Origin of the sequence: Nitrosospira sp. Nsp18 (assembly GCF_900103145.1) — a bacterium.
Lineage (GTDB): Bacteria > Pseudomonadota > Gammaproteobacteria > Burkholderiales > Nitrosomonadaceae > Nitrosospira.
The window spans coordinates 1-53,521 of record NZ_FMWY01000022.1; the positions used below are offsets into that span (position 1 = coordinate 1).

Here is a 53,521-nt window from a genome sequence, read left to right on the forward strand (position 1 = left end):
TTACCATATCAAGGTCTCCTTTTCGGTAACCTTCAATATGGCGCAACGTTATTTCTCAGAATACCTTTCGGTTACATTTAATTCGGCGCAATTCGGTGTATTTTAACCTCCCTCATCTTCCTGCAAGTGCTGGGAGAGTCGATGAACGTCATGACACTGGGCGGATTGGCGCTGGCGGTAGGGATTCTTGTCGACGATGCGACAGTGATGATCGAGAACATCGATACCCACCTGGAAATGGGCAAGGAACTCGATGAGGCAATCATCGACGCGGCAAACCAGATCGTTATTCCGACGCTGCTCGCCACATTATGCATATGCATTGTGTGGCTGCCATTGTTCACGCTTTCCGGCGTATCGGGCTATCTGTTCAAGCCGATGGCGCTGGCGGTGATATTCGCCATGCTGGCGTCCTTCATCCTGTCGCGTACGCTCGTGCCGACCATGGCGAAATATCTTATCAAGCATCCTCACGCAGAAGGACACGGAAAGGAAGGCGACCACCTTGGCGAGGAAAAGCCAGGGGGGGAGGCTGCCGGTTTCAAGGAGAAGTTAAAATATCATATGGGGATCTTCTCCCGTTTTCAGCAGGCATTCGAGACTCGCTTTGTTCAATTCACCACCTGGTATGGCGGGTTGCTGGAACAGACCATTGCAAATCGCCGCCGGTTCGTAACGATCATGCTGGCTTTCGCGCTGGTCTCCCTTATTCTGTTCTACTTCAACGGCCGCGATTTTTTTCCGGAGGTCAGGTCGGGGACCATCCAGATGCACATGAGGGCGCCTCTCGGCACACGGATAGAATCCGTAAACCGCATTACCACGCGCGTTTCGGAGGATATCTCGCGGATGCTTCCCGGGCAGGTTGAAGGCGTCATCAGCAATTGCGGCTTACCCGTCGGGCCGCATAATCTGGCGTTTATCCCGACGCCCACGATCGGAACGCAGGACTGCGATCTGACTATCACCCTGTTCGACGAGAAATCAGCCGTGTGGGATATTCGGAAAATTATCCATAAAGGTCTGAATGAGCGCTATCCGGGGACCGAATTCACCTTTCAGCCAGCCGATCTGATAGCGAAAATCTTGAATTTTGGTGCCCCTTCTCCGATTACTGTTCAGGTTAACGGGATGGATATCTACGCAAACTACGAATACGCGCGCAAATTGCAAGGCAAGCTGCGTAAACTCCCCGGCTCAAGTGATGTGGTGATCCAGCAGACCATGCGCACCCCCACCCTGTTTGTTGAAGGCCAAAGGACATATGGACTCGGTGTTGACAGGAGCGAATCGGATATTGCCCTGAATATGCTGATAACGACTAACGGAACGCAGCAGATCGACCAGAAATACTGGCTGGATCTGACGACCGGCATGTCATACCAGATCAACATCTATCAGCCTCAACCCTGGGTCTCAAGCACCAATGAGTTGAACAAGATTCCTGTCAAACCGGAGGGGGAAGGCGGCATGGACGAGAAGTATCAACTCTTGGGCAATCTGACGCAGAAAACGCCAGTAGGCACGCCCGGCCTGGTCACCCACAGGGGCATCATGCCGTTGGTTGAAGTATATGTGTCTGCCGAAGGGCGAGGGCTCGGCGACCTGCTGGATGACGTCAAGAAAGTCGTCGAGGAGATGGACGAAGAAGTACCTCGCGGCTCCGATGTCAAAATCGCCGGCCAGGCCGCGAATATGGTTACCACCTATGGCGAACTGCTTATCGGTCTCGCAGCGGCTGTCGTGCTGATCTATCTCTTGCTTGTCGTCAATTTTCAATCATGGCTGGTTCCCTTCATCATCATTACAGCCCTGCCCGGCGCTTTGGCAGGCATTGCCTGGGCTCTGTTCCTGACCCAGACGAATATTTCCGTTCCGGCGCTGACAGGCGCCATCATGGCCATGGGGACGGCCACGGCAAATTCCATACTTGTCGTGGCCTATGCGCTGGAGCGCATCGAAGCGCATGGCGACCCGCTGCTGGCCGCCATCGAGTCTGGCAAAGCCCGCATTCGACCGGTTCTCATGACCGCGGCGGCCATGATCATGGGCATGCTTCCGATGGCGATGGGAGGATCCACCAATGCACCGCTGGGCCGTGCGGTTATTGGCGGCTTGATGTTCGCGACGATATACACCCTGTTCTTTGTCCCGGCTGTGTATGCCATCATGTATTACGCACGAAGCGTTCCTAAAGACAAGGAAAGCGTTCCTGGCGGCAAAGAAATTGTTCCTCAACTCGGGAATTCCTGATATGAAAAAATCAAGTCAAAAAATTATAGTGAGTTTGGCAATCGTGCTTGGTGTTGTTTATTTGGGTTACCGAGTCATCGAATCCCGTAATCATATGGATTCTTTAACAGAAAAGGCGATGGAGAATGATGTTCGGACTGTAGCTATCATCCAGGCCGAGCAACTGCCTGCTCAGGAAACCATCAAGCTTCCAGGTACTATCCAGGCATGGTTTCAGGCGCCGATCTATGCCCAGGTATCCGGTTACGTCAAGATGTGGCATAAGGATTGGGGAGCGATAGTCAAAAAAGGAGATGTCCTTGCCGAAATCTACGCGCCCGCGCTTGATGCCCAATACCAGCAAAGCAAGGCGGATCTGGCATCGGAAGAGGCCCTTAATGCGCTCGCCAAACTTACTGCGGACCGGTGGATAGCCTTGCGCAAAAATCAGGCGGTATCCGAGCAATCGATTTCGGTAAAGGTGGCCGAAGCAAATGCCCAACAGGCAAAAGTTAATGCCGCCAGGCAAAATGTCCGTAACTTTGAAGCATTGATTGGGTTTAAAACAATTGTTGCACCGTATGACGGCGTGGTCATTAACCGTGCCATTAATGTGGGAGACTTCATCAATAAGGAAGGCACGATCAGTACGCCGGAGGGTGAAGTCCGTAACCTTTTTACTGTGGCAGACATGAGCCGGATGCGTTTGTTTGTCAGTGTGCCTGAGGCCTACGGCGCCACTATGCATGATGGCCTGAAAGCCGATCTGACGGTGCCGCAATTTCCCGGTCGGCATTTCACTGCCGAGTTTCTGACCACTGCTCGCGGCTTCAATGTTGGTACACGTACGGTGGTCACCCAATTCGTGATTGAAAATGAAGCGCGGGATCTGTGGCCGGGTTCCTATGCATCAGTCAATATCACCGTGGATGTCGCGAATAGACACCTCTCCATTCCATCCAGCGCACTGGTATTTGATGAGAAGGGGACGCGAGTGGCCGTGGTGGATGACGACAACATTGTTCACTTCAAGCCGATCAAAATAAGCAAAATCCTCGACGCTACTGTCGAATTAACCGACGGCGTCTCAACAGACGACCGGATTATAAACAATCCCAGCGCTGCCATACTTGAAGGTGACAAGGTAAGCATTGTAACGCCTGCACCGGGGTATGACCTGATCAATGTTCCAAAAGAACCGGTTCCGGAGTCAGCGAAACCAGTCGCACATTCAGAAATGCCAGATCCGACGTTAACACAAGCGCTAAACGGAACCGACGACCGGATTGTAAACAATCCCGACGCTGCCCTGCCGGAAGGTGCCAAGGTGAGCACTGTAACGCCCGCACCGGGATATGATCTGATCGATAACCCAAAAGAGCCGGTTGGGGGGGCATCGAAACCAGCCTCACATTCAGAAATACCGGATCCGAGGTTAGAGCAAGCGTTAAACGAATCACATGCATCATGAACACTCATTTGATCATGATTGACTTGCGGCGTAAAAAAGGAACCCATTTTTCAAATCTCTGTCGTCTCGGCGCAAGATTTGGTGGTTTTTCATTACTGGCAGCCAGCCTGGCGTCTTGCAGCGCGCTTCCCTTTCCGGCATTCGATTTGTCACCCACTTATCAAGCGCCTGCATTTGTTGTTCCGGATTCTTGGGAAGGAACGAGTGATTTCGTTAAGGCTAATCCGTCGGATGATGCACTCCGGCCCGACTGGTGGAAACTATATGACGATCCAATTCTAAACGGTCTTGTAGAGCAGGGGATGGCAGCCAATCCAGACTTGCATGCAGCAGCTGAACGGTTCATCCAGGCGCGCGATGCCATGATGAAGGCAAGGTCTCGATATTTCCCCCAAATCGGCTTTGAGTATGGTGGTAGTAATAACAGACAATCCGATAATGCCCTCTTTCGTGCTCCTGGAGAACCTGACAGCGATACTCAACATGCTTTCCAGGGACTTGCATCCTGGGAACCGGATTTCTGGTCGAAACTTCGGAATGCGGCACAGGCCAAAATCTATCGTGCTGAAGAACGTGCGGCCGATTATGGACTCGCACGCCTTATTCTACAGGCGGAAATTGCATCGAATTATTTCGCATTGCGTGGATTGGATGCGCAAATTGCAATTTACAAACAATCGATTGATCTTTATAAGGGTTCATTGGAAGTTGTAGTGACTCAGTTTGAAGGCAAGATCGCCTCTAATCTCGACGTAGCACGGGCTGAGTCGTTGCTGTTCGCTACCGAGTCAACATTGTCCCTGATGCAAAGCGAGCGCAAGGTGACGGAGCAGGCCATTGCAATTCTCCTTAATCTCGCTCCAGCCAGCTTTAAGCTCGAGCCGGTAGATACCCTCCTTACCACGAATTTTAGCCTTCCACAGACAATTCCATCTACTTTACTTGAACGTCGGCCCGATATTGCCGCAATGGAGCGCCGGATGGCACAGGCCAACCGCACCATTGGAATTGCGCGTGCCGCTTTTTTTCCAGATGTGTCCTTCCGGGTCGGAGGAGGAATTGAGAATTCCGGACTCAATCTGCTTAGCCTGGCTAACAGTTTCTGGGCCTATGGTTCCTCTTTTTCCATTCCGATTTTCCAGGGCGGATATCGTCGGGCTCAATTGCAACAATCGTGGTCGGTCTATCGCGAGACAGAAAATTCATATCGTTCCACAGTGTTGAATGCTTTTCGTGAAGTTGAAAATAACCTGACGAAGACCTATTGGATGGCTAAGGCTGCCGAACGGCAGGACGCTGCCGTCGGAGCCGCACGTACAACACAAAACCTTACCATGGACCTCTATAAGGGTGGTTTGGCCTCCAGCCTTGAACTCATTTATGCCCAGATCGGCACGCTGACGACAAGCGTCAATTCCGTACAGATCAAGACTAATGTGCTGGTAGCATCGGTGGAACTTATTCGTTCGCTTGGAGGGGGATGGAACCGCGACCAATTACCCGATGACAAGGAAATCCAACCCTTTGGTACACTCCAATATTGGGATCTTGATAAGCCACCACCAGCTGGAGGAATTGACGTCAATGCGGATCCTGACGATAGAAACAGCAAAAACAATGATTTGACAAAGCCCCTGGTTCCATAACTGCATCCTGCAAGAGTTCCGTTGCAAGAAATTGTGATGGCCCGGGGCTCTAAGCCACAACCAGCCGAATCTTTAACCAAATTAATGGGTAAATGGAACGTATACATGGTTCGCTGTTCAGACGGCAGCTTATATACCGGTATTGCCCTGAATGTGGCGCAGCGCGTGGATGAACACAATACGAATGATGTGCTTGCCGCCAAATACACCCGTCCGCGGCGTCCGGTGATGCTTGTGTACCAGGAACAATGCGATACGCGCTCGGCAGCAAGCAAACGCGAGTACGAAATCAAGCAAATGGACAAGAAGGAAAAACTGATGCTTATTATGGCAGACCCACCCAATACATGCTGCGTGACTATCCTGGTCTAGCCAGCATTTCTGTGCATGGAAGACTCATCTGGAGATTCTTCAACTGTTTCGCATGAAATCTGCAGCGCCTTTATCAGTTCTGTTTCGAGTTGAATCAGCCTTCTCGGTTCGTTCAATATATTTCCTGTAACCAGAAATGTGTCTTCGGCACGCTCGCCCATCGTATCTATCCTTGCGCTGTGTACATTTATGCCAAAACGTACCAGTACTTGTGCGATGCGGGACAGCAGGCCCGGTTGGTCGCCGGCAACAACCGACAGGACATGGTACGTACCCTTTTCATCCGGTTCGATATCTACTTCCGGCGTAATCGGAAAATGCTTGAGATGGCGGCTCAGGCGTCCCTTCAAAGGTGCCTCCAGAGGAACCACCGGATCTAATTGCTGTGCCAGTTCATGCTCTATGAAGCTGAGTGCATCACAGTGGTGTTGTGTTACGTTGAAGGGGTCGAGTACAAGAAAGCTATCGAGAGCATAGCCATGGCGCGTGGTATGAATTTTTGCCTGGACTATATTGAAATCGATGTGATCGAAGAAATTACAAATGCGCGCGAACAAATCCTTCTGATCCGCCGCGTAGACCAGCACCTCGATGCCCGTTCCGGCCGGGGCGACACGCGCCTTCACCACGGGTGCCGGCGGCTTCATCTGGTGGCCCAGATGAAGCGCATGCCAGGCGATTTCTTGCGGATCATGCAGCAGCAGATAGGTCGAGCCGAGCGCCGAATACAACTGCTCATACACGCGGGCGGGAATATTATCGTGCTGTAGCAATTCCAGGAGCTTGTTCTTGCGATTTCTCAGCGTGCCTTCAGCATGGGCGGGTTCGCCGTACAGATGACGCCGTGTTGCCCTGAACAGGTCTTCAAGCAGCTTGCTTTTCCAGGTATTCCATACTTTCGGGCTGGTGCCGCGAATATCCGCGACGGTAAGCAGATAGAGCGCGACGAGGCGCCGTCCGTTCCCGATTCGCCTGGCGAAGTCTGCGATCACATTCATATCGGATATATCTTTTTTTTGCGCCGTCATCGACATGACCAGATGATTTTCGACAAGCCACTCAACCATTTCCACGTCTTCCTTCAACATTTCATGTTGCTGACAAAAACGTCTGGCGTCTGTTTTGCCAAGTATCGAATGATCTCCTTGGCGCCCTTTGGCAATGTCGTGGAACAGCCCAGCGAGATAAAGCACCTCAGGCCGTTCGAATTCACCGATGAGCCGGCTGCAAAGCGGGTATTCATGGGCGAACTCCGGTGCCTTGAATCGGCGCAGGTTTCGCACCACCATGAGGATATGTTCATCCACGGTATAGACGTGAAACAGGTCGTGTTGCATTTGGCCGACAATCTGCCCGAATACCGGGATATAACGCCCCAGGATGCCGTAGCGGTTCATGAGGCGCAGCTCACGCGTGAGCCCGCGCGGTTGACGCAGGATTTCCATGAATAGAGCGCGGTTGTGCGGATCGCGCCGGAAACCGGCATTGATCAATGGCGCGGCCCGCCACATTGCGCGCAGGGTTGCTGCACTACGCGCTTTCAAGTCGGGATTCTTTTGCAGTAACAAAACGCTTTCAAGAATCGCCCCCGGGGTTTTTTGGAAAATGTTCTCGTCGCGCATTTCCAGCAATTCACCGCGCTTCTGAAACCGCTCGTTGATGACGACCGGAAGCGCCTCCTTATCGGGGAAAATCTTTGCGCGCAAGGTGAGCAACAGGATGGTGTTAATCTGCGTTACCGCTCTGGCGGCACGATAATACCGCTGCATCAGCATTTCGCCTGCACGGCGCGGCGGTTTGCCGCTTATATTGAGTTCATCGGCGAGAGGGTTCTGGTAATCAAATAACAGCCGGTCTTCACGCCTTCCGGCGAGGTAGTGCAGCCGGATACGAAGGTCTTGAAGGATGGTTTGATTATGTTGGGCGAGGCGAGCTTCCCGGTGAGTAATGAATTCCCCCTGGGCAAGGTCTTTCCACGACTTTCCCAATCCCGCAGCCCGGCTAATCCAGAGAATATTGTGCAAATCTCGAAGGCCGCCGGGACTTTCCTTGATATTGGGCTCAAGATTGTATATGGCGTCCTGGTATCGGCCATGGCGCTGCTGTTGCTCAAGCTGCTTGGCGGTGCAAAACGAGCGCGGCTCAAGCATCGCCTGCATCGCAAGTGAAAATTCAGTGAACGGTTGACGATAGCCCGCAAGCTGCCGAGCCTCCAGCAGACTGGTCTGCACCGAGATGTCTTTGACCTCTTCAATACACTCCGCGAGGGTGCGAATACTATGGCCGACGTCCAGCCCGATATCCCATAACGATCTTACCCAGCATTCCAGTCGCCCCTTGATATCGGCGTCCATTACGTTGGCATCGCTTCCTTCTGCGGGGACCAGCACCAGCAGATCAACGTCGGAATGAGGAAAAAGTTGGCGCCGGCCATAACCGCCCACGGCCAGTAAAACGATGGAACGGGGCATCGCCATTTCGTGCCAGACATGCCGCAGAATTCTATCCACCAACTGGCTGTGGCCCCGCAGCAACACCGCGCCATTGTTATCCCTGCAATAGCGCTGGTGTAACAGCTGACGCCCCTTAAGCAACGCCTTCTTGGCAGCCTCAGCGTTAAAAGGACTCGACAACGATGTGAGCCTTTCATCGAGGCGCATCATGACAAATCAGGGGCGGAATACGGGCTTCGGCGGCGCACCGGCGGATACCGTCAGCACTTCATATCCGGTTTCAGTCACCAGCACGGTGTGTTCCCACTGCGCCGACAGGCTGTGATCCTTGGTAACGATGGTCCACCCATCGGCCAGCGCGCGGATGGGCGCCTTTCCCGCATTAATCATGGGCTCGACCGTAAAAATCATCCCGGCTCTGAGTTTCAGGCCGGTACCGGCGCGGCCATAGTGGAGCACCTGCGGTTCTTCATGGAATTTCGCGCCAATGCCATGGCCGCAGAATTCCCTTACCACGCTATATCCATGATTTTCGGCAAACTGCTGGATAGCATGGCCGACGTCTCCCAGATGTTTTTCCGGCTTGATTTCCTCGATACCTCGCCACATGGCTTCAAACGTGATTTCGCATAGCCGCCGGGCCTGGATTCCGGGTTCGCCGACGTAGTACATGCGGCTGGTATCGCCGTGGTAGTCATCCTTGATGACCGTCACGTCAATATTTACGATATCCCCCGATTTCAGTATTTTCTGGCCCGGAACGCCGTGGCAAACCTGATGATTGACCGAGGTGCAGATGGATTTCGGATAGGGTGAATACCCCGGCGGAGCATAATTGAGCGGAGCAGGAATGGTATGCTGCACATCGACCATGTAATTGTGGCACAGTGTATCAAGCTCATCAGTGGTGACCCCAGGTTTAACAAACGGCGTGATGTAATCCAGCACCTCCGACGCCAGGGTGCCCGCTATCCGCATTTTCGTTATTTCCTGCTGGGATTTGAGAAGCACCGTCATAATAAATTCCTGATTGATCGAGAAATATGTTCAAAAACTGAAGGTTTGAATAAGGACGTCAAGCACAGGCAACTTTCTATAGGCAAGAAAATGTGGCTAAGGTTTTTTCCCTGGTCTTCTTTATATGATGTTTATGACGTTCGATGAAATTGCAAAGAACAACAACTCTTCGGTTCGTGGTATCCGCAAGAGGTAAGCGTTAGAGGTGAGAGAACATCGCCGTATTGCGTCAAATCGTTGTTCATCATGAGATCTTCAGGCCGTACCTCAGGTATTCGCGCACTTCCCAGTCTTGAGCTCGCTGCCGGGAAATTCCTCTTTCAACTGCATCATCTTTGCGCTCATATTTTCCTCTGGTGAGCGTGCGACGTATTTGACTTGCCTCAAGTTGCGTGCGCCGATAATTGCTGACCTTACACCTTTTTTCCTCAGCGCAGCCAGGAAAGCCTGGGCGTCTTCTATGTTTTCAAAAAACCCCATGGAGATGGCGTTATCCCATTTACCGGTTTCGTCAACGCGAGTGTAATGGGTAACCCCCCGTCTCTTGAGCTCACCCATTTTCCGTTCAGCGTGGCGTTTGCTTCTGAGCGGAGGAATATGTACCCAATAGACGGGGGCTGTACCCAGCGTCTGCCGGGCTAGCTTGTCGTCCAGTTCATGGCTGGCAATTGCCGCCTCAAGCCGCTCTTGATCTGCTTCAACGAACGTTCCCCATTCCAGGCAGGTTGCAGGTGCGGGAGGCGCCTGCAAGAGCTTGATTTTTTCCGGTTGAAGCTCCCATGCCGGCGGGGCGGCGCTTCCGGCAACCGGCTCCAGTTGAACGTAAGTCGCAAAAGCCAGATTGACAAACAACAGTAGAAAAAATAATGTTCTCATTTGTTGATGGCTTATTATTGTTATTCAGTCTCTGCCTTGTTAAAATGCGGTGTTAACCTCAATCCCAAGAGCATCATTTTTTCGGAGTTCCAGGAATGCAAGGCATGAAGCAAGGCATGAAGCTAATTTCGAAGATTGTGGCATGTGTCGCATTGTCGCTATCCAGTCAAATTTTCGCAGAAACAACTCCAGCGGAAACCGGTAAAAGCAAGGGAGATGCAGCCAAGGGTCAGCAAATAGCAACTCAAGTTTGCGCGGCTTGCCACAGCGCCGACGGCAATAGCATCATTCCCGCAAATCCAAGCTTGGCCGGTCAGCATGCCGAGTATATCACCAAGCAACTAAATAATTTCAAGTCGGAGGACGGCAAGCCTGCAGCCCGGGAAAGCCCGATCATGGGCGCAATGGTAGCGCCACTCTCCGCAGAGGATATGAAGAATCTCGGCGCTTATTATGCCCAGCAGACTCCCAAGCCCGGCGCGGCTCAGGATAAATCGCTGGCGGAAAGGGGTGAAAAAATATATCGCGGCGGCAATCTCGATTCTGGCGTTCCTGCCTGTGCAAGTTGTCATTCTCCCACTGGAATCGGCATTCCGCCGGTCTATCCGCGTCTTTCCGGACAACATTCTGAATATACCCTCGCCCAGTTGCGCGCATTTCGGACCGATCAACGCACCAAAGACGCCAACAATGAGATGCATATGATTGCGTCACGCATGAGCGAAAGGGAAATGGAGGCGGTGGCCGAGTTTATTTCCGGATTGCGCTAAATTAAATACGCAAGCCTGAACCTGAAACAGTACCAAATTTAAACCGACCTGAGAACCAGGCCGGTTTTTTTATTTCGTTGTACCGAATACCCGATCGGCCGCATCCAGGGTTTTACTGATTTCGGCGGCACCGTGCGACGCCGAAACAAATCCGGCTTCGAATGCCGATGGCGCGAAGTAAACGCCTTCATCGAGCATGGCGTGGAAAAAGCGGTTAAAAGCTTCACGGTCGCAGCTCATCACTTCAGCATAACTCGTCGGCAGATTTTCGCGGAAATAGAGACCGAACATGCCGCCCACCGCCTGTGCGCAAAAGGCAATACCATGTTTTTTCGCAGCTGCGGTAAGACCTTCGGTCAGTTGCAGGGTGCTGGCGGCCAGCTTTTCATAGAAATCCGGCGTCTGCACCAGCTTCAGCGTGGCGAGGCCGGCAGCCACCGCGACCGGATTACCGGAAAGCGTGCCTGCCTGATACACGGCTCCCACTGGCGCGAGGCATTGCATGATGTCTCGCCTGCCGCCAAATGCCGCCATTGGCATGCCGCCGCCGATCACTTTGCCGAGCGTGGTAAGGTCGGGTCTTATGCCGTAAAGACCCTGAGCGCATTTCAGCCCAACGCGAAAGCCCGTCATTACTTCATCAAATATCAGTACGCTGTCGTGCCGCGTGCATAGGTCACGCAAACCCGGCAGGAAGCCGGGTTTCGGCGCTATCAGATTCATATTGCCTGCTACGGGCTCAACGATGACCGCAGCGATTTCTTCGCCGAACTGGCTGAACGCCTGTTCCACACCGGCGAGATCGTTGTAATCCAGCACCAGGGTGCTGGAGGTGGTTGCTGCCGGAACCCCGGCGGAACTTGGGTGACCGAAGGTCAGGGCGCCTGAACCGGCTTTTACCAGTAAGGCATCATCGTGGCCATGGTAGCAACCCTCGAATTTGATGATGCGGCTTCTGCCGGTATAGCCTCGCGCCAAGCGAATGGCGCTCATGGTGGCCTCGGTGCCCGAACTCACCAGGCGAACCTGCTCAATTGACGAAACAAGCTTGCACAGCAGTTCCGCTATTACCAGTTCCGCCTCGGTGGGTGCCCCGAAGGTCAGTCCTTTCTGTGCCGCTGCCTGTACCGCTTCAACCACTTCAGGATGAGCGTGGCCGAGAATCAACGGGCCCCAGGAGCCGACATAATCTATATAGGTTTTATTGTCCGCGTCCCAAACGTAGGCGCCTTGTCCCCGCTGAAAAAATATAGGCGTCCCGCCGACCGACTTGAAGGCGCGAACAGGTGAATTAACACCACCGGGAATATATTCCTGAGAGCGTTCGAATAATTGCTGATTACGTGACATTGTTGGCTAACCCATGATTATGAGGAATGAAATGCTGGTTTGACCTGAATAACAAAGAAAATTTCTCGGCAGCGGATCGAATGTGCCGGGCGTTAAACAAGGCGTTGTTGACAGCCACCGCGTCTGCGCCCTGGCGTATCAGTTCCCCGGCATTTTCCGGAATAATACCCCCGATAGCGACAATTGGAATCCCCAGCTTCTGCTTTGCGTGATGCAACAGGTCTGCGGGCGCAGACACAGCGCCCGGTTTGGTGACGGAAGCAAAAAAAGCGCCGAAGGCGGCATAATCGGCACCTTGCCGCTCGGCCTCGACAGCATGTTCCAGTCGTTCGTAACACGAAATCCCGATGATCTTGCCGGGTCCCAGTTTGCGCCGTGCCTCGGTGATGGGCGCATCCCCTTTTCCTAAATGCACGCCGTCGGCGTCCACTTCCAAAGCAAGATCAGGATAATCGTTGATGATGAACGGTACGTCGAATTCAGCGCAAAGACGGGCAAGTGACTGTGCCTGTTCAAGGCGCAGCGCGGCATCGTCCGTTTTGCTACGGTATTGGACTAATCGGGCTCCGCCTGCCAGCGCCTGCTGCGTCATCGCAAGGAGGCTGGCGGTATCGGCGATTTCCGGTGTAATTGCATATAAGCCGAGAATCCTGGGCCGTGTCATTTACTCTTGTTTCCCTCTTCGGCTTCGGTGTCGTCCCTGGCCCAGAATAACCTGTCCGGCAAATACTGTCCCATTCCGGGGCGAAACCCGGCCTTAAGCGATTGCCAGGTATATTCTTGCGCTTCGTATACACCCTCGGCGATGGGCAAGCCATTGGCAAGAGAGGCGGCGATAGCCGAGGCAAGCGTGCAACCCGAACCGTGATATGAACCTGGCAGCCGGTCCCAGGAATCGGTGCGAATGACTCCACTGGTTCCGTATAAATTATTGATCACCTGTGATGTGTTTTCATGGGTGCCGGTGATGAGCACATATTCGCAGCCCATATGCAGAAGGCGGGTCGCGCACTGGCTCAAATGCGGCATTTCGCTGTCATCGTCGTCATCCTGGGCAAGCCGCCGCGCTTCGATGCTGTTGGGCGTAATGATAGTCGCCTGGGGTAGCAGCAATTCGCGCATTGCTGCTACCATTTCGTCGCTGGTGAGTTCGTCGCCGCGCCCGGAAGCAAGCACAGGGTCCAGCACCAGCGGAATGTTGGGATAATCGGAAACCACTTCGGCGATAGCCGTGATAATTTCAACACTGCCGAGCAACCCGATCTTGAACACGTGTACCGGCATGTCTTCCAGCACCGCGCGTGCCTGATCCGCCACCCATTCCGGATCGAGCGCCATCACATCATCCACGCCCGCTGTGTCCTGCACAGTAATGGCCGTGACCACCGAGAGCGCATGACAGCCCATGCTGGCAAGAGTGAGGATATCGGCCTGGATACCCGCGCCCCCGGTAGAGTCGCTGGCAGCGAAAGAAAGTACGATGGGGGGTGGCTGAGACATGGGCTAATACCGTAAAATGACATTTTAACTCAAATTACTCTTACTCATCATGCCTACTACCGAAACTCTGGTTTACCGCTGTTACATGTGTCTCATTTGCGGATACGTATACGACGAGGCCGAGGGCTCGCCGCAAGAAGGCATTCCTCCGGGAACTCGGTGGGAAGACGTACCGATGAATTGGACATGTCCGGAATGCGCTGCACGCAAGGAGGATTTTGAGATGGTGGAAATTTAAATGCGTATTCTTCATACAATGCTGCGCGTGGGCGATCTGGAAAAATCCATCGCTTTTTACACCGATGTGCTGGGGATGAAGATGCTGCGCCGGAAGGATTATCCCGAAGGAAAATTTACCCTGGCATTTGTCGGTTATCAGGATGAGGCGAATGGCGCCGTCCTGGAGCTGACTCATAACTGGGATGTGAAAAAATACGATCTAGGCACCGGCTATGGCCATATCGCCATAGAAGTGGATAACGCTTATGACGCTTGCGAAGAAGTGAGGAAGCGCGGCGGTAAAATTACACGTGAGGCCGGGCCGATGAAGCATGGCGCCACGGTGATTGCATTCGTGGAAGACCCGGACGGCTACAAGATCGAGTTGATACAGAAAAAGGTGGCATAAACGCGTTGCTGGCGATACATGGCAGGGGTGTCAGTGAAAAAACGGCGCCGCGAAGAATTAAGAATGAACGGTCGGCTCTTATCGGCTGATTTAGGATTAAGTATCGGTCAAGGAATGTCATTATCCTGCTTTTCCTGCCAGGTGAGATATAACACGGCAATCGCGATGATCGCGACGGGCAGGATAACGTAAAAGCCCAGTGCATATCCTGCTCCTTCACCATGATCATGAGATGGTGATGTGCTTATTATCTTGTAGCCGTGAAGCAGGCTGACCATGAGGACCAAGACAAGCCCCGCCAGGCGGCGGTTCTGAATCAGGGCCCGCCCAACCATCCGGTTAAGCAGGTTCGCGGCGTAGTAGCCAATGAAGTAGACCGCAACATAGAAGATCAAAGCACCCATGAAAGCCTCTGGATTACCTGATTTACCAAGTCACAACCTGACTGAAGTTCCCCACCCCCTTCATTAGCCTGTCTTCAGCGCTTAAAGTGTGACCAGCAATAACTATTTTCCATCGTCCACGATTCCAGACGTAGCTGAGTAATTTCGATCGCTCTTTTTATTTTCAGCATCAATTTTCTTCTCGGTCTTTTTGCTGTCGGCTTGGGATTGCTGCCCCGTCTTTTTCCCGTTGCGGCTTTTTGCCTCATCCGCTGAAATAATTTTTGCCGCCTTGGACCAAGGGAATTCCTGAGCCTCCTTCTGCGCAAAAACCTGCGTGGAAAGTAGCGCAAAGAATAAGATTAGCGTAGTTGTCTTCATGAGTTCTAATGTGTAAATAAACAGAATAATTCCTGGAACAAATCGTTTCGGTACGTCAGCAGCAGCTTGAGCGAAAGGTAACAGGGTAAGCCTTTTTAAAGCGACTCCAAGCGCTTCCTCTACTAACAAGTCATTGATATCACATTATGTTATCTAAAATCTATTTCTATATCAAGCAGGCGCGGCCCCGATGTAGAGGGCAAATAACGGTCTGGTCTTTAGCAAAACAGCAAAAGATTTGTCCGGTTTATGCTATCCCGGATGAGAGGAGCATCTCTCTGCTTGACGAAAAGCTAAACGCCTCAGCAATCTAGAAGAAATAATTGGCCGAAAAAATTCCTTCATTGTTATGATCATAGCGATTTAATTCGAACCTTAGATCAACATCCTGGGATAGAGCATAGCGAGTAATGAAATGAGCAGTGAAAAAACGTTTGCTTTCACCAAGGACAAAAATTTGATAACTGCCGGCAAGTTTGATTCTCAAATTTTCGGTTACGTCGTAATACATTCCTACTTCCGCATCGCCGCCCAAACGAAATTTTTGTTTCAAATGCTCAGAAAACTCCGTTTTCAGATCAGCAAAGGAATATAACAGCAAGGGTGAAAAAAAATCCGGTCGATAGGAAATACCCCTTCCGTATGTGCCTTTGAGGGAATTGCAGTAGTTACAGTTGCGGTCTCTTAGTGTGTCGACCTCCAAGTCCAGACGCCAGGAAGGTTTGGTAAATATGGCGTCGTAGGGATTAAGCGCCGTGATAGAGAGAATTTTTGCCTGATCCAGTCTCACCCGGTCGGACTTCAGGTAATACCGAAGCTTGAAGTCCAAAAAAATGATTTCCGAGTTTTTATCATATCCCACATCCTTGGCCATTAAATCGTGATAAACGGGACGATAAGCGAATTCCAGGAAAGGCTCCCACTTGTTGTGCCCGATCCCCAATCGAAAGCGATCCGTGCCGTGGCCGTGGTCCGGGCGGCTCGAAAAGCGTGTGATGGTATCTGATAGCCCGTTAGTAGTAGCCGGCAGGCGACTTCTCGCCAGCAAAACGGAACGTGGAATTTTTATGTTCCCGGTACTCTTTTCTTGCATGCTTTGATACTGCAAGTAGTCCATGTAAGCGTTTAATACGAGTGGTTGTGATGGAGGGGAAAGGCTCTTGAAGGCAGTGCTTTCCGGTGATATTTCTCCTTTGACCATACGTCGTAATATGCGCTTCTCATCATCGACCATCCTGAGTCTCTTATGATTCATCTGGCTGAGCACTGACGGCCGATATACCACCTGCTTTACCAGCCCGTCCTGCGCCATCAGGGTTTTTACCGTGTCTGTCGGGATCACACTGAAAGAAAACGGATCTTTTAATCGAAGATCGGGATCAGCAACCTCCAACAGGGAAAGCACGTGGTATGAGCAGTTCTCCTGGAAATAAAAATAATCAAAATATGTTCCACCTAATTCCCATAGGTGCAGAAGCATCATGTTCAGCTGATCCTCGGTAAATTTGAGTTCATACTCCCAAAGATCCCGGCTTTCCAAATTATTGTATTCCTGCACCTTCGTGTAATAAGGGAAAATCGCGAAGCGGCCTGGGAAAGACCCTATTAAACCTTTGAGCGCATATAGAAACGCGTTTTCCGTGTCCGGAACCGCGGCATAGTTTGCACCATAGTTCATCAGATTATTACCGCTACCCGTTCTCCGGCTATCAATGCGTAGCAGGGTATGTCCAAACATGGAGGCTGGGTTGTCCATGAAATAAGATGCGAACACTAATGTCGCCCCCACTGGATCCAAAGCCTTCATCCAGCGGTCAAGTCGGTCGCATACTTGTATTTCCAGGCGATTTGGGTCGAATGTCAATTGCTGATTCAACCATTTGAAGCGGGCGGGAAAGTTACATTGCGGGTGCTCTTTGCCTTTCGTAATCTCGGTTAGTGGCACAAAGAAGCTGGAGAGAGTCGCTAATAGCTCTGATTCCGGATCAGTTTTCCCTTGTGGGGAATTGAAGAACTCCATTCCATCGGCTTCACTGGTCATGCCGCGAAAAAGTCTCTTGTCGTACTTTAAAAGCAGGTGCCAGACACGTTCATCGGCAAGCTTTTTTTGTTTGGCTTGCTGTTGCAATTCAGCCAGATAATCAGCAGTGACTTTGTGTTGGGAATGAGCCGTTACAGGAAGGAAGCAAAACCAGAAAAATAACCCGACTACAAGGCAAATAGGTTGCACGAAGGAATCATTGGAGTGATAACAATATAGAAACGGGTACAAGTTTTCACCTGTACCCGTTTCTGATTTTTTAATTCAATGCGGATAGTTTGATATCACAGGATTTTGCAAGTGTAGGGTGGCGAGTTAATTGATTTTCGAGCTGACTCAGCAATTCTGTCGAGTTTGTTTGGTCACTTGCAACCAGACTATCGAATTTCGCTTGAACCATTGCGCCAAATTCTTGATGGCTCGCTGCGGGACATTGATATAAATTGGCTAAAGTAGACAGATTTTCACCTTTACCTTGCGCCATTTCTTTAACCAGACTGGTGTAGTTCTCTTGCGCAAATACTTCACGTTCCTTGTTCATGCTTATCAAGCCATGATCACCGCAATTTGAAGTTCCGGATGTAATTCCAAAAGTCTGGTTTCCGAATGTTGAATTGGTTGTTGAAGCAAAAACCTGCGACGCACCTGGTTTTGGTCCCATGAGCTCTGACCCTAGCCCACAACCTGCTGCACCATAGCCAGCCGCGAAAACAGAAACAGGAAGTAAAAATAGAGAAGCTGCTACTGCAATCCGACTATATCGTCCCATAATACTCTCTCCATTAAGAAGTTGACTATCATCCAAACCCAGATAAAAAACACTGAATTTCTAGCTAAACGACAGGAAATGTTCTAGGAAAAATAAGGTCTTTTCCGCTAAAACGTATTGAATTTACTGAAGGCCTTTCTTGTTGTCAAATACTATATTTATAACTGGGTAAGCATACATACTTGGACGGGTGTTGCCAGGTGAGTGCCCTACATTCATCCTCATCGTGCTTTCGGGAGGGGAGGCTGCGGTGGCAGGAACGGAATCTCGATGCTGTGTTTCTGAAATTCAGACCAGATTTCAATGTTGAGGCCGGAGCGTAGCCGAAGCGCGCCACCTTCTGGATTCTCCACCCACACGAACAGTTCCAGATTGATTCCGCCAGGGGCGAATTCCTTTAAAAATACAGCTGGCTCCGGATTGGTCAATATTTGTTGCCGCTTTTTAGCGGCGTCCAGCATGATGTCCATCGCGACCTCGACGGAGCTTGTGTAGCTGATCTGGAATGGCAGGATCAGTCGTAATCGGGGATCCGAAAAATTCTGACTGATAACCGTTGAAGTAATGAAGGTATCGTTGGGAATGAGGGCCTCGGTTCCATCGTCGCTCTTGAGCACCACATACCGGGTCGTGAGTGAGGTGACTTCGCCCTTGCGGTCATCTACTGTAACGATATCGCCAATATGCAGTGAATGATCCAGAAGAATGATGAAACCGCTTATGTAGTTGCTGGCGATTTTCTGTAAACCCAATCCGAGCCCGACGCCAAGCGCGCCCCCGAACACGGACAAAACGGTGATATCTACACCGACCAATGGCAGCGCGATCAGCACGCCCACAAGTATCAGTACCGTCCGGCTGATTTTCGACAGAATCACGCGTTGATTGATATCCAGCGCTTGGGCATCCATGATGCGTACCTCAAGCGAACTGGCGAGCCAGAGCGCTACCAGCATGCTGACTGTGAATGCGAGGATGCCTTGTACGAACAGCAATACAGAAAGGCGCTGTTTGCCGATGTGGAACGAAATATCATCGAGAAATATCAGGATCTCCGGCAGAAGACCCGTTACATGGAGCGCCAGTCCAATCCATACCGTCCAGCCGATAAATCGCTCCCATGGGTGCAGCCATTCCTGGCCTGAAAAAACTCTGCGCAGCATATAAACGGCTGCACGAATCAGCGCGAGCGCAAATAACAACGGGACGACAATGTTGAGTAGATGAGTCGAATACCAATGACTCAACGCCCACCTGCCGAAAACGACCAGGACAAGCGCGAAGAGAGGGAACAGGAGGCGGCCCATGCTGCGCGCGCTGATATTCAGCGTGCGGGCGCTTACCTGTGGAGCGATGCGGATCATCGCCTGCCGCCGCAACCACCAGGAAAGCCCCAGACCTCCAGTCAGCACGGCAATCTGCCATAGGACGCTGACTTCCTGCGCGCCGGAGATCAGATCGCGTAACAAATTCTGGAACTCATTATTGGATTGCATGAGACAGGGCGGTAGCGGGTCCTACCGGTAAGGCTGAGAGTGCTTGTAGTGACGATGCCAGTTTTGGAGGTAAAGATCAGTGAGTGCGGCATTGCCGCGTATCAACAGCACATTCTCCGCGTTCCTGTACTGTGCCGCGTGGGTGAAATTGAAGCTGCCGGTAATCAGGGTTGCGTCAGGACTGTCCGCGTCGATCACTATGACTTTGTTATGTGCGCTGGTGTGATCGGAGTCCGTAAAAACCGGCACGCCCTCATCCGCAATCTTGGAAATCAGGCTGGTGGGGATTCGATGGGTTTGATCCTTGTCAGCAATTACTTTGACTTCCACGCCGCGGCGCTTCGCTGCAATTAATGCGTCGGCGATCTTGCGATGGGTAAAGCTGAACGTCTGCACCAGCACTTGATGATGTGCGGTATCGATAGCGTCGGCAATAAGCTTGCCGGCGTCATCTCCTGGGGTAAACGCCGCTTGTACCGTGCCTGAGGCGGGAAGAGCAATAGGAGGTTTATGGCCATGACCGGAAGTGGGTTCGAACCCTGCTGCATGAGGCGCAGCAAAAAGAATCGCCAGATAGCCGGCGACGGAAAGAGTGGCGCAATGGCGTAGCGATGTCATGCTTCACCCTTCGCCAATTCCAGCGCAGCGGCAAAAAAACCATCCGTACGGTGCAGGCCGGGGGACAGTTGCAGGAATGCGCCGGTGTCGAGGGGAATTTTTTGTTGTATCAATAGCTCGGCGCAATTCAACTGCATGAACCGGGGGTGGGTGCTTAAAAATTTATCGACGATCTCCTGATTCTCCTCCGGCAAGAAACTGCAGGTCGCATATACCAGCCTGCCGCCGGGCTTGAGCAGATTGGCGGCGGACGCCAGAATGGCTGCCTGCTTGCGCTTGAGCTCCTCAATGCTCTGCGGTGATTGTCGCCATTTCAAATCCGGATTACGACGCAACGTCCCAAGGCCGCTGCAAGGGGCATCCACCAGTACCCGGTCGATCTTTCCCGTCAGACGTTTCACCTTGATATCATTTTCATTAGTGATAAGCTGGGGATACAGATTGGACAAACCGGAACGCTTGAGGCGTGGTTTAAGGTTATTCAGCCGCTTTTCAGAATTATCCAGCGCATAGATGCGTCCTTGCGAACGCATCAGGGCGCCCAGCATCAGCGATTTGCCTCCGGCGCCCGCACAGAAATCGACCACCATGTCGCGGCGCTTCGGCCCGAGCAGATAGCCCAGCAACTGGCTGCCTTCGTCCTGGATCTCCACTTTGCCGGTGACGAATAGTTCGTGGCGATTGATAGCGGGCTTCCCGGCAAGGCGGATACCGATGGGCGAATAAGGCGTCGCGCTACCTTCAATTCCGTCTTTGCTCAGTACTGCAAGAACCTCATCGCGACTCGCAAGCAGCGTATTGACGCGTAGATCGAGGGGCGCCGCTTGTTGCAGCGACCGCCCCAGATCAAGTATCTCGCTATCGCTCATGAAATTGCGCAGCTTTTCCATCAACCAGACCGGGAACTCAGCCTGGACGTCAAGTGGCTGCGCTTCCAGCGATACCGACTTGATTCCCGTGAGCAACTTTGCTTCCGTTTCGCTAACGAGCGATATCAGCTCGCGCATATTCAAACCTTGGAATCTGGCCAGATAAGCAAGCAGCAACGAACGGGGAGTGGCAATGTTAACCGCGCTCTCGATAAAAAACCGGTGGCGCAAAATGCCAAATACCGTTTCCGCGACAAATGCGCGGTCGTTTACGCCAAGTGTCGGATTCTCTCGGAAGAAATGCCGCAATATCGAATCTGCAGGGTGTTCCAGCGGAAGCACGGCGCGCAATGCAGCGGCGGCCATGTCCAGATGAGCAGGGGTAAGACGCATCTATTGTCGATCACAGGGGGAAGCAAGGAGAGAAGGATGCGCGGCCACATGGGCGCGCGCTCGTAAAAACAACAAGCTGACAGGACCGTATTAGCTGATATTGATTACCTGCCGTTTTGCAATCAGCGCAGGCGTCCCTGTTTAAAACTGTCGGACATTTTGTCCGCGTAGCTTATGTTGGTAACCATCTGATCCGTAACAACGCCCATTTTCTCAGCCGCAACGATGCGCACCGGCAACATGTGATGGTCAACGGCAAGCCAGATTTTCTTGTCGCGCTGGCCTTCGTTTTCCAGCCGCTTTGTCAGCACGATGGTTTCCAGTTTACCCATCGGCGTGTCCAGCGTTTCTTTTCCAACCGCATAGTGGGCCAATTCGAGGTGCTTGCCATCGGTTTCATGGAGATCGATCACCTTGCCTGGCACGGCGGAAACAGGGGAGAACATGAAGCTGTAGAGCACGCTCAGCTTGTCCTGAGCGTCGGCAGGCAAGGCCTTTTGCTCTTCTCCGCGTTTATGTTGAAGGGTCAGCAGCTTTTTATCCCAATCGAAGATTGCTATTTTGGGTATCTTCTTGCCGTGCTGGTCCGAAAAACGTCCGGGACGCAACGCCCCCTGCGCGGTGATGATCCCTGCGCTATCACGCACCACGCTTTCGGGCTGTGTCAGCGCCAGTAGCCCTTTAGCACGGGATTCACTATTGATCTCATAGCTACGTTTACCACTTTCCTGCCTGATTTTCAAAGTATCGTTCACTTCGCCTTCGAGTGCGCCAGACGTTATCGAATAGCTGATATCGACTTGGGCGGGGACCTCAGCGGCACAAGCGGAGAACACCGAAAAACTAAAGCCCCACAGCAACGCAATGGATAAATATTTCATTTGTATAATTCCGGTGAGTATAGAACTGAGTTGTCGATTCCGGCATTGCTCACTTCAACATGATTATCGGAGAGCTTCAGCCGGTCTTCCATGAACCACCGTACGGCTTCGGGGTAAATGCAATGTTCCTGTTCCAGTACCCGTGCCGCAAGAGTTTCCTCGGTATCGTCCGGTAATATCTGAACTGCGGCCTGGACGATTATTGGACCGCGATCCATCTGGGAGGTGACGAAATGTACCGTACAGCCATGTATCTTTACACCTTCCTGCAACGCCTGCCTGTGGCTATGGAGGCCCGGAAAAGCAGGCAGCAATGATGGATGAACATTCATTAGCCTTCCCCGATAGCGGTTGACGAAATTATCTCCCAGAATTCGCATAAAGCCCGCGAGTACTATCAGATCGGGCTCATAAGCGTCAATTGCGTCGGCCAGTGCGGCGTCAAACGCCGGGCGTTCGGGATAGGACCGTTGATCCAGTACTCTGGTTTCACAACCATGCATTTTTGCAATTTCCAGTCCCGGTGCATCGGGCCTGTTGCTGATGACTGCAGCGATCCTGGCCGGCAGCGCTGCTTCGATCAGCGCTTGCATGTTGCTGCCCCGACCGGAAATGAGGATCACGAGAGATTTCATAATTTCGGCAGCGGGACTCGGCTTATTCTTTACACGCACTGCCGATTACTCGATGATTGTTTGCGCTTCATCTGCCTGGCGCTGCCGAATCGTACCTATATGCCACACAGTCTCGCCCGCAGATCGCAAAAGCCGCATTGCAGTATCGGCAAATTCCGGCGCCACTACCAGCGCCATGCCAATGCCGCAGTTGAACACACGCTGCATTTCCTGTTCGTTCACATTGCCTTGCAGCCGCAGCCAGTGGAAAAGCGGAGGCATGTCCCATGCATCGTGTTTCAATATCGCCGTGAGGCCTTTCGGCAGGACCCGCGGGATGTTTTCCGTCAAACCGCCGCCTGTGATATGTGCCATGCCTTTGACCGGCAGATGCTTCATCAGTTCGAGCAACGGTTTTACATAAATACGCGTCGGCGCCATGATGACATCAATTAACGCTTTACCGTGGAAATCCGCTGACAAGTCCGTATTATTTTTTTCGATAATCTTGCGGATCAGCGAATAGCCGTTGGAATGTGCGCCGCTGGAAGCAAGTCCCAATACCGCATCACCTTCCCGAATGGTCAAGCCGGTTATAATCTGGTCTTTCTCGACGGCGCCTACCGCAAAGCCGGCAAGATCGTATTCCCCCTCCGGGTACATGCCCGGCATTTCGGCGGTCTCGCCGCCAATCAAGGCGCATCCTGCCTGTTCACAGCCCTTTGCAATGCCTTTTACAACGCGGGTGGCTGTTTCCACGTCCAGTTTGCCGCACGCGAAATAGTCCAGGAAGAACAACGGTTCCGCGCCTTGCACCAGAATGTCGTTTACACTCATTGCCACCAGGTCGATACCGATACTGTCGTGCTGGCCGGATTGGAATGCGAGCTTCAACTTGGTACCCACGCCATCGGTGCCCGATACCAGCACCGGGTTACGATATTTTTTTGAAATCTCGAACAATGCCCCGAAGCCGCCTATGCCGGCGAGCACTTCCGGACGCATGGTACACTTGGCATAGGGCTTGATATTCTCCACCAGGCGGTCGCCTGCGTTGATGTCTACGCCCGCGTCTTGGTAGGATAGATGGATAGAGTCAGGATTGGGGTTTTCGAAATTGGATGACGTCAAGTTGAGTTCTCGCCTTGTTGCAGATAGAGTGCAATTTTCAAAATGGCGATTTTACCGTAAATGGTCACGAGAGTCGCTGCTTCGTGTATGACTTCGACATATCATGGTCAACCGTCAATATATGACCATTAACTCATGGGCAACAATTTTATACCCGTAAATGAAGCAACTGCTGCTGGATATCGCCCCGTCGCCGCCGCCCACGCTGACTAATTTCGTGCCGGGACGCAATATAGAACTATTGCAGACCCTGGGCAATGTTATTGCTGGATCGGAGCGTGAGCGTTTTATTTATTTATGGGGCGGAGCCGGGTGCGGGAAAAGCCATTTGCTGCTGGCGATAGCGGGGATACATATGCGCAATAAAGTGAATACGGCATATTTCGCCTGTGACGCAAATACCAGTTTCGCCGCAGGCAGCGAAGCCAGTTGTGTAGTGGTGGATGACGTGGATCGGCTCAACGCTGAGGCGCAAATCGGCTTGTTTAATCTCTATAATCATATTCGCGACGAGGGTCACGCGTTTCTTCTGGTGAGTGGCACGGTCGCGCCGGCGCAATTGAAACTGAAATTACGCGAAGATCTTGTCACGCGCCTGGGATGGGGTTTAGTGTATCAAGTTCATGAATTGACCGACGAGGAAAAAATAAAAGCGATGAAAAGCCATGCTACCAGCCGCGGACTGGATTTGTCCCAAGAGGTGTGCGACTACCTGCTCCGGCATGAACGGCGCGACTTGCCGTCTTTGATGGCTACCCTTGACGCGCTGGACAGTTATTCGCTGGCCAGCCAGCGTAAAGTCACGGTTCCGCTGGTGCGTGAATTATTGCAGGCAGCGTCATGAATCTGGCGCTATTTGACCTCGACAATACGCTTCTGGCCGGTGATAGCGATTTCCAATGGGCGCAATTCCTGATTGAGCAGCGCGTGCTCGACCGTGAAGTGTACGAAGCACAAAATGTCGAATTCTACGAGCAATATAAATCCGGAACGCTGGATATACACGCGTTTCTGGACTTTCAGCTGAAGCCGTTATCGCGTCATCCCCGGAGCCAGCTTGATGCCTGGCACAGCGAATTCATGAAGGAAAGAATTCTGCCGCTGATAACGCCGGACGCGCGGAAATTGATTAACAAGCATATGATCGGCAAGGATCTATGCGTCATCATCACGGCCACCAATCGATTTGTAACCGCCCCGATCGCGCAGGAACTGGGAATAAGCAATCTGATCGCCACGGAGGCGGAGCAGCGGGATGGTGAATACACGGGCCGCGTTTCGGGCGTGCCCTGTTTCAGGGAAGGCAAGATAGCGCGGCTGGAAAGCTGGCTGGATGAACATAATCTGACATGGCTATCGTTTCTGGAAAGCTGGTTTTACAGCGATTCATTGAACGACCTTCCGCTACTCAACAAGGTTACCCACCCGGTCGCGGTGGATCCCGATGCAACCCTCAAGGCTCATGCGGAAAAAAAAGGATGGCCCATCATCAGCCTGCGATAACTTGAATAATGGTTCAGGAACGTTACGCCCGGGCCGCAATGTAGCAATGGTAGTAGTAATAGCAGAAAACACGACAAAGCTTTCTTATTGACTCGATTATTGACTCGATTATTGACTCGAGGTCTGGGGTGCTGATCGTTCGCAAATTGGCCTGAGCGCCCGAGTGAGTTCCGTCAAACATCCTTTATTGCTGCTGATTTTCTTCTTTCTGCTGGGCCTTGGCAGTCTGTTTACCGGACTGCTGTTCGGCAGCGTGGATATCCCGATCCCCGGCGTTATCGATGTCCTGTTGTCGCCAGTCGATAGCATCCCTCACCAGATCATCTGGCAGTTGCGCTTGCCGCGTGTGTCGGCCGCATTTGCCTGTGGCGGCCTGCTGGCCCTGGCGGGCGCGCTATTGCAGGTTCTGCTGCGTAACCCGCTGGCTGATCCTTATATTCTGGGCGTATCGGGTGGGGCGGCGGTCGGCGCGCTCCTTGCGATGCTGCTGGGATGGGGGCTCGTCTTGACGAATCTGGCGTCGCTGGCTGGTGCACTGACGGCGATTGCCATTGTGTTTGGCTTGAGTTTTCGTGTCGGCGACTGGAATCTTTACCGGTTGCTCCTGACAGGGGTGGTACTGTCCGCTGGCTGTACGGCGCTGACTACCTTGATCCTGACGCTGGCGCCTGCCCGCGATATAAAAGGCATGCTGTTCTGGTTGATGGGCGACATTTCGCGCGCTGAAGAGTTGGCGCCCGCATGGGCCATGCTTATCATTGTAACGGCTTTGAGCATGCTTTTTTCCGGCAGCCTCAACGTTCTGAGTCTCGGCCAGATGAAGGCGAAAACGCTGGGTGTGGCGGTACTGCCACTGCAGATCGGCATCTACTTTTGCGCCTCATTGGCGACCGTATCCGCGCTGATGGTGGCGGGCGCCATCGGATTTGTCGGTCTGATCGTGCCGCACGCCGTGCGCTTGCTGGGCGTTAACGATTTTCGCTGGCTGCTGCCCTTGTCGGTGCTCTCCGGAGGCAGTTTTCTCACATTGGCCGATACCCTGGCTCGTACGTTGTGGGCGCCGCAGCAATTGCCCGTGGGCGTACTGACGGCATTGCTGGGCGTACCGATGCTGTTGATGTTACTGTCGAGAAAGCATTGATCGTTTCGACTCTATCTCAAACGGAGGCGCCATTTGATGAACCTGTTCCAGTATTGCGCGTTACCTACCAGGGGATGAATTCTGCAAGTTCGGTATCAACCCCAGAACTACCCCTTGAGTTGCTGCCCACTGAATTGCCTGAATTGCCTGAATTGCCTGAATTGCCTGAATTGCCTGAATTGCCTGAATTGCCTGAATTGCCTGAATTGCCTGAATTGCCTGAATTGCCTGTAGGGACAGTCCACCTCTGGTATATGTCCGTCGCGGACACCACGATTCCGTTCGATCATCATCTATCCGTTCTCGACGAGGAAGAGCGGCACCGGGCAAATCGGTTCCATCTCGATCACGATCGGGTCCGATTCGTCCTGGGACGTGCTTCCCTGCGTTGCTTGTTGGCGCAATACACGGATTCCGAGCCTGCTCTCATCCGATTCAAGCAGAACCAATACGGTAAACCATTTCTCCAATATCCGCCCAGTCCTGTCCAGTTCAATGTAACGCATTCCGGCAACTACATACTCCACGCGATCGCGCACGAAGCCGAGGTTGGGGTGGACGTTGAAGTCATCCGCGATTCTGCTGGACTTGCATCAATTTCTTCATATTTTGCTGCCGGCGAACAAGACTGGCTATCGGCGACGGATTCTCAGGCGTGGAATAGTGCATTCTTCACACTATGGGTTTGCAAGGAGGCTTACATAAAGGCGCTTGGCCGAGGGCTTTCAAAGTCGTTGAACAGCTTCGAAATCAGTCTCCCGATGGGAAAAGAAGGAATGGAGCCAAGGGTTCTCTTCGACTCCGATGACGCTGCTGCCCCGGCCTCATGGCGGCTGATGATTTTTGAGCCCGATCGGGATACGCTGGGCTGTCTCGCCGTTAACCGCGCCTGTAAAATAGTCGAGTTGCGTCAATACGGCTCAGGCACGTTGTTGCGGCGGATATCCCTGGTGTAAGAGAAAGCTCTGAGTCAGACTGTCGCGGACTCAACCAGTCCGCACGAAGCACTGAATATAGGCGTCTCCGGTGTCGCTTTTGACATAATCGGTAGTTGCGTATGACGCATAGGACCGACGCTCCACGACGATGCGATCGAAGTGATGGACGAACTGCCAACGTAGTACCGGCCGCGTGGAGAAACAGGGGATGAAAACGCCCCCTCGCCGCAGGGCGCGCGTAACCGCAGGCATGACTTCCGCCCATAGCCCCTCATCGTCCCACAATGTCACGGGAACAAGGTAGGGATCGAAAAAAATGCCGTCGAGGCTCTCCGGTTCGATCTCATGGATATATTCAAAAAAATCCGCGTGAACGATCTCCAGCGCTGGCGGTAGCGATGGATTTCGTTCGCGGAAGAGTTCTATCACCTGGGGAAATTTTTCGATTACGGCATGATGCCGCGTGGCTGGGTTGGCCGCGATGCGCAGTGCCGAGATGCCCAGTCCCAGGCCCACCTCCAGGAACTGCGAGCCATATTTGCAGAGAATGTCGGCGGATTCCCACATCAACGCCGTTTCCCACCCTTGCATCGCCTGACCGTCTTCGATGAGGAGAGTGACTTCATCCCCATCCCCTTCTATGAGCTTTATCTCCGGGTTTTCTATTTGCTGTATCGCGTTCATTGTGCTTTCTCCTCAAAATGCGTCCCTGGCAGTTGGACCGGGTGGAGCGAGCTCACCAGAAAGGTGAGGCTTACGGGGTATGAAAAATTCTTTTCAGTTATAGTGCCTAGCTAACAAATGAGTGGTCAGCTGCCGGATTCAGGATCATGTCATTGGCGGCAAAGCGATCCAGCAGCGCCTTGAGTTCTTTGGAAAACACAGGCTCTCCGAGCGCGGAAACTTTTGCCCGATGACGCCAGCGCGGTAGTGGCTCGATCTTTGGCAAAGATGTATTCTCCGTCTGCGCTTTCGTCACCACTGAGGCCAGATCGGCGATAGTGGGGGTCTCAAAAATCTGTTGCAGCGGAACTTCTACACCGAATTCGTCGCGTAACCGTGATATTACCTGGGTTGCCAGGAGGGAGTGCCCTCCCAGGGTGAAGAAATTGTCGCTAATACCGATGTGTCCGATTCCCAGTATCTGCTCCCAAATCGCCACAAGCTTTGCCTCAGCAGGCGCATGAGGCAAAACAAACCCGTGGTCCCGTATTTCTGGCACCGGCAGCGCCAGCCGATTGATCTTGCCACTGGGTGTTGTGGGCAACTCTTCAAGTATAACGAATAATGACGGCACCATATAATCGGGCAACCGAGGAGCGAGATGCCGGCGCAGGTCTCCGTCGGTTGGTGGTTGGCCCAAATTCGTCGAATCCGCCGTGTTCGCCGAACCCATCGAGACATACGCGACCAGCCGCCAATCGCCAGCGTATTCCTGAGCGATGACCACCGCTTGTTTTACATCAGGAAATTGGAGGAGGTGGTTTTCGATCTCGCCCGGTTCGATACGATAGCCACGAATTTTCACCTGAAAGTCCCGCCGCCCGATGAACTCGATGCTGCCATCCGGAAGCCGGCGTCCGAGGTCGCCCGTGCGGTAAATTCGCCGTCCTCCGCCCTCCGATGGAAACGCTGCAATACTATCCTGCCGCCAATAACCCACGGCGACGAAGAGACCGCGCAGCACAATTTCCCCTGGGCAGTAGACATCCGCAGACTGTCCGGCATCATTCAGCAACAGAACCTCGATGTCATCAACCGGATAACCGATGGGTACGGCGTCGCGCACAAGCCTCGTTTTACTATCGATGAAGCATTGCAGCACCATCGTCGACTCCGTGAGGCCGTAACCATTGACCAGCAGGCCATCCGGGGGAAAGTGCGCACGGAAAGAATCAACATCGCGCCGGTACACGGCCTCACCCCCAAGGACGACAAGACGGATTTTTTCCAGATGCTCCATTCCCGTCAGTGTATTGACAAGATGGCGAAATATAGTCGGGGCGGAATGAAAAACCGTAATCTCCTGTTCTACGAGACAATCGACGAGTGCCGCGATGCCATGCTCCCGCACAGAAACCGGATAAACCGCAGCGCCGTTGAGCAGGGCGCCGAAGATGTCCTGAACAGCAGCGTCAACGCCATATGAAGAGACAAAGGTCAGCCGGTCATCAGCGCATAAATGCAGATTGTTACTGTAGTTCCGGACTTGGGCCGAGACATTGCGGTGAGTCTGCACGACGCCTTTTGGTTCTCCTGTGGATCCTGAGGTGTAGAGAATATAGGCAATGCGATCAGGCGAGATGGCTGGCGGGGGATCGGCATCGAAGCGCTCGTTCTCGGCAAATCGAATCACCTGCGCCTGCTCCGTGGAAAAGTCTTCGATATCTGTCAGGACGGCGGCTGCCGTGGAATCGGCTATAAGCCTGTTAATTCGGGGCAGAGGATGAGCAGGGTCGAGCGGGACATACGTCTTGCCTGCCTTTAGCACTCCAAGCATCGCCGCGATCGTGGATGCGCCATGGCGGAAAAACAGGGCGACCCGCTCCTCACCATCTCCGCGCAGGGCGAGAATGGCATTGGCGACTCGATTGGAAAGCCTCTCCAGTTGTGTATAAGTCCACTGCTCATTTTTAGTCTTGACCGCGGTGTTATCAGGATAACGCGTTGCCTGCTCCCGAAAACGGCTTCCTATCGATTGTTCGATCGCCTGCCCAGAGAACGCTATAAATGGATTCCTGGGTGTAACAACGTTTTTTCCTGAAGGTATCTGACGGGTGGGGCGCAATTGCGCGAGCGGCACGTCGGGGTCGGCGGGGATTGCTTCCAGGAGATTGGTAAAGTGGTCTAGCATGTATCTGACGGTATCGGGCTCAAAAAGATCGCGTGCATAGACTGCGTGGAGCCGGATGTTCCGGTCGTACTCGATGGCATAGAGGGTGAGGTCGAATTTTGCTGATTCCTCATCGGAGTCGAAATCAGTCGCTGCATCGAGTTCAGTATCCTCATCGTCAGGCTCGTCAGGCATGCGTCCATCGATATTGAGCAGGTTGAACATCACCTGGAATAGCGGCGCCTGGCTCAGATGTCGTGCCGGGGCAAGCCTGGCCACCAGCATTTCGAAGGGCAGATCCTGATGCGCGTACGCCTCGGTTGCCACCATGCGCACGCGCTCGAGCAGCACGGTAAATGACGGATCGCCCGACAGGTCCAGGCGCAAGGCGAGCGTATTGACGAAGAATCCGATCAGTCCTTCCAGTTCACTGCGGGTGCGGTTGGCAATGGGGGTGCCGATCACCAGGTCGCACTGTCCACTATAGCGCGACAAGAGCACGCCAAAGGCAGCCAGGAGCGTCATGAACAAGGTGGCGCCCCGGTTTTGTCCCAGGGCGCGCAAGCGCGCGGTAAGCGAAGCGTTAAGGCATACACTGCAGCGTCCGCCACGATAACTCGACTGTGCCGGACGTGGCCGGTCGGAAGGCAGGGCAAGCTGCGCCGGGGCATCCTCCAGCTGCTTCTGCCAGTAGGCGAACAGTCCGTCCAGCCGCTCGCCCTGTAGAATGCGCCGCTGCCAGCAAGCGAAGTCGGCGTACTGAATCGGCAGTGCCGGCACTGCAGGCTGTCCGCCTTTCACCCTGCCTTCGTAGAGGGCGCGAAGATCGCGGTGCAGGATCTCCAGCGACCAGCCGTCTGCGACGATATGATGCAGCACCAGCACCAGCCAGTGATAGTCGCTCTCAATGCGCACCAGGCTGGCGCGCAGCAGCGGACCGTGGACAAGGTCGAAAGGGGCGGTAAGTGCCGCGGCGTGATGGGCACGGGCGCGTGCGAGGGAGTTGGCTGGGGGCTGGCTGACATCCACCAGCGGCAGGTCGATGCGCAAGCGTGGGGCAATGACTTGCACCGGCACGCCGTCCACTGCGGTGAAGGTGGTGCGCAGTGCCTCGTGGCGGTCGAGCAGGTCGGCCAGGCTGTCTTCCAGCGCCTGCCGGTCCAGCGGACCCTCGAACGGCAGCACGGTACTCAAGTGATAAACCGCACTGCCCGGATGCAATTGCTCGAAAAACCATAGCCTTTGCTGTGCAAAGGAGGCAGGAAAGAGGAACGCTTCGCGGTTTGCGGTATAAAGCGATCGTTCGTCTTTTTCGATCATGGCTGCTCCTTTCGAAACACGAGCAAACCGCTCGTCTATCGTCTTGCCTTGCCTCTCCATGGAACGAATATGTGCGGAGAATAAGGCGGCTTGAATTATCCGGCGTAGCGCATGACTTTCCTCGAAAACCAAAACGATGCGATTTGATATTTCCCGACACATAAGGCTGGCGACGGGATTGAGTTCCTTATTCGCGTATCCTTGGTACGCGCGCATTCGCATCCTGAACTCTACTGCTGTTAAGAAATTATAGCCTTCCAAAATATAAATTTAGCCTAATTGACGCTTTTTTCAAGTTCATGTCAATTTCATACATTTCCATACCGCTTGTATACTCCTTTATCGACACATCAGCCTGGAGAGCTTTTTAGTCTTGATAAGAAAGAGCCCGAGTGATGTTCGCGCCGTCCACCTGGGGAGGATAGGATTCAGCCGCGCTGGAATATGCGGCATAATTCACCCTTTTTTGGTTTCGCTGCGATGAAGGCTGCCCAGTTATCGGCGTGGTATCCTGCGCCGTCTTCCATATCACCCCAAGCTCGAGGATGGTTGCTGAACCGTGGTTCACTCACTCAGCTCATCCAGCAGCATTGTTGCGGCAATTTTCGTGTCAAGCCGGTATTCCAGCGCCTGGCCGGAGTGTACGTTGATGAACTTGCGATGATGAATTTGCGTCGAAACGAGTTGGCATTGGTACGGGAGGTGTACTTGTATTGCGGTGATACGCCGGTGGTATTTGCTCATTCGGTAGTGGCGAGGAAAGATCTGAGGGGCGCGTGGCGCGGGTTGAGCGGTTTAGGCAACAGATCACTGGGTACGGTATTATTTACCAATCCAGTGGTCAAGCGTACACCGCTGCGCTTTAAAAAACTGAATTCAACGCATCCACTTTTCATTCGCGCCTGCCGGCATTTGCAGGCAAAACCGCCTGGTCTTTGGGCGCGGCGTTCCCTGTTCAGCTTGAAAGGGCAATCCATACTCGTCACCGAAGTATTTCTTCCTTCCATTCTGGAGTTGACACAGTGACGCTCACACAACGTCTTGGTCATTATGAAAAGCTGATGCGCCTGGATAAGCCCATCGGCATTCTTCTGCTGCTATGGCCGACATTATGGGGCTTATGGCTTGCCGCCGGCGGCGTGCCCAGCACAGATATCCTTGTGATATTTGTGCTGGGCACCGTACTGATGCGGTCCGCCGGTTGCGTCGTCAACGACTATGCAGACCGCAATTTCGATTCGCATGTGGAGCGCACCAAAAATCGTCCATTGGCGACCGGCAAGTTGAGTTCCAAAGAGGCGCTGCTGCTGGCAGCGGGATTAAGTCTGTGCGCGTTTCTTCTGATACTGCCGCTGAACCGTCTTACACTTGCCTTGTCGGTGCTGGCGCTATTCCTGGCTGCGAGCTATCCATTCACCAAACGTTTCTTTGCGATGCCGCAAGCCTACCTTGGCATCGCTTTCAGTTTCGGGATTCCAATGGCTTTTGCGGCGCAGACGGGAGAGGTGCCCTATATTGCCTGGCTATTGATGGTGGCGAACCTGCTTTGGGTGATTGCTTACGATACCGAATATGCCATTGTGGATAAAGTTGACGATCTCAAGATCGGGATCAAGACGTCCGCCATTACTTTCGGCCGTTTCGATGTATTGGGCGTGATGCTGTGCCATATCTTGTTTCTGTGCGCCATGGTCGTCGTGGGGCTGATCCAGAAACTCGGCACTATTTACTACGCGGGTCTCGTCGCCGCGCTGGGATTGGTGTTTTACCAGTACCGCCTGATTCACGATCGCGACCGCGCTCGCTGCTTCAAGGCCTTTCTGCACAACAACTGGGTCGGCGCGGCGATTTTCGTTGGTATCGCGCTTGATTACCTGATAAATGGGGCCTCATCAGTATGAAATACAAGGACCTGCGCGATTTCATCGCCCAATTGGAGAAGCAGGGGGAACTGAGGCGCGTAACGGTCGAAATCGATCCGTATCTGGAAATGACCGAAATCTGCGACCGGGCATTGAAAGCCGGCGGTCCCGCCATTCTGTTTGAAAAGCCCAAGGGACATACCATTCCTGTGCTGGGAAACCTGTTCGGTACGCCAAGGCGCGTAGCAATGGGCATGGGGCAGGATTCGGTTGAGGCATTGAGAGAAGTCGGTAAACTTCTGGCGTATCTCAAGGAACCTGATCCGCCCAAAGGGCTGAGGGATGCATGGGACAAACTGCCCGTCCTGAAACAGGTACTCAATATGGCGCCGAAAGAGCTTTCCAGAGCGCCCTGCCAGGATATCGTATGGGAGGGTAAAGATGTGGATCTAGGCAGGCTGCCGATCCAGACTTGCTGGCCGGGAGATGCGGGTCCGCTGGTCACCTGGGGATTGACGGTCACTCGAGGGCCGCATAAGACGCGGCAGAACTTGGGGATTTATCGCCAGCAGGTGATCGGCCCGAATAAGCTCATCATGCGCTGGCTGGCTCATCGTGGCGGCGCGCTGGATTTTCGCGATTTTTGTCTGGCTAATCCGGGGCGGCCTTACCCGTTGGCAGTGGCGTTAGGGGCAGACCCGGCGACCATACTTGGTGCCGTCACACCGGTACCCGACAGCTTGAGCGAATACCAGTTCGCCGGTTTGCTGCGCGGCGCGAAAACGGAGATTGTCAAATGCCTGAGCCATGATCTGCAGGTTCCGGCGAGTGCAGAAATCGTACTGGAAGGGTATATCTATTCAGGAGAAACAGCATTGGAAGGCCCATTTGGAGATCATACCGGCTACTATAACGAGCAGGAAATCTTTCCGGTGTTTACGGTCGAGCGCATCACCATGCGGCGCGAGCCGATTTATCATTCGACATACACGGGCAAGCCACCGGACGAGCCGGCCATACTTGGTTTGGCACTTAATGAAGTGTTCGTGCCACTGCTGCAGAAGCAGTTTACCGAAATCATCGACTTTTATCTTCCACCGGAAGGCTGTTCCTATCGCATGGCAGTGGTGAGCATGAAGAAGCAGTATGCGGGCCATGCCAAACGAGTCATGTTCGGCGTGTGGAGTTTTCTGCGGCAATTCATGTATACCAAATTCATCATTGTCACGGATGACGACGTCAATATCCGCGACTGGAAGGAAGTCATCTGGGCCATCACCACACGAGTGGACCCCGCACGGGATACGCTGATTGTTGAAAATACCCCGATAGATTACCTTGACTTCGCCAGCCCGGTATCCGGCCTGGGCGGAAAAATGGGATTGGATGCTACCAACAAGTGGCCTGGGGAGACGAACCGCGAATGGGGCACCCCCATTGTGATGGACGTTGCGGTAAAGGAGCGGGTGGACAGAATCTGGAAAGATCTGGGGTTTTAGACATGTATAGTCGCAGCCCTCGCGAGTTGAGCCAATCTGACCTTGCATGCGATCTGTTATTAGACGCTACAATACGCAATATCGCTACTTTTCCTTATATCGTGCTTCTTGATGGCCGTCATACCAACTGAAGCTTGTAGATCTTACTTATTGGAAATAATGGATCGCGCAAATACTGACGACGTGGCTGATGTTGAAGAATGTAACCCCTCCGTTGCCATTCGTCCGGATTTTGGCGTAATCGCGGCATGGGTAAAACCCGGTGCAAGAGTACTCGATCTCGGCTGCGGTGACGGTTCGCTCATGTGTTTTTTGCGCGATGCGCGTAACGTGCGGGGCTACGGCGTTGAAATTGATGACGCCAATGTTCTCGCATGCTTCAATAACGGAGTGAACGTAATTCAGAGCGACCTGGAGTCGGGTCTGCAAAGTTTCGAATCGGATTCATTCGATTATGTAGTACTTTCCCAAACCCTGCAGGCGGTCAAAAATACCGAGCGAATCGTGAAGGAAATGCTACGGGTGAGTAAAGAGGGTATTGTTTCATTTCCGAATTTCGGGTATTGGAAAAATCGCCTGCAGGTTTTAGCCGGCCACATGCCGGTTTCGGAAGCGCTGCCCTATCAATGGTTCGACACGCCCAACATTCATAATTGCACGCTTGGCGATTTTGAAGAATTTTGCAGCCAGCATGGCGCCCGCATCCTCGAACGCCGGGTGCTGAATGGAAATCATCAGAACACGTTTCTACCTAATTTGCTGGGAATGCTGGCGTTTTACCGGTTTGAACAGCAGAAGTAAGCGCAGGGTTCTTTAGGTGCGAGGCATTGCGGGATCCGCAGTTTCAAATTTTGCCCGCCCGGCCAGCCACACTAAAACCAGCACAGGAATACCAAGCAGCGCTGTTCCGGTAAAAAAACTGGCATAACCGTAAGCATCGACAAAGTCGCCGCTGAACCCGGCGATAAATTTTGGCAACAACAACATCACCGAACTGAACAGAGCATATTGCGTGGCGGAATAGGCGGAGTTGGTCAGGCCGGAAAGATAGGCGATAAAAGCGGAAGAGGCAATGCCCGCTGAAAGGTTGTCGGCGGAAATGGTGAATATGAGTCCAGTTAGGTCGTGGCCGCGCCCTGTGAGCCAGACAAACAGAAGATTAGTCGCCGCTGACAATACTGCGCCGAGAAAAAGTGTGCGCATTATGCCAATTTTCGCTATAAATACGCCGCCGATGGCCGCGCCAGCGATCGTCATTACTACACCATAAACCTTGGAGACTGTTGCCACCTCATCCTTGGAATATCCCATGTCTACATAAAACGGGTTGCTCATCACGCCCATCACCACATCCGAGATGCGGTAGACCGCAATTAAAGCCAGAATCAGCAATGCTTGTCCGCCATGGCGCACGATAAAGTCCCGGAAGGGCGCGACCATTGCCCCGTACAGCCAGGCCAGCAGTTGCGTGAGCCGTACGCTCAGATTCCAGTGCGCAATAGCAGCCTTGGCGCGATCTTCATTCTCCGAGATAAGACGGTTAACGGGAACATCGGGCTCCCGTATTATGAGCGTGGTAATAATCCCGATCATCATAAATGCCGCCATCGCCAGATAGGCAGTTCGCCAGGGAGCATAGTTATAGGTCGCTTCCGAAGGATCTACCGCCGCTGCTATCCATAAAGCGCCAGCGGAAGCCAGAATCATCGCCATGCGATAACCTGCTTGATAGGTGGCAGCCATTGCGCCTTGAAGCCTTAGCGACACCGCTTCGATTCTGTATGCGTCCAGTGCAATGTCCTGCGTTGCAGAAGCGAAAGCGACGGCCAGGGCAAAAAAGACCGTATGCGTCAAATTTTCGAGCGGATCTGTGTTCGCTATGCCGATCAGGGCGACGACAATGGAGACTTGCGATAGCAAAAGCCATGCGCGCCGTCGGCCCAGTAAGCGGGTTAATAGTGGCAACGGCAGACGATCTACCAGCGGGGACCACATCCATTTGAAGCCATAAGCCAATCCTATCCAGCTCAAGTGGCCAATAGTGGAACGATCGATCCCCGCTTCCCGTAACCAGAATGACAAGGTCCCCAGTACCAGTAACAGCGGCAACCCGGCAGAGAAACCCAATGACAGCATTCCCAACACCCGTGGGTGGGTGTAAATACGAAAAGCGTGAAGCCAGCCGGACAAGGCAGCGGGCATTAGGCCAAATCCGGCATTCGAGGCAGGGCATCTAATTGATCGATTACCTGATTCGGGATCATAAGCTGTAGTCGTAGTCGATAATAAGCGGGGAATGATCAGAAAACCGTTCCGTCTTATAAATGGACACAGCCTTGGCCTTGGCGGCAATTCCGGGGGTAGCGATCTGATAATCGATGCGCCAGCCCACGTTTTTTGCCCATGCCTGCCCTCGATTGGACCACCACGTATATTGCTCAGGTTCAGGATTGATTTGACGGAATACGTCGACAAATCCAAGCTCGTGAAAAACGTCAGTAAGCCAAGTGCGTTCTTCTGGGAGAAAGCCCGAATTTTTTTGATTGGATCGCCAGTTTTTCAAGTCGATTTCCTTGTGGGCAATATTCCAGTCGCCGCATAAAACGATCTCTCTGCCGCAATCTGCCAATTGTTTAAGCATGGGGAAAAATCGCTCCAGAAAGAAGAATTTTGCGGCTTGCCGATGTTCGCCGCTGGAGCCGGAAGGGAAATAGACCGATATCACGCTTACTCTGCCAAAGTCGAGGCGCAGAAAACGTCCTTCCGCGTCGATCTCGGCGATGCCCAGGCCCTCGATAACGTTGTCCGGCTTGCATCGGCTGTACGTTCCTACGCCGCTGTATCCTTTCTTTTCAGCGCAATGAAAGTAGCCATGATAGCCATCAGGTGATGCTATTTCGCGAGTAATATCAGCGGCCTGTGCTTTCAACTCCTGCATGCATACGATGTCAGCTTCCTGTGTCGGCAGCCATTGAAAGAACCCCTTGTTTGCCGCAGAGCGTATGCCGTTCAGGTTAACCGTTATAATTCGCATATCTGTCTTCTCGGGTTCGTCATTGCAATGTTCAATTTTCGCCAGGAATTTATTGAATTCGCCATCAGCCGCCATGTACTTTGTTTCGGCGAATTTAAAACCAAAGCCGGGCGAATGTCGCCATATTTCTTCAATGCCGGACTATTTAACGATGGCGACTCTCTGAGAAAGCTGGGTCAATTTTACGCCAAAGCCATTCTTGCCGCCCAGCTTCCGTTTGACATGCTGTTCGGCTCCGCCTACAAAGGCATTCCACTGGTTAGCGCCATAGCGATCGAGCTGGCCGAGCGCGGGTATAACTACCCTTTCTGTTTCAATCGTAAAGAGGTGAAAGACCATGGCGAAGGCGGAAACCTCGTGGGTGCGCCGCTGGGCGGACGAGTACTGATGGTTGACGATGTAATTTCCGCCGGAACGTCAGTACGTGAATCCGTTGGTTATATCCTCGGTGCCGGTGCCATTCCCGGGGGACTCATCATTGCGCTGGATCGGATGGAGCGCGGCAGCGGAACGCTTTCTGCCATGCAGGAGGTGCGTCATGAATTTGGTATTAGCAGCACAAGCATCGCCAACCTGGATAGCATCATCGATTATCTGCGGAACAGGAAGGAGTTGGCGCACAACCTGCGTGCGATGGAAGAATATCGCGCGCGATATGGTGTTAATCAATCCGATATTGCGTAACTACACTTCTAAAGTGGGTTACGCGGGTTCAGGCAAGTCGGCGTCGCGTTAGGACAACCGCGCACGCGCATTTACCGCACTTCCTCTGACGGCAGGGTTGAGTTGAAGCTTCTTCCAATAGCGAGCCCCGCTCCGCCCAGCCGGCCGTGCAGCTGGTATTCGGCTTTTGTACGATCGCCGGTAGCCAAGTCAAACGCATGACGAATAATTGCGGTCGCGGGCACGGTCACAGGCACAGTAATAACCGTTTCTCCAAAACGCGAGATGGTGCCGCGCTGATCGCTAACACCGCTCGCGAAGCTCATTCCACGTAAATCGAGATCAAGCGCAATGCCGTCATAATCGACCGGTTGGTCACTATGGTTCTGGATCCTGAGCTGTACCGCAAAGCGCGCTTCCATGCCTTGTCCCTCCAGGGGATCAAGTCCCGCCACAGAGATACGAAGTGGTTCCTGATGATGCAATAAAGCGCATCCGGAAAGGATAAGCACTAACGCCGAGATAAGCAGTTTTCTAAGGTTCATCCAGGCCATCCGTCTTTCAAATCAGGATCATAACTCGAATATTTCATAAACCGGTTGTTTCAGCAAATAAATCTTGATTGAGAAGTTTGCTTTCTCTTTGCCGGGTTAGGGTATTATCGCGATCGAAGCTGGCTAGACAGTCGCTGCCTGCTTTTCAGTAATGGAAGGCAGGGGGAGGAAAGTCCGGGCTCCATAGAGCAGGATGCCGGTTAATGGCCGGCCGCCGTGAGGTGAGGAATAGGGCCACAGAGACGAGCGTATTAAGTTACGGTGAAACGCGGTAACCTCCATCCGGAGCAAGACCAAATAGGCAGGCAATGATGCGGCTCGCTGAGCCTGCGGGTAGGTTGCTTGAGCTTGCGGGCAACCGCACGCCTAGAGGAATGACTGTCCACGACAGAACCCGGCTTACCGGCCAGCTTCATTTTCTTTTGTATGAGACCAACATCCATACAAAAGAAAAAAGCGGTCCTCACACAAACTGGGGTCGCGAAGGCGATGCGCGAATGATATTGATTCGATGATTGAATTCTCGTTCGATTCACTGAATAATTCCATGACACATTCGCCATATGCCCTCATCACCCCTTTATACCGGGGCCCAACAATACTGCACCAAGCAGCTCATGGTTGAGATAAGCACATAATTGGACTGCTTGGATTTATCGCATGCCGCAATTCTGGCGACGCTGGGGTAAACATATTTCAGCTTGATTAGCTCATCTTTTCGCGAAACGACCGGACGTACTCTATTTCCTATTCCCGGACGGTTTGTTATACAATCTTTTACTATCGTCAGCGCTGTGCGCGATGAATTTGCGAATTCGAAACCGGAGATACTATGAAGAAAATGTTTGAGTGGGTTGCTGGGCTAGCGTGTGCTACGAGCGTAGCACTGGTGGCGCTGCCAGTCCACGCCCAGCTTATGCTTGCTCATGAAGGCCATCATTCGGGAGACTGTGCTATCAAATCGGGTGCTTTTCCCGTTGCCTTCAGTGCTTATGAAAAACCGAAGGGCGCACTTCCGCCCACCCATGCATATTGCGATCATGTGCCGGAAGTTGGCGAGTTGTATTTCACGGTAGATTTGACGGATCTCGACTCTCGCGAAATACCAATTGCAGTCCGTATGGTTATGGAAGGGCATGGAGAGGGCGGCGGGGAGCATGAGATTATGTCCATACCAGCCAAAGAGTACGCATCTGGAAGCATCACCTTCTCGCTGAACCTGGAGGAACTTGGCCAGTATGCCTTGCTACTGGAGACAGAGAAGGGTGGGAAGATGACGACAGCGGTGCGCATTCCAGTACATGTCGGAGGGGGTGGAGGTCACGACGGCCATGGCTCAGGCTTTGGCGCGACAGAGATCGTGCTATTGCTGGGCGCAGCCGGCGCCGCTGCCTTCTTTTTCTTGCGCCGTCGGACAACGAGTCCCAAGACTTCCTGACTTAATGGTATCGAGTAAGCAACCAACTCTGCGCTTTCCATCTAGCGGTTGCCCATCAAGGGTGACCTTAGGGACATGGAAGCCCCAAAGTTTCTGCTTTGTCATTTATCGCAGATAAGCGATATCGCACTCTCATTGTTCGAGTCTGTTTTTCTGGTACTGTACTTACCTCATGTAAATATAGTAATGCCCATGAGCTTACTGAACAGAAAGTAAATGGGCGAGCCAGGTCAAATCATTCAGAATGCCTACCCATATTTCCACCTTAAGGAAAGGCTGCGTGGGAGCAGTCCTTTATAGATAAGGAACGCATGCAGGCTGTTCCATAAATTATCATTGTTTTATTCGTTAGATTCCGGATCGATGCGAAGCCGCCAAGCTCTGCCATAACAGGGCGAAGCCTCCGCAACCGGGAAACGGAAAGACCAGGTAACTGCTCAGAGCCTACGCGAAAGTAATTTCGCGCAACTCGGCGAAAGCGCTGCCTACATGATCCATCTGTTCACTGGTATGAACTGCACTAACACTGCAGCGCACCAATGAGCGGCCGTCAGGTGCGGCTGGCGGTAATACTAAATTAACATAGATACCATGATCAAGCAGGCCCTTCCATAGCATCAGCGCCTGCCGCGGCGTGTCGAGTATGATTGCGATAACGGGGCTTGGCTCTGGGCCAAGCTGATAGCCGAGGTCATCAAGCCGAGAATAAAGCTGGTGCACATTCTTCCAAAGCTGTTGGCGTAGCTCGATGCCGTCATGCAGCAATTTGAGTGCTGCCCGGGTTGATGCAATAGTAGCCGGTGTAGGCGATGCGGTGAATATATAAGGACGGCTGACATAGCGTAACTGATCAAGTTGCGGGTGATTGCTCACACAGTAGCCCCCGATACCGCCGAGGCTTTTACTGAATGTACCAGTGATGAAATCAACTTTATCAATGAGCCCCGTTTCCTCTACCAGGCCCTGGCCTGTCTTGCCGAGGACGCCGAGCGAATGTGCTTCGTCTAGAAGAAGCGTGCTGCCGTAGGCATTCTTTAGTTTGACAATCTCCGCAAGGGGTGCCCGATCACCCAGCATGCTGTAAATGCCTTCAACAATGATTAATGTGGAGCGTGACCGGTCTCCGAGACGCCGGAGACGCTTTTCCAGATCCACCATGTCGTTGTGCCTGAACCTGATAATTTCAGCGCCACTTAAACGGCATCCGTCATATATGCTTGCATGAGAATCGCCATCAATTAGAACAACATCCCCAGCGCCAGCCAAGCCGGAGATCGTAGCGAGATTGGCCTGATATCCGGTTGTAAAGACAATACAGGAGTGGCAGTGGTAAAAATCGGCGAATTCCCGTTCAAGAGCGCGGTGTCCACTGTAGCTACCGTTGGCCATGCGTGAACCTGTCGTACCTGTGCCCTCGCTATCGATTGCTGAGTGCGCTGCGGCCAGACACTCCGGCGCGAAGGTAAGCCCGAGATAGTTATTCGTACCCAGGAATAGTATGCGGCGATCGCCAATTCTCGCCTCGGTCGAAGAATAAACCTCTTCTATAGGTGTGCCAAAAACGTCAATACCCTCGGGTAGCAGGGCTTTTCTCGTCGCAGCAACGGCATCAAGCTTATCTAGCAAACTCATTATTGTGCGGACTTTATTCGGTGGATTAAATTCGCAAGCTCTTGAACAGTCTGCACATCCGCAAGCGCATTAAGCGGAACGGAAATGTCAAACTCATCTTCAATTTCCATAACTAGATTCAGCAATTTGACAGAGTCGATCGCAAGCTGATGAATGAGATCAGTCTGCGGTGTGATTTGCGCGTCGGGCTCACAAAATTGCTTAAGGTGATGGCAAAGTTTCTGCAGAACATCGGTGTAATCGCTCGCCATGGCTGCTCGGTTTGAATTGAATTATTTGTTAGAAATTATACCGCTTGAGGCAAGGCATCACGCAGTCGGACCGAGGGCCGCCAACCGGGAAGCGCCTGGGTTAGAGGCGTTATATCGCAAATCCAGTTGGGATGCTGTAATTCTCTGACTTTACCCGGGGTCAACATTGGGGAATAGCGTAGCAACCGCGCCGACCATAAATTAATGGTCGCGACCAACCAAACAAGTGACGCCGGGAAGAAGATACAGTGTACGGGCCGTTTCCAGACTTCCTGCGCAATTACCGCTACAGATTGACTATTGTAGCCTCCGGGCGTCCCATCATCAAGTTCATAGACGCCTTGCACGGGATTTTTAGTGGAAAGCCAACAGGTAATAGCCGCCACCAAATCATTAACGTGTAGTAAACCGAAGCGCATCCCGCTTTGCCCCACCATCGGCAACAGGCCGCGGCGGGTTGCTCTGAAAAGTGGGCTCATTTCTTTATCGCCTGGGCCATAGACGGCGGTCGGACGAAAAACCGCATATGGCATCCTTTGCGAGTGGTCAATAACCAACTGCTCAGCCATGCGCTTACTGGCCGCGTACCAGGAAAGCTCTGGTTGTCTGGCAGCCAAGGAAGATATGAGGAGAAAACGAGGCGGTGAACTTTGCTCTATTGAGGCACGCACAAGATTGCCCGTGCCGTCCACATTAGTATGAATGAAATCTTCGAGAGAGCTACCGCGAACCTGCCCCGCGCAATGTACAACAGCAGATACACCCTCGACAAGGTTCCGCAGTGCCTGATGGTTATCTAAATCACCTTCAATCCATTGCGTAACTTCGTCGCCAACTCGCGGACGCCTGGTCAAGGCCTTGACCTTCCACCCTTCACTGATCAGTGACTGTAGCAGAACACGACCAATAAAGCCGGTGGCGCCGGTCACGGCCACCCAGGACCCTGACATATGCTGGTTATTTTTCCCCGGACTCAGCGGATAGCTGGTCAGTCGGTTGTGTCCGCTGTATGAAACCCTGGCGTGCAGCAAAACGCGATAGCTTACCTGAGGAAGTGCGAGGCAAAGTATGCGGCGAGACCAATTCGACCAGGCAATTGACGCCAAACGCCATATATACAAGACGTTGCAACCGGTTGGTGAGAGATTGGCGATCTGCTACCGAAGTCAGACGACATTCTATGACCAAAACGATCGTTGTAATATCATTAGAATCGGTTATACCAAAGGCGGAGGCTTCCCGTGTTCTCACCTCAGGTTGAAGCTCGGCGAGTTCTTCTATGTCTTGTGCGCGGATATTGCGCCCGTTAACGATGATTACATCTGTACGACGGCCAGTGACATAAAGATCGCCCTCAAACAGGAAACCAAGATCACCTGTATCCAACCAGTTTCCAGGCTGGAGCGTTTTTTCAGTATCTTCCGGATTGTTGAAGTAGCCTGTCATAATACTGCTACCCTGCACCAGCACGCTGCCCACTTTCAAATCAGACAATTCCTGTCCGCCATCATCCACGACCTTGACCGTGTGCTCTGGCAAGGGTCGCCCACAATTTACGAATTCGCTATATTTCCTGCCCTCCACCTGCAACCGGACCGCGATTTTTTTGTCAACCAAAGTCCCAGCGTCTACTTGGATGCTCTGAAAACCTTTTCCAATCTGAGAAAAAGTTACGGCAAGCGTTGATTCCGCCAGTCCATAGCAAGGAAGAAAGGCACGCGCATCAAAGCCTGCAGGCCCGAATTTATCTGCGAAATTTCTCAAGGTATCAGGACGGATCATCTCGGCACCGACACCTGCCGCTCTCCAACTGCTGAGATCAAGGTCTTCCAAATCGGAATCACGGACCCGCAAAGTGCAGAGCTTGAGGCCAAATGGCTGACTAAACGCCACGGTAGCACGGTTTCGACTAATCAGTCGCAACCACTGCAGAGGCCGGATTGCAAAATCACGGGTAGCCAGATAGTCGACCGAAACTTGCGCCACCATGGGGGCCATCACCATGCCCACCAGTCCCATATCATGGTAGAACGGTAGCCATGATGCGCAGCGGTCGCCAGCGCGTATTTCCAGGCCGTGCCGAACAATACCCTGTAAATTGCTCATCAATGCGCGTTCGGTAATAATTACTCCACGCGGAATGCGAGTGCTGCCCGAGGTAAATTGAAGGTAAGCGATTTCTTCAGGGGTATTTACGGGTAGCGCTATATCGGAAACTGCGAACTTTCCGAGTTGTTCCGGAGTGCCGACCCAGCGTAATTCCAGCGATCCTTCTGCAGCTTCGCTCAGAAAATTAATATAATCCACATTGGCTATGGCGGCGCTTGCCTGACCTGCGTCAAGCATCCCGCGCAACTGCTGAACATATACTGCATGACTGCCAAGATTGACCGGCACCGGCATCGCAAAAGGAACCAATCCAGCATAGCGGCAGGCAAAAAACAGCTCTACAAATTCTGGGGTGGTATCGGCAATAATGGCGACGCGATTACCGCTCGTCAGGCCCATGCCCATCAAGCGCCGGGCTGAGGTCTGGGCGTTTTGCCTTAACGCCCGATACGGGAGGATCGAGCGTAGGTTGCCCTTGGCATCATAAAAATTAAATCCCGCGACGCCGCCTGCCGCATATTCCAAGGCAGCGGTCAAGGTTTCAAAATCAGCTAATCGTTGATCTTGAGTGTTGTACGTCGGTGTTGGGGTTATTACTATTGGCGACTCGTTTAATAACCGAGGATCAAACGCTTGCGTTAGCGGAGCGTTCAACTTCGCTATTGTTGAACTCAAGGTCTTCCCCTCCAAATTAATGGTCTAATCATCTTTTTGTAATGTAAGTAATCCGGTCCGAAATACAGTAGTTCTGATTAACAACAGTTTATCGCTCGGGCTCGGAATGCTCAGCTTGAATTTGAATCTATATTAATTAAATACCAGGAGCTCAAGTGCTCTACCAAGATCAGTAACGGACGACACTTTGGTTGACTTCGCTGCCAACGCATTGCTATCCGCCATATCCATATAGCCTTAATGCCACTATTTGAGTCGTCTCAGGCATCGTTTAAATAAACTGCAGACCTTCCTTGAGACAGCAAGATCGACAGGTTCCATTCTGTACGAGTTAGCGGCCAATATAAAGAGATTTTGGAGAATAGAAGAGAAATGTGTCGTTTTTTTGCAACACTACTCGAACCTGCGTCTTCGATTGGACTAGCCGCACTTGGTCTCGACCTCTTCAGCAGGCATTCTACATGAATACGATCGCCAAATGGACGAGCGATTTCATCTTCGTAGTGCGGGCTTCAGCCTGTCGGCAGGTTGTTCATCACAGGCTTATGGAAGGGAATGGGGTGGGTAGCGGGAGGAACTCAGGTTTCCTGATCGTGATAAGCGCAGATAAGTCTGAGTCCGCAGCAGGTCGCTTTACGCTTCTACCCATGCCTTGGCATCGGTGTAGTTACCGAATACTCTGATGTCAGCATCAACGAATAGATTGGATACCCAAGCGCCCCAAGCCTGCCACTGGTTCTCAGTAATTATTGCAACCCGGTTAAATTCACTGCCGTGGGCGCGGATGAATTTGAGATCTTCCCATGCGACGTCGACAGTATAGCCCAGCATATCGCGCCAATCGAACAGCACATTCACTTTGCTGTCGCGCCTGGATTTGTAGAGTACCTGCTCTTCGAATTGCTTATAGTCAGCCAAGGTAAATTCACCGAAAACAGCAACGCTGATTAAATTGTCAGCTTCCTGAATGGTAATCATAGGGTAATCTCAAAAAAACATGCAAAATTAATCAGCCGCAAATTCACAGTTTCACAGTTACTTTATGTACGGCCCGATTTCGCGTCGCACAAATTCATGGAAATGAACCATACCATCTTCCATGGGTGACTGATAGGGGCCTGTTTCATTGATTCCCTGCTCATATAGCGCGCGACGTCCGGCTGTCATCAGTTTGCAGATTTCGTCGTCTTCAACCGCGGTTTCGTGATAGGCGGCCTGTTCCGCTTCAATAAATTCACGTTCGAACAAGACAATATCTTCAGGATAATAAAACTCGACCACGTTGGTGCAGCGCTCTGTTCCCGACGGAACCAGCGTACTTATAATCAGTACATGCGGGTACCATTCTAACATGATGTTTGGATAGTAGAGCATCCAGATCGCACCATACCTCGGTATTTTTCCTGCGGTCTGACGCAATAGTTGCTCATGCCATTTAGCATAGACCGGAGTGCCGGGACGAGTAAGCGCATCATTTACACCCACAGTCTGCACGTTGTACCGCTCTGCAAATTCCCATTTAAGTTCAGTGGTATTAATGAAGTTGCTCAAGCCAGGGTGATACGACTCGACGTGATAGTCTTCCAGGTAAACCTCGATGAAAGTTTTCCAGTTGCAGGCATATTCTTCTATCTGGACCCGCTCCAGTACATGGCCGGAAAAATCGAAATCCTTGAGAACGCTCAGGGGCGCCAGATCGCGCGCGATATTTCTCTTGCCTTCAAATAGCAACCCGTTCCAATTCTGCAGCGGGGTACTGCCAAGGTTGAGGCAGGGATTTTTCGAAAAATTGGGAGCACCCAGCAGCGTACCGCTCATATCGTAAGTCCATCGATGTATGGGGCAGACAATGTTTCTGGTATTGCCGCGGCCCTTCAGCAGCAGAGATTGCCGGTGCCGACAAACATTGGACAGGAGTTCAATGCCACCTTTGTTACGCACCAGAAATTTGGCATTACTCATCCATTCCCGCACATAATAGTCGCCCACATTCGGCAGCATGATTTCATGGCCGACATAACCAGGCCCCTGGTCGAACAAAAGGTGTTTTTCCAGGTCGAGAATGTGCGGGTCAAGGTACCATTCAACCGGCAGTTGAGTCGGCGCCAGTTGGAAAACATCAACGAGATCGGCCATATTTCGTTACTTTTAGATCTTTTGAGGAATAAAAAAGATAGTTGAAAGATAAAAAACGCTGAATAAACGCATTGGGCAAAGTGGGAAGCGCTTGCTCTCTTTCTGAAACGCTTATAATTGCCGCTAAAAGATCGTTTTTGAGGGAAAGTTTCTTGGATTTAATTGACCTGACCCCGCTTATTGCGTTATTTTTGTAGCTTGCCCGCAATATACATAACTTGCGACAATGTGTTTATCATGACAAAGCCCGCTAACCCCGTCAAATTTTCACGGCCCGAAAGTTTCGAAGCCGCATTGACAGAATTGGAAGCTATTGTAATAGAAATGGAAGCAGGACAAATGCCCCTCGAAATATCACTCGAAGCTCACAAACGTGGCGCAGAGTTGCTACAATACTGCCAATTAAAACTACAGGATGCGCAACAACAGGTACGCCTTCTTGAGGCCGACACACTGAAAAATTTCTCCCCGTCCGGTATCGATGACCGCTGATTTCCAGGATTGGGCGAGGAACCGCCAGGTACGCATCGAAAATTCCCTGCAGACCTTGCTTCCCGCCGCAAACGTTGCTCCCGAACGTCTGCATGACGCCATGCGCTATACCGTTTTGGGTGGAGGCAAGCGTGTGCGACCGTTGCTTGCCTTTGCGGCAGGAGAGCTGAACAAGGCGGATGAAGAGCGGGTGACGATTGCCGCGGCCGCAGTAGAACTGATACATGCCTATTCACTGGTGCATGACGATTTGCCATGCATGGATAACGACGTGTTGCGGCGGGGTAAGCCTACTTGCCATATCGAGTATGGCGAGGCCATTGCACTGCTGGCGGGCGATAGCTTGCAAAGCCTCGCCTTTCAATTGTTGGGCGAGCATTGCTTGGCTGATACCCCGAAAATGCAATTGGAAATGGTTAGGCATCTGGCGCAAGCGTCGGGTTCTCGCGGTATGGCGGGGGGACAAGCCGTTGATCTTGCCAGCGTCGGAAAGACATTGAGTCTGCCGGAACTGGAGTTTATGCATATTCATAAGACCGGAGCGCTTATTCGGGCTGCTGTAATGCTTGGCGCCGGTTGCGGTAGCAGTTTGAACGAGAGCCAGTTGATGAGCCTTGATCATTTCGCGAAGTGTATCGGCCTTGCGTTCCAGGTAGTGGACGACGTGCTCGATGCAGAAGCGACTACCGCGACATTGGGTAAAACTGCCGGCAAGGATGCCGAAAATAATAAGCCAACGTACGTGAGTATCCTCGGAAGCAGCCGAGCGCGCGAACTGGCTGAAGAGTTGCGGCGCGACGCATATCGGTCGCTGGATGCTTTTGGCGCAACGGCGGGACGGTTGCGGCAAGTAACCGACTTCATCATCCAGCGGGAGTTTTGACCCGTATTTTCTTCGGTAAAGAATACTATAATTTTCAAGGTTTAAATGTATCCACTGCTTGATACCATCACTACCCCTTCAAAGTTGCGAAGGCTGGAACGCAAGATGCTGCCGCAACTTGCCGACGAGTTGCGGCAGTTCCTGGTTGAATCCGTTTCTAAAACCGGCGGGCATCTGTCTTCCAATCTCGGTACGGTTGAACTGACCATAGCCCTGCACTATGTTTTTAACACACCCAACGACCGCCTGGTATGGGACGTGGGCCATCAGACTTATGCCCATAAAATTCTTACCAGTCGTCGTGAGGGTATGAGCCGACTACGCATGCGGGGCGGTATAGCAGGATTTCCCCGGCGTGACGAAAGCGAGTACGACGCCTTCGGTACGGCTCACTCCAGCACCTCCATCAGTGCTGCTTTAGGTATGGCGGTAGCAGCACAACGCGAGGGTAAAGGGCGATGCGTGGTTGCAGTGATTGGCGACGGCGCCATGAGTGCAGGTATGGCATTCGAAGCCCTGAACAATGCGGGCGCGATGGACACCAATTTACTGGTGATTCTCAATGACAACGACATGTCGATTTCGCGTCCGGTAGGCGCACTCAACAATTATCTCGCAAGGCTCATGTCAGGTCAGTTTTATGCGACGGCACGCCGCGCCGGGGAAAAAATGCTAGGCGTTGTTCCACCCGTGCTTGAACTTGCGAAGCGCGCCGAAGAGCATGTAAAAGGCATGGTGACGCCTAGTACGCTATTTGAAGAGTTCGGTTTCAACTATATCGGCCCCATTGATGGTCATGATCTTGACGTGCTGGTTGGCACGCTCAACAACATCAAGCATCTTGAGGGCCCTCAGTTTCTGCATATCGTAACGCGCAAAGGCGCAGGCTATAAGGCGGCAGAGGAAGACCCGATTCTTTATCACGGCGTAACCAAGTTTAATCCGGATGCCGGTATTATTCCCAAAGCCGCAGGCAAGCCGTCATATACGCAGATTTTTGGAGACTGGCTGTGCGACATGGCTGCAATGGACCAGCGTCTGGTCGGGATTACGCCGGCGATGCGAGAGGGTTCCGGCTTAGTGAGATTCTCACAGGAATATCCTGATCGTTATTATGACGTTGGTATCGCAGAGCAGCACGCGGTCACTTTTGCCGCAGGCCTGGCTTGCGACGGTTTGAAGCCGGTTGTCGCAATTTATTCAACTTTTTTGCAGCGCGCTTACGATCAGTTGATTCACGATGTCGCTATCCAGAATCTGCCGGTGGTGTTTGCTATCGATCGGGCCGGATTGGTTGGAGCAGATGGCCCCACGCATGCCGGGAGTTTCGATTTAACCTATTTGCGCTGTATTCCCAACATCACCGTGATGACCCCAGCGGATGAGAATGAATGCCGTCAGATGCTTTATACCGCATTTCAGATGGATACGCCCACAGCGGTGCGATACCCCCGAGGCGCGGGAACGGGTATAACACCGCAAACGCAGATGCAGATGTTACCGATAGGTCGGGGTGAGATTCGCCGGGAAGGCGTAAAAATTGCGCTGCTGGCTTTCGGCAGCATGCTTAAACCTTGCCTTGAAGCGGCAGAAGAATTAAATGCTACCGTGGCTAATATGCGTTTTGTCAAACCCTTGGACGATGATCTGGTCGCGTCACTGGCGGCAGACTACGAATTGCTGGTAACGGTCGAAGAAAATACCATCATGGGTGGGGCTGGTAGTGCGGTGATAGAATCCTTGGCAAGCAGGGGCTTCACAGTTCCCGTATTGCAATTGGGTTTGCCCGATGTTTTTATAGACCAGGGTGAGTGCTCTCAAATGCTGGCTGATTGCGGATTGGATAAGGCGACCATCGTCGAGTCCGTCAAAGCAAGATTTTTTGAGTAGTTAACGCAACCGGATGCATATATTTATGCATCAGTGTTCGCTTCCAGGAAAAAATACCCTTCATGAATGATGCGAATTTTCCTATTGCGGATGTGCAGAATGCATTCGATACCCGGCTTATTGCAATTAACAGAGCGGGTATCAGGGCCATTCGTCACCCAATCTCGATAAGAGACAGGGACGGGTCTATCCAACACACCATCGCCGTGTTCAATATGTATGTGGATTTACCGCATAACTTCAAAGGCGTACACATGTCGCGCTTTGTGGAGATACTAAACGGCCACGACCGGGCGATTTCTGTGGAATCGTTCGAAAGCATGCTACAGGCCATGGTAGAGAAGCTCGAAACGGAATCTGGCGACATCGAAATGACGTTTCCTTATTTTGTCAGAAAAATGGCTCCGGTTTCACGCATAAAAAGCCTGCTGGATTATGAGGTAACTTTTATCGGCGAACTGAAAAAAGGAAGCTACCAATTCACCCTGAAAGTTGTTGTACCCGTGACTAGCCTGTGCCCGTGCTCCAAACAGGTTTCCGATTATGGCGCCCATAACCAGCGATCCCATGTGTCAATATCAGTTAGAACCAGGAGCTTCATATGGATAGAGGATCTGGTACGAATGGCGGAGGACCAGGCGTCGTGCGAACTCTATGGATTATTGAAACGTTCAGACGAGAAGTATGTAACCGAAAAGGCTTACGACAATCCGAAATTCGTTGAGGACGTAGTGCGTGACATTGCCTCGATACTGAATCGGGACGGACGTATAGACGCCTATGTGGTGGAATCTGAAAATTTCGAATCCATCCATAATCACTCCGCCTACGCGTTGATCGAGCGAAATAAGTGCGAGAGCTGAGGTTCAATTCAATCAGGAAGTTCGCACATTAACCTGTGTGCTGGAAATGCGGAAGAAATTCCTGTCAATGCTTGCACGAGATTCTTTCAATATTATTCCCCAGCAGTATAAATTGACCTTTTGTAGCCGGAAAGGTATATTATCGCCCTTCCGGGGTGTAGCGTAGCCTGGTAGCGCGCCTGGTTTGGGACCAGGATGTCGGGAGTTCAAATCTCTCCACCCCGACCAATTCATGCTAATCTGAGGCGAAATCCGATTTGAGTGGTGCCCGTAGCTCAACCGGATAGAGCACCAGCCTTCTAAGCTGGGGGTTACAGGTTCGATTCCTGTCGGGCACGCCATAAGCTATCTCTTTAGCGATTGGCGCCTGAGCATCAAACTATGCATTATTTTTATCGGATGGTGGCTGTAGCTCAGTGGTAGAGTCCCGGATTGTGATTCCGGTTGTCGTGGGTTCGATCCCCATCAGCCACCCCAAATATATCTCTGCTTCGCATTATCTCTAGTCATCATGGTTATGCACACTGACTGATCCCTACAGTCAGGCACCTGCCAACCTTCACGGATACAAAATATCTTCCAGCAACGCGACCAACTGTGGTACAGGTAACTGTATCGCGTATCCTCACGCGCCTTCTTACCGAAAAAGACCGATAGTTAAGCAAGAGCTTGGCGTCTAAATCTGGCTTAGATGTCTTAGCAGCCTGCCGCACTTAGAGGAATTCAGCTGCAAAAACGACAGGCCCGTTTATATTTCGCCGCTTTTTCAGCCAAATAGAATCAAAATCCTTAAAACATCCCCTCATCCAGTCATTTTTTTTCTGCGATTCTTCAAAGCCCGACAGGATGCTAGAAGCTACACAGATATGGCATGTACTTTATATGGATAGCGCCATCAGCCACCCATGAATCTACGTCTTAAATAGACGCAATCGCATTCCTCGAAGGAATCTCGATGAACGACAGCTAAATATCATCCACTTTGTGCAACACGGATAAGCGAACCCACCTCGTCCGGCTCCAACCCACAAAAAGCAATCTTAATCGGTAAGGGCAAAACGTCTCCTTTTAGAGACCCTAAATTATCATAATAAACATATAGTTATGTTTGAGTAATAAATAATCAATACGCTTTGGCGACATTAATGCGCCAACATGCCGCGCTAAGAAACTGATTTAAAGGGTTAATTAGGTTGGCACGAATCATGCTTATCCTAGTAAGGGGTAAGCCGTCTTCCGCAATTATCGTGTGATCAAAGAGCGAGCTTACAGATTGAATGCACCTCTTGTAGAGAGAGTTCCAAGTAAGCGAACTCGGCCGCCAGCATAAAAGATACGCTGGGCCGCTATGCTCCGGGGAATGCTATGTGCGCTGTCGCACAGACTAAATGAGGCGGATAGAGAAGTATAAGAGGCTTATGTCGATGTATTAAAAGCGGATTAGTCAGTTTTTTTTAGTCTACCGAATATTGAACTCTAAAAGATCCACTGGTCGTCGCGTCAGTTAGAGCGAATGGCTTAAAAAGCATCGCGATGTGACTGGTAATACGGAACGCGTGCCAATATCGGTACTGGAACAACCTGATCTCCCGATAACCGCTAGCTCAATAGAATGAATTCATGGCGGTGTTGATTTAATTATCCGGATCTGACCACCGGAAGCATCCCTGTATAAATGGCAGCTTCGAACCCTGAGTAGGATTACATAACAATTTGTAATTTCCACATCCATTTGAGTCGGTTGGTAACGACATGCTATTGAGAGCGATTTGGAATGCTTGAAGAGCTCAATCAAATCTAACCCATCTAAATAATAAATAGTCGTCCCTGAAAAACCTCATCTTTAACAAACTTCCATCATTAATCGATGGTTCTCTTCATTTTGTTTTTGTCCGAGGCATTGCAAGCATTCCA

48 protein-coding genes, 3 tRNA genes and 1 other RNA gene are annotated in these 53,521 nt (G+C 52.1%); 25 read left to right on the top strand and 27 right to left on the bottom strand.

Features of this window, described 5'->3' with window-relative positions; genetic code table 11:
* Positions 1–99 precede the first annotated feature (99 nt).
* The 4 genes from BLS94_RS10255 to BLS94_RS10270 all read left to right on the top strand — a co-directional run bounded on the left by BLS94_RS10255 (position 100) and on the right by BLS94_RS10270 (position 5,721).
* On the top strand, positions 100–2,253 hold the full coding sequence (locus BLS94_RS10255; RefSeq protein ID WP_256325390.1) for an efflux RND transporter permease subunit: 2,154 nt from the start codon (positions 100–102) through the stop codon (positions 2,251–2,253).
* A 1-nt stretch (position 2,254) separates the two neighbouring features.
* Complete coding sequence (locus tag BLS94_RS10260) at positions 2,255–3,703, top strand: efflux RND transporter periplasmic adaptor subunit (RefSeq protein WP_256325386.1); 1,449 nt, start codon at positions 2,255–2,257, stop codon at positions 3,701–3,703.
* 14 nt (positions 3,704–3,717) lie between these two features.
* On the top strand, positions 3,718–5,349 hold the full coding sequence (locus BLS94_RS10265) for an efflux transporter outer membrane subunit (RefSeq protein ID WP_090960681.1): 1,632 nt from the start codon (positions 3,718–3,720) through the stop codon (positions 5,347–5,349).
* Between the two features lie 84 nt (positions 5,350–5,433).
* Positions 5,434–5,721: a GIY-YIG nuclease family protein gene (locus tag BLS94_RS10270; protein WP_090960684.1), complete on the top strand. Its 288-nt coding sequence runs from the start codon at positions 5,434–5,436 to the stop codon at positions 5,719–5,721.
* Here the strand turns inward: BLS94_RS10270 and BLS94_RS10275 are convergent.
* From BLS94_RS10275 to BLS94_RS10285, 3 genes are all read right to left on the bottom strand, one after another.
* Positions 5,718–8,384 carry a [protein-PII] uridylyltransferase gene (locus tag BLS94_RS10275; protein WP_256325387.1) on the bottom strand — a complete coding sequence of 889 codons (2,667 nt, stop codon included), beginning with the start codon at positions 8,382–8,384 and terminating at the stop codon, positions 5,718–5,720. The two genes, BLS94_RS10270 and BLS94_RS10275, sit on opposite strands and share 4 nt — an antisense overlap.
* 6 nt (positions 8,385–8,390) lie before the next feature.
* Positions 8,391–9,191 (bottom strand): type I methionyl aminopeptidase, encoded by an 801-nt coding sequence (gene map / locus BLS94_RS10280; protein ID WP_090960598.1) that lies wholly within the window; start codon positions 9,189–9,191, stop codon positions 8,391–8,393.
* A 267-nt stretch (positions 9,192–9,458) separates the two neighbouring features.
* Positions 9,459–10,067, bottom strand: a complete 609-nt coding sequence (locus tag BLS94_RS10285) for an SPOR domain-containing protein (protein ID WP_090960602.1) — start codon at positions 10,065–10,067, stop codon at positions 9,459–9,461.
* A 116-nt stretch (positions 10,068–10,183) separates the two neighbouring features.
* Here BLS94_RS10285 and BLS94_RS10290 point away from each other — a divergent pair, with 116 nt between their 5' ends.
* On the top strand, positions 10,184–10,837 hold the full coding sequence (locus BLS94_RS10290) for a c-type cytochrome (RefSeq protein ID WP_072768698.1): 654 nt from the start codon (positions 10,184–10,186) through the stop codon (positions 10,835–10,837).
* A 69-nt stretch (positions 10,838–10,906) separates the two neighbouring features.
* Here the strand turns inward: BLS94_RS10290 and hemL are convergent, their stop codons facing one another.
* The 3 genes from hemL to thiD are packed head-to-tail and all read right to left on the bottom strand — an operon-like array spanning position 10,907 to position 13,687.
* A complete protein-coding gene (hemL, locus tag BLS94_RS10295) occupies positions 10,907–12,187 on the bottom strand; it encodes a glutamate-1-semialdehyde 2,1-aminomutase (protein ID WP_090960606.1) in 1,281 nt (426 codons plus the stop codon).
* Positions 12,177–12,851: a thiamine phosphate synthase gene (thiE, locus tag BLS94_RS10300; RefSeq protein ID WP_072768662.1), complete on the bottom strand. Its 675-nt coding sequence runs from the start codon at positions 12,849–12,851 to the stop codon at positions 12,177–12,179. Before thiE ends, hemL begins: the two co-directional genes overlap by 11 nt.
* A complete protein-coding gene (gene thiD / locus BLS94_RS10305) occupies positions 12,848–13,687 on the bottom strand; it encodes a bifunctional hydroxymethylpyrimidine kinase/phosphomethylpyrimidine kinase (RefSeq protein ID WP_090960612.1) in 840 nt (279 codons plus the stop codon). Before thiD ends, thiE begins: the two co-directional genes overlap by 4 nt.
* An 85-nt stretch (positions 13,688–13,772) precedes the next feature.
* Between thiD and BLS94_RS10310 the strand changes: the two genes are divergently transcribed.
* A complete protein-coding gene (locus BLS94_RS10310) occupies positions 13,773–13,925 on the top strand; it encodes a rubredoxin (protein WP_371128874.1) in 153 nt (50 codons plus the stop codon).
* On the top strand, positions 13,926–14,315 hold the full coding sequence (gloA, locus tag BLS94_RS10315) for a lactoylglutathione lyase (RefSeq protein WP_090960615.1): 390 nt from the start codon (positions 13,926–13,928) through the stop codon (positions 14,313–14,315).
* 107 nt (positions 14,316–14,422) lie between these two features.
* Here the strand turns inward: gloA and BLS94_RS10320 are convergent, their stop codons facing one another.
* The 10 genes from BLS94_RS10320 to purM all read right to left on the bottom strand — a co-directional run bounded on the left by BLS94_RS10320 (position 14,423) and on the right by purM (position 23,891).
* On the bottom strand, positions 14,423–14,719 hold the full coding sequence (locus tag BLS94_RS10320; RefSeq protein WP_090960618.1) for a hypothetical protein: 297 nt from the start codon (positions 14,717–14,719) through the stop codon (positions 14,423–14,425).
* A gap of 102 nt (positions 14,720–14,821) precedes the next feature.
* Complete coding sequence (locus tag BLS94_RS10325; protein WP_090960621.1) at positions 14,822–15,208, bottom strand: hypothetical protein; 387 nt, start codon at positions 15,206–15,208, stop codon at positions 14,822–14,824.
* 181 nt (positions 15,209–15,389) lie between these two features.
* On the bottom strand, positions 15,390–17,309 hold the full coding sequence (locus BLS94_RS10330; RefSeq protein ID WP_256325389.1) for an Lnb N-terminal periplasmic domain-containing protein: 1,920 nt from the start codon (positions 17,307–17,309) through the stop codon (positions 15,390–15,392).
* Between the two features lie 70 nt (positions 17,310–17,379).
* Complete coding sequence (locus BLS94_RS10335) at positions 17,380–17,889, bottom strand: DUF3015 domain-containing protein (RefSeq protein WP_090960627.1); 510 nt, start codon at positions 17,887–17,889, stop codon at positions 17,380–17,382.
* Positions 17,890–18,110: 221 nt separating this feature from the next.
* A complete protein-coding gene (locus BLS94_RS10340; RefSeq protein WP_090960630.1) occupies positions 18,111–19,385 on the bottom strand; it encodes a mechanosensitive ion channel family protein in 1,275 nt (424 codons plus the stop codon).
* 21 nt (positions 19,386–19,406) lie between these two features.
* Positions 19,407–20,003, bottom strand: a complete 597-nt coding sequence (locus tag BLS94_RS10345; protein WP_090960633.1) for a phospholipase D family nuclease — start codon at positions 20,001–20,003, stop codon at positions 19,407–19,409.
* Complete coding sequence (locus tag BLS94_RS10350; protein WP_072768653.1) at positions 20,000–21,265, bottom strand: RsmB/NOP family class I SAM-dependent RNA methyltransferase; 1,266 nt, start codon at positions 21,263–21,265, stop codon at positions 20,000–20,002. Before BLS94_RS10350 ends, BLS94_RS10345 begins: the two co-directional genes overlap by 4 nt.
* A gap of 122 nt (positions 21,266–21,387) precedes the next feature.
* Positions 21,388–22,146 (bottom strand): DUF3108 domain-containing protein, encoded by a 759-nt coding sequence (locus BLS94_RS10355; RefSeq protein ID WP_072768652.1) that lies wholly within the window; start codon positions 22,144–22,146, stop codon positions 21,388–21,390.
* Positions 22,143–22,781, bottom strand: coding sequence for a phosphoribosylglycinamide formyltransferase (gene purN / locus BLS94_RS10360; RefSeq protein WP_090960636.1), 639 nt, complete (start codon positions 22,779–22,781; stop codon positions 22,143–22,145). Before purN ends, BLS94_RS10355 begins: the two co-directional genes overlap by 4 nt.
* Positions 22,782–22,826: 45 nt before the next feature.
* Positions 22,827–23,891, bottom strand: a complete 1,065-nt coding sequence (gene purM, locus BLS94_RS10365) for a phosphoribosylformylglycinamidine cyclo-ligase (RefSeq protein WP_072768651.1) — start codon at positions 23,889–23,891, stop codon at positions 22,827–22,829.
* A gap of 160 nt (positions 23,892–24,051) precedes the next feature.
* Here purM and hda point away from each other — a divergent pair, with 160 nt between their 5' ends.
* From hda to BLS94_RS10390, 4 genes are all read left to right on the top strand, one after another.
* Complete coding sequence (gene hda, locus BLS94_RS10370; protein WP_090960639.1) at positions 24,052–24,735, top strand: DnaA regulatory inactivator Hda; 684 nt, start codon at positions 24,052–24,054, stop codon at positions 24,733–24,735.
* Complete coding sequence (locus BLS94_RS10375; RefSeq protein WP_072768649.1) at positions 24,732–25,394, top strand: histidinol-phosphatase; 663 nt, start codon at positions 24,732–24,734, stop codon at positions 25,392–25,394. Before hda ends, BLS94_RS10375 begins: the two co-directional genes overlap by 4 nt.
* Positions 25,395–25,557: 163 nt before the next feature.
* Positions 25,558–26,535 carry a FecCD family ABC transporter permease gene (locus BLS94_RS10380; protein WP_090960642.1) on the top strand — a complete coding sequence of 326 codons (978 nt, stop codon included), beginning with the start codon at positions 25,558–25,560 and terminating at the stop codon, positions 26,533–26,535.
* Positions 26,448–27,491 carry a 4'-phosphopantetheinyl transferase family protein gene (locus BLS94_RS10390; protein ID WP_176767857.1) on the top strand — a complete coding sequence of 348 codons (1,044 nt, stop codon included), beginning with the start codon at positions 26,448–26,450 and terminating at the stop codon, positions 27,489–27,491. Before BLS94_RS10380 ends, BLS94_RS10390 begins: the two co-directional genes overlap by 88 nt.
* A 30-nt stretch (positions 27,492–27,521) precedes the next feature.
* On the opposite strand, the gene BLS94_RS10395 is transcribed toward BLS94_RS10390, so the two are convergent.
* Together BLS94_RS10395 and BLS94_RS10400 are read right to left on the bottom strand one after the other, a co-directional pair.
* Entirely contained in the window at positions 27,522–28,157 is a 636-nt protein-coding gene (locus BLS94_RS10395; RefSeq protein WP_090960649.1) for a class I SAM-dependent methyltransferase, read from the bottom strand.
* 106 nt (positions 28,158–28,263) lie between these two features.
* The gene (locus tag BLS94_RS10400; protein ID WP_176767858.1) at positions 28,264–31,842 is read right to left on the bottom strand and encodes a non-ribosomal peptide synthetase; all 3,579 of its coding nucleotides are present in this window, start codon (positions 31,840–31,842) and stop codon (positions 28,264–28,266) included.
* Between the two features lie 264 nt (positions 31,843–32,106).
* Between BLS94_RS10400 and BLS94_RS10405 the strand changes: the two genes are divergently transcribed.
* The 4 genes from BLS94_RS10405 to metW all read left to right on the top strand — a co-directional run bounded on the left by BLS94_RS10405 (position 32,107) and on the right by metW (position 35,788).
* Positions 32,107–32,652, top strand: coding sequence for a chorismate--pyruvate lyase family protein (locus tag BLS94_RS10405; RefSeq protein ID WP_072768335.1), 546 nt, complete (start codon positions 32,107–32,109; stop codon positions 32,650–32,652).
* Positions 32,649–33,527, top strand: a complete 879-nt coding sequence (ubiA, locus tag BLS94_RS10410; protein WP_072768326.1) for a 4-hydroxybenzoate octaprenyltransferase — start codon at positions 32,649–32,651, stop codon at positions 33,525–33,527. Before BLS94_RS10405 ends, ubiA begins: the two co-directional genes overlap by 4 nt.
* On the top strand, positions 33,524–34,987 hold the full coding sequence (gene ubiD / locus BLS94_RS10415; protein ID WP_090960656.1) for a 4-hydroxy-3-polyprenylbenzoate decarboxylase: 1,464 nt from the start codon (positions 33,524–33,526) through the stop codon (positions 34,985–34,987). The genes ubiA and ubiD overlap by 4 nt, the downstream gene beginning before the upstream one ends.
* Before the next feature lie 159 nt (positions 34,988–35,146).
* On the top strand, positions 35,147–35,788 hold the full coding sequence (metW, locus tag BLS94_RS10420; RefSeq protein WP_072768324.1) for a methionine biosynthesis protein MetW: 642 nt from the start codon (positions 35,147–35,149) through the stop codon (positions 35,786–35,788).
* Positions 35,789–35,800: 12 nt separating this feature from the next.
* On the opposite strand, the gene BLS94_RS10425 is transcribed toward metW, so the two are convergent.
* Together BLS94_RS10425 and BLS94_RS10430 are read right to left on the bottom strand one after the other, a co-directional pair.
* Positions 35,801–37,189 (bottom strand): AmpG family muropeptide MFS transporter, encoded by a 1,389-nt coding sequence (locus BLS94_RS10425; protein ID WP_090960659.1) that lies wholly within the window; start codon positions 37,187–37,189, stop codon positions 35,801–35,803.
* 58 nt (positions 37,190–37,247) lie between these two features.
* Positions 37,248–38,021 (bottom strand): exodeoxyribonuclease III, encoded by a 774-nt coding sequence (locus tag BLS94_RS10430; protein ID WP_072768322.1) that lies wholly within the window; start codon positions 38,019–38,021, stop codon positions 37,248–37,250.
* Between the two features lie 27 nt (positions 38,022–38,048).
* On the opposite strand from BLS94_RS10430, the gene pyrE reads away from it, so the two are divergent.
* Positions 38,049–38,705 (top strand): orotate phosphoribosyltransferase, encoded by a 657-nt coding sequence (pyrE, locus tag BLS94_RS10435; protein WP_072768321.1) that lies wholly within the window; start codon positions 38,049–38,051, stop codon positions 38,703–38,705.
* A 71-nt stretch (positions 38,706–38,776) separates the two neighbouring features.
* Here pyrE and BLS94_RS10440 read toward each other — a convergent pair whose 3' ends face one another.
* Positions 38,777–39,229 carry an LEA/WHy family protein gene (locus BLS94_RS10440; RefSeq protein WP_090960690.1) on the bottom strand — a complete coding sequence of 151 codons (453 nt, stop codon included), beginning with the start codon at positions 39,227–39,229 and terminating at the stop codon, positions 38,777–38,779.
* Positions 39,230–39,353: 124 nt separating this feature from the next.
* Here BLS94_RS10440 and rnpB point away from each other — a divergent pair.
* Positions 39,354–39,656, top strand: an RNA gene (rnpB, locus tag BLS94_RS10445) — RNase P RNA component class A.
* A 414-nt stretch (positions 39,657–40,070) separates the two neighbouring features.
* A complete protein-coding gene (locus tag BLS94_RS10450; protein WP_072768320.1) occupies positions 40,071–40,676 on the top strand; it encodes a hypothetical protein in 606 nt (201 codons plus the stop codon).
* 444 nt (positions 40,677–41,120) lie between these two features.
* Here the strand turns inward: BLS94_RS10450 and BLS94_RS10455 are convergent, their stop codons facing one another.
* The 6 genes from BLS94_RS10455 to BLS94_RS10480 all read right to left on the bottom strand — a co-directional run bounded on the left by BLS94_RS10455 (position 41,121) and on the right by BLS94_RS10480 (position 47,479).
* Positions 41,121–42,308: a serine palmitoyltransferase gene (locus BLS94_RS10455; protein WP_090960664.1), complete on the bottom strand. Its 1,188-nt coding sequence runs from the start codon at positions 42,306–42,308 to the stop codon at positions 41,121–41,123.
* Positions 42,308–42,559: an acyl carrier protein gene (locus tag BLS94_RS10460; RefSeq protein ID WP_072768318.1), complete on the bottom strand. Its 252-nt coding sequence runs from the start codon at positions 42,557–42,559 to the stop codon at positions 42,308–42,310. Before BLS94_RS10460 ends, BLS94_RS10455 begins: the two co-directional genes overlap by 1 nt.
* A 35-nt stretch (positions 42,560–42,594) precedes the next feature.
* On the bottom strand, positions 42,595–43,509 hold the full coding sequence (locus BLS94_RS10465) for an NAD-dependent epimerase/dehydratase family protein (RefSeq protein ID WP_090960667.1): 915 nt from the start codon (positions 43,507–43,509) through the stop codon (positions 42,595–42,597).
* Between the two features lie 7 nt (positions 43,510–43,516).
* A complete protein-coding gene (locus tag BLS94_RS10470) occupies positions 43,517–45,358 on the bottom strand; it encodes a fatty acyl-AMP ligase (protein ID WP_371130275.1) in 1,842 nt (613 codons plus the stop codon).
* Between the two features lie 618 nt (positions 45,359–45,976).
* Positions 45,977–46,321, bottom strand: a complete 345-nt coding sequence (locus BLS94_RS10475) for a SpoIIAA family protein (RefSeq protein WP_072768315.1) — start codon at positions 46,319–46,321, stop codon at positions 45,977–45,979.
* Between the two features lie 57 nt (positions 46,322–46,378).
* Entirely contained in the window at positions 46,379–47,479 is a 1,101-nt protein-coding gene (locus tag BLS94_RS10480; RefSeq protein ID WP_072768314.1) for an aromatic ring-hydroxylating oxygenase subunit alpha, read from the bottom strand.
* A gap of 237 nt (positions 47,480–47,716) precedes the next feature.
* Here BLS94_RS10480 and BLS94_RS10485 point away from each other — a divergent pair, with 237 nt between their 5' ends.
* The 7 genes from BLS94_RS10485 (at position 47,717) to BLS94_RS10515 (ending at position 52,084) form a co-directional block, all read left to right on the top strand.
* Positions 47,717–47,971: an exodeoxyribonuclease VII small subunit gene (locus BLS94_RS10485; RefSeq protein WP_072768313.1), complete on the top strand. Its 255-nt coding sequence runs from the start codon at positions 47,717–47,719 to the stop codon at positions 47,969–47,971.
* Positions 47,961–48,854 (top strand): polyprenyl synthetase family protein, encoded by an 894-nt coding sequence (locus BLS94_RS10490; RefSeq protein ID WP_090960674.1) that lies wholly within the window; start codon positions 47,961–47,963, stop codon positions 48,852–48,854. Before BLS94_RS10485 ends, BLS94_RS10490 begins: the two co-directional genes overlap by 11 nt.
* A gap of 45 nt (positions 48,855–48,899) precedes the next feature.
* Positions 48,900–50,744: a 1-deoxy-D-xylulose-5-phosphate synthase gene (gene dxs, locus BLS94_RS10495; protein ID WP_072768311.1), complete on the top strand. Its 1,845-nt coding sequence runs from the start codon at positions 48,900–48,902 to the stop codon at positions 50,742–50,744.
* Between the two features lie 62 nt (positions 50,745–50,806).
* Complete coding sequence (gene folE2, locus BLS94_RS10500; protein ID WP_090960677.1) at positions 50,807–51,607, top strand: GTP cyclohydrolase FolE2; 801 nt, start codon at positions 50,807–50,809, stop codon at positions 51,605–51,607.
* A gap of 151 nt (positions 51,608–51,758) precedes the next feature.
* A tRNA-Pro gene (locus BLS94_RS10505) sits at positions 51,759–51,835 on the top strand.
* A gap of 36 nt (positions 51,836–51,871) precedes the next feature.
* Positions 51,872–51,948, top strand: a tRNA-Arg gene (locus BLS94_RS10510).
* Between the two features lie 61 nt (positions 51,949–52,009).
* Positions 52,010–52,084 (top strand) — tRNA-His (locus BLS94_RS10515).
* Positions 52,085–53,521: the final 1,437 nt, after the last annotated feature.

Excerpts from the sequence above, each read along its gene's own strand:
- BLS94_RS10270 (WP_090960684.1), top strand. The coding sequence starts at position 5,434 with ATGGGTAAATGGAACGTATACATGGTTCGCTGTTCAGACGGCAGCTTA.
- BLS94_RS10320 (WP_090960618.1), bottom strand. The coding sequence starts at position 14,719 with ATGGGTGCTTTGATCTTCTATGTTGCGGTCTACTTCATTGGCTACTAC.
- BLS94_RS10430 (WP_072768322.1), bottom strand. The coding sequence starts at position 38,021 with ATGCGAATTATAACGGTTAACCTGAACGGCATACGCTCTGCGGCAAAC.
- BLS94_RS10260 (WP_256325386.1), top strand. The coding sequence starts at position 2,255 with ATGAAAAAATCAAGTCAAAAAATTATAGTGAGTTTGGCAATCGTGCTT.
- BLS94_RS10275 (WP_256325387.1), bottom strand. The coding sequence starts at position 8,384 with ATGATGCGCCTCGATGAAAGGCTCACATCGTTGTCGAGTCCTTTTAAC.
- thiD (WP_090960612.1), bottom strand. The coding sequence starts at position 13,687 with ATGTCTCAGCCACCCCCCATCGTACTTTCTTTCGCTGCCAGCGACTCT.
- BLS94_RS10350 (WP_072768653.1), bottom strand. The coding sequence starts at position 21,265 with ATGCGTCTTACCCCTGCTCATCTGGACATGGCCGCCGCTGCATTGCGC.
- BLS94_RS10405 (WP_072768335.1), top strand. The coding sequence starts at position 32,107 with ATGAAGGCTGCCCAGTTATCGGCGTGGTATCCTGCGCCGTCTTCCATA.
- metW (WP_072768324.1), top strand. The coding sequence starts at position 35,147 with ATGGATCGCGCAAATACTGACGACGTGGCTGATGTTGAAGAATGTAAC.
- BLS94_RS10285 (WP_090960602.1), bottom strand. The coding sequence starts at position 10,067 with ATGAGAACATTATTTTTTCTACTGTTGTTTGTCAATCTGGCTTTTGCG.
- BLS94_RS10340 (WP_090960630.1), bottom strand. The coding sequence starts at position 19,385 with ATGCAATCCAATAATGAGTTCCAGAATTTGTTACGCGATCTGATCTCC.
- folE2 (WP_090960677.1), top strand. The coding sequence starts at position 50,807 with ATGAATGATGCGAATTTTCCTATTGCGGATGTGCAGAATGCATTCGAT.
- BLS94_RS10290 (WP_072768698.1), top strand. The coding sequence starts at position 10,184 with ATGAAGCTAATTTCGAAGATTGTGGCATGTGTCGCATTGTCGCTATCC.
- BLS94_RS10475 (WP_072768315.1), bottom strand. The coding sequence starts at position 46,321 with ATGATTACCATTCAGGAAGCTGACAATTTAATCAGCGTTGCTGTTTTC.
- hda (WP_090960639.1), top strand. The coding sequence starts at position 24,052 with ATGAAGCAACTGCTGCTGGATATCGCCCCGTCGCCGCCGCCCACGCTG.
- BLS94_RS10425 (WP_090960659.1), bottom strand. The coding sequence starts at position 37,189 with ATGCCCGCTGCCTTGTCCGGCTGGCTTCACGCTTTTCGTATTTACACC.
- BLS94_RS10455 (WP_090960664.1), bottom strand. The coding sequence starts at position 42,308 with ATGAGTTTGCTAGATAAGCTTGATGCCGTTGCTGCGACGAGAAAAGCC.
- map (WP_090960598.1), bottom strand. The coding sequence starts at position 9,191 with ATGACGGTGCTTCTCAAATCCCAGCAGGAAATAACGAAAATGCGGATA.
- BLS94_RS10355 (WP_072768652.1), bottom strand. The coding sequence starts at position 22,146 with ATGAAATATTTATCCATTGCGTTGCTGTGGGGCTTTAGTTTTTCGGTG.
- hemL (WP_090960606.1), bottom strand. The coding sequence starts at position 12,187 with ATGTCACGTAATCAGCAATTATTCGAACGCTCTCAGGAATATATTCCC.
- BLS94_RS10440 (WP_090960690.1), bottom strand. The coding sequence starts at position 39,229 with ATGAACCTTAGAAAACTGCTTATCTCGGCGTTAGTGCTTATCCTTTCC.
- BLS94_RS10450 (WP_072768320.1), top strand. The coding sequence starts at position 40,071 with ATGAAGAAAATGTTTGAGTGGGTTGCTGGGCTAGCGTGTGCTACGAGC.
- pyrE (WP_072768321.1), top strand. The coding sequence starts at position 38,049 with ATGTTCAATTTTCGCCAGGAATTTATTGAATTCGCCATCAGCCGCCAT.
- BLS94_RS10465 (WP_090960667.1), bottom strand. The coding sequence starts at position 43,509 with ATGTCAGGGTCCTGGGTGGCCGTGACCGGCGCCACCGGCTTTATTGGT.
- BLS94_RS10460 (WP_072768318.1), bottom strand. The coding sequence starts at position 42,559 with ATGGCGAGCGATTACACCGATGTTCTGCAGAAACTTTGCCATCACCTT.
- BLS94_RS10395 (WP_090960649.1), bottom strand. The coding sequence starts at position 28,157 with ATGAACGCGATACAGCAAATAGAAAACCCGGAGATAAAGCTCATAGAA.
- thiE (WP_072768662.1), bottom strand. The coding sequence starts at position 12,851 with ATGACACGGCCCAGGATTCTCGGCTTATATGCAATTACACCGGAAATC.
- BLS94_RS10490 (WP_090960674.1), top strand. The coding sequence starts at position 47,961 with ATGACCGCTGATTTCCAGGATTGGGCGAGGAACCGCCAGGTACGCATC.
- BLS94_RS10400 (WP_176767858.1), bottom strand. The coding sequence starts at position 31,842 with ATGCGCGCGTACCAAGGATACGCGAATAAGGAACTCAATCCCGTCGCC.
- gloA (WP_090960615.1), top strand. The coding sequence starts at position 13,926 with ATGCGTATTCTTCATACAATGCTGCGCGTGGGCGATCTGGAAAAATCC.
- purN (WP_090960636.1), bottom strand. The coding sequence starts at position 22,781 with ATGAAATCTCTCGTGATCCTCATTTCCGGTCGGGGCAGCAACATGCAA.
- BLS94_RS10480 (WP_072768314.1), bottom strand. The coding sequence starts at position 47,479 with ATGGCCGATCTCGTTGATGTTTTCCAACTGGCGCCGACTCAACTGCCG.
- BLS94_RS10310 (WP_371128874.1), top strand. The coding sequence starts at position 13,773 with ATGTGTCTCATTTGCGGATACGTATACGACGAGGCCGAGGGCTCGCCG.
- BLS94_RS10345 (WP_090960633.1), bottom strand. The coding sequence starts at position 20,003 with ATGACATCGCTACGCCATTGCGCCACTCTTTCCGTCGCCGGCTATCTG.
- BLS94_RS10375 (WP_072768649.1), top strand. The coding sequence starts at position 24,732 with ATGAATCTGGCGCTATTTGACCTCGACAATACGCTTCTGGCCGGTGAT.
- dxs (WP_072768311.1), top strand. The coding sequence starts at position 48,900 with ATGTATCCACTGCTTGATACCATCACTACCCCTTCAAAGTTGCGAAGG.
- ubiD (WP_090960656.1), top strand. The coding sequence starts at position 33,524 with ATGAAATACAAGGACCTGCGCGATTTCATCGCCCAATTGGAGAAGCAG.
- BLS94_RS10335 (WP_090960627.1), bottom strand. The coding sequence starts at position 17,889 with ATGGGACGATATAGTCGGATTGCAGTAGCAGCTTCTCTATTTTTACTT.
- BLS94_RS10265 (WP_090960681.1), top strand. The coding sequence starts at position 3,718 with ATGATTGACTTGCGGCGTAAAAAAGGAACCCATTTTTCAAATCTCTGT.
- BLS94_RS10485 (WP_072768313.1), top strand. The coding sequence starts at position 47,717 with ATGACAAAGCCCGCTAACCCCGTCAAATTTTCACGGCCCGAAAGTTTC.